Source organism: Veillonella parvula, from assembly GCF_032575955.1.
Lineage (GTDB): Bacteria > Bacillota > Negativicutes > Veillonellales > Veillonellaceae > Veillonella > Veillonella parvula_J.
In genome coordinates this window covers 1-45,278 of sequence record NZ_JAWFXN010000012.1, presented here as the reverse complement: position 1 = coordinate 45,278, position 45,278 = coordinate 1, and the positions used below count along the sequence as shown (strand labels likewise).

At 38.4% G+C, this 45,278-nt stretch carries 65 protein-coding genes; 56 read left to right on the top strand and 9 right to left on the bottom strand.

Annotated features, from left to right (window positions below):
* The first annotated feature begins 391 nt into the window (after nt 1–391).
* From E7L28_RS09035 to E7L28_RS09025, 3 genes are all read left to right on the top strand, one after another.
* Nucleotides 392–844, top strand: a complete 453-nt coding sequence (locus E7L28_RS09035; RefSeq protein ID WP_316711624.1) for an ImmA/IrrE family metallo-endopeptidase — start codon at nt 392–394, stop codon at nt 842–844.
* 192 nt (nt 845–1,036) lie between these two features.
* Entirely contained in the window at nt 1,037–1,213 is a 177-nt protein-coding gene (locus E7L28_RS09030) for a hypothetical protein (protein ID WP_024064089.1), read from the top strand.
* 112 nt (nt 1,214–1,325) lie between these two features.
* Nucleotides 1,326–2,210 carry a Rha family transcriptional regulator gene (locus E7L28_RS09025; protein WP_316711623.1) on the top strand — a complete coding sequence of 295 codons (885 nt, stop codon included), beginning with the start codon at nt 1,326–1,328 and terminating at the stop codon, nt 2,208–2,210.
* A gap of 184 nt (nt 2,211–2,394) precedes the next feature.
* Here the strand turns inward: E7L28_RS09025 and E7L28_RS09020 are convergent, their stop codons facing one another.
* The 5 genes from E7L28_RS09020 to E7L28_RS09005 form a co-directional block, all read right to left on the bottom strand.
* Entirely contained in the window at nt 2,395–3,468 is a 1,074-nt protein-coding gene (locus E7L28_RS09020) for a tyrosine-type recombinase/integrase (RefSeq protein ID WP_287540826.1), read from the bottom strand.
* A gap of 141 nt (nt 3,469–3,609) precedes the next feature.
* A complete protein-coding gene (locus E7L28_RS09015; protein WP_316711621.1) occupies nt 3,610–4,623 on the bottom strand; it encodes an Abi family protein in 1,014 nt (337 codons plus the stop codon).
* A 263-nt stretch (nt 4,624–4,886) separates the two neighbouring features.
* A complete protein-coding gene (locus E7L28_RS09010) occupies nt 4,887–5,246 on the bottom strand; it encodes a hypothetical protein (protein WP_287540824.1) in 360 nt (119 codons plus the stop codon).
* A 26-nt stretch (nt 5,247–5,272) separates the two neighbouring features.
* On the bottom strand, nt 5,273–5,548 hold the full coding sequence (locus tag E7L28_RS09830) for an ImmA/IrrE family metallo-endopeptidase (RefSeq protein ID WP_394371990.1): 276 nt from the start codon (nt 5,546–5,548) through the stop codon (nt 5,273–5,275).
* Between the two features lie 21 nt (nt 5,549–5,569).
* Nucleotides 5,570–6,028 carry a helix-turn-helix domain-containing protein gene (locus E7L28_RS09005; RefSeq protein WP_316073707.1) on the bottom strand — a complete coding sequence of 153 codons (459 nt, stop codon included), beginning with the start codon at nt 6,026–6,028 and terminating at the stop codon, nt 5,570–5,572.
* A gap of 139 nt (nt 6,029–6,167) precedes the next feature.
* On the opposite strand from E7L28_RS09005, the gene E7L28_RS09000 reads away from it, so the two are divergent.
* The gene (locus tag E7L28_RS09000) at nt 6,168–6,353 is read left to right on the top strand and encodes a helix-turn-helix transcriptional regulator (RefSeq protein WP_287509511.1); all 186 of its coding nucleotides are present in this window, start codon (nt 6,168–6,170) and stop codon (nt 6,351–6,353) included.
* A gap of 78 nt (nt 6,354–6,431) precedes the next feature.
* Nucleotides 6,432–6,587, top strand: a complete 156-nt coding sequence (locus tag E7L28_RS08995) for a hypothetical protein (protein WP_287509509.1) — start codon at nt 6,432–6,434, stop codon at nt 6,585–6,587.
* Here E7L28_RS08995 and E7L28_RS08990 read toward each other — a convergent pair.
* Both E7L28_RS08990 and E7L28_RS08985 read right to left on the bottom strand, forming a co-directional pair.
* Nucleotides 6,571–6,858 (bottom strand): hypothetical protein, encoded by a 288-nt coding sequence (locus E7L28_RS08990; protein WP_316711620.1) that lies wholly within the window; start codon nt 6,856–6,858, stop codon nt 6,571–6,573. The two genes, E7L28_RS08995 and E7L28_RS08990, sit on opposite strands and share 17 nt — an antisense overlap.
* 189 nt (nt 6,859–7,047) lie before the next feature.
* Entirely contained in the window at nt 7,048–7,713 is a 666-nt protein-coding gene (locus E7L28_RS08985; RefSeq protein ID WP_316711619.1) for a hypothetical protein, read from the bottom strand.
* Between the two features lie 109 nt (nt 7,714–7,822).
* On the opposite strand from E7L28_RS08985, the gene E7L28_RS08980 reads away from it, so the two are divergent.
* The 44 genes from E7L28_RS08980 (at nt 7,823) to E7L28_RS09860 (ending at nt 40,929) form a co-directional block, all read left to right on the top strand.
* Complete coding sequence (locus tag E7L28_RS08980; RefSeq protein ID WP_008715497.1) at nt 7,823–8,023, top strand: helix-turn-helix domain-containing protein; 201 nt, start codon at nt 7,823–7,825, stop codon at nt 8,021–8,023.
* Between the two features lie 484 nt (nt 8,024–8,507).
* Nucleotides 8,508–8,879 carry a hypothetical protein gene (locus E7L28_RS08975; protein WP_316711618.1) on the top strand — a complete coding sequence of 124 codons (372 nt, stop codon included), beginning with the start codon at nt 8,508–8,510 and terminating at the stop codon, nt 8,877–8,879.
* Nucleotides 8,880–8,892: 13 nt separating this feature from the next.
* A complete protein-coding gene (locus E7L28_RS08970; protein WP_316711617.1) occupies nt 8,893–9,486 on the top strand; it encodes a choline-binding protein A in 594 nt (197 codons plus the stop codon).
* A 2-nt stretch (nt 9,487–9,488) separates the two neighbouring features.
* A complete protein-coding gene (locus tag E7L28_RS08965) occupies nt 9,489–9,857 on the top strand; it encodes a hypothetical protein (protein ID WP_008715507.1) in 369 nt (122 codons plus the stop codon).
* A gap of 14 nt (nt 9,858–9,871) precedes the next feature.
* Nucleotides 9,872–11,527 (top strand): PcfJ domain-containing protein, encoded by a 1,656-nt coding sequence (locus E7L28_RS08960; RefSeq protein ID WP_316580077.1) that lies wholly within the window; start codon nt 9,872–9,874, stop codon nt 11,525–11,527.
* A gap of 9 nt (nt 11,528–11,536) precedes the next feature.
* Complete coding sequence (locus tag E7L28_RS08955) at nt 11,537–13,468, top strand: AAA family ATPase (RefSeq protein ID WP_316711615.1); 1,932 nt, start codon at nt 11,537–11,539, stop codon at nt 13,466–13,468.
* 2 nt (nt 13,469–13,470) lie between these two features.
* Complete coding sequence (locus tag E7L28_RS08950; RefSeq protein WP_174892208.1) at nt 13,471–13,656, top strand: hypothetical protein; 186 nt, start codon at nt 13,471–13,473, stop codon at nt 13,654–13,656.
* Nucleotides 13,647–14,396: a phage antirepressor KilAC domain-containing protein gene (locus E7L28_RS08945; RefSeq protein ID WP_174892209.1), complete on the top strand. Its 750-nt coding sequence runs from the start codon at nt 13,647–13,649 to the stop codon at nt 14,394–14,396. Before E7L28_RS08950 ends, E7L28_RS08945 begins: the two co-directional genes overlap by 10 nt.
* Nucleotides 14,377–15,279, top strand: a complete 903-nt coding sequence (locus E7L28_RS08940) for a recombinase RecT (protein WP_316711613.1) — start codon at nt 14,377–14,379, stop codon at nt 15,277–15,279. Before E7L28_RS08945 ends, E7L28_RS08940 begins: the two co-directional genes overlap by 20 nt.
* Nucleotides 15,280–15,281: 2 nt before the next feature.
* Nucleotides 15,282–16,004, top strand: coding sequence for an MBL fold metallo-hydrolase (locus E7L28_RS08935; protein ID WP_316580080.1), 723 nt, complete (start codon nt 15,282–15,284; stop codon nt 16,002–16,004).
* Nucleotides 16,001–16,441, top strand: coding sequence for a hypothetical protein (locus E7L28_RS08930; RefSeq protein ID WP_316580081.1), 441 nt, complete (start codon nt 16,001–16,003; stop codon nt 16,439–16,441). Before E7L28_RS08935 ends, E7L28_RS08930 begins: the two co-directional genes overlap by 4 nt.
* A gap of 5 nt (nt 16,442–16,446) precedes the next feature.
* On the top strand, nt 16,447–17,385 hold the full coding sequence (locus E7L28_RS08925; RefSeq protein WP_316711612.1) for a Lin1244/Lin1753 domain-containing protein: 939 nt from the start codon (nt 16,447–16,449) through the stop codon (nt 17,383–17,385).
* Nucleotides 17,273–18,007, top strand: coding sequence for an ATP-binding protein (locus tag E7L28_RS08920; protein ID WP_316711611.1), 735 nt, complete (start codon nt 17,273–17,275; stop codon nt 18,005–18,007). The genes E7L28_RS08925 and E7L28_RS08920 overlap by 113 nt, the downstream gene beginning before the upstream one ends.
* An 8-nt stretch (nt 18,008–18,015) precedes the next feature.
* The gene (locus E7L28_RS08915; protein WP_316711610.1) at nt 18,016–18,408 is read left to right on the top strand and encodes a RusA family crossover junction endodeoxyribonuclease; all 393 of its coding nucleotides are present in this window, start codon (nt 18,016–18,018) and stop codon (nt 18,406–18,408) included.
* Nucleotides 18,409–18,426: 18 nt separating this feature from the next.
* Entirely contained in the window at nt 18,427–18,618 is a 192-nt protein-coding gene (locus E7L28_RS08910) for a hypothetical protein (protein ID WP_316711609.1), read from the top strand.
* Nucleotides 18,602–19,030: a hypothetical protein gene (locus E7L28_RS08905; protein WP_316711608.1), complete on the top strand. Its 429-nt coding sequence runs from the start codon at nt 18,602–18,604 to the stop codon at nt 19,028–19,030. Before E7L28_RS08910 ends, E7L28_RS08905 begins: the two co-directional genes overlap by 17 nt.
* Before the next feature lie 88 nt (nt 19,031–19,118).
* A complete protein-coding gene (locus E7L28_RS08900) occupies nt 19,119–19,649 on the top strand; it encodes a hypothetical protein (RefSeq protein WP_316592046.1) in 531 nt (176 codons plus the stop codon).
* Between the two features lie 592 nt (nt 19,650–20,241).
* A complete protein-coding gene (locus E7L28_RS08895; protein WP_316592045.1) occupies nt 20,242–20,772 on the top strand; it encodes a hypothetical protein in 531 nt (176 codons plus the stop codon).
* Nucleotides 20,769–22,079 (top strand): N-6 DNA methylase, encoded by a 1,311-nt coding sequence (locus E7L28_RS08890; RefSeq protein WP_174892217.1) that lies wholly within the window; start codon nt 20,769–20,771, stop codon nt 22,077–22,079. Before E7L28_RS08895 ends, E7L28_RS08890 begins: the two co-directional genes overlap by 4 nt.
* Entirely contained in the window at nt 22,079–22,474 is a 396-nt protein-coding gene (locus tag E7L28_RS08885) for a hypothetical protein (protein WP_174892218.1), read from the top strand. Before E7L28_RS08890 ends, E7L28_RS08885 begins: the two co-directional genes overlap by 1 nt.
* 21 nt (nt 22,475–22,495) lie before the next feature.
* Nucleotides 22,496–24,400, top strand: a complete 1,905-nt coding sequence (locus tag E7L28_RS08880) for a phage terminase large subunit family protein (protein ID WP_316592044.1) — start codon at nt 22,496–22,498, stop codon at nt 24,398–24,400.
* 8 nt (nt 24,401–24,408) lie between these two features.
* On the top strand, nt 24,409–24,654 hold the full coding sequence (locus E7L28_RS08875) for a DUF6148 family protein (protein ID WP_316592043.1): 246 nt from the start codon (nt 24,409–24,411) through the stop codon (nt 24,652–24,654).
* Nucleotides 24,655–24,663: 9 nt separating this feature from the next.
* On the top strand, nt 24,664–26,271 hold the full coding sequence (locus E7L28_RS08870) for a phage portal protein (protein ID WP_316592042.1): 1,608 nt from the start codon (nt 24,664–24,666) through the stop codon (nt 26,269–26,271).
* Nucleotides 26,264–27,346, top strand: a complete 1,083-nt coding sequence (locus tag E7L28_RS08865; RefSeq protein ID WP_316592041.1) for a head maturation protease, ClpP-related — start codon at nt 26,264–26,266, stop codon at nt 27,344–27,346. The genes E7L28_RS08870 and E7L28_RS08865 overlap by 8 nt, the downstream gene beginning before the upstream one ends.
* On the top strand, nt 27,346–27,684 hold the full coding sequence (locus tag E7L28_RS08860; protein ID WP_077708150.1) for a head decoration protein: 339 nt from the start codon (nt 27,346–27,348) through the stop codon (nt 27,682–27,684). Before E7L28_RS08865 ends, E7L28_RS08860 begins: the two co-directional genes overlap by 1 nt.
* A gap of 13 nt (nt 27,685–27,697) precedes the next feature.
* Nucleotides 27,698–28,747 (top strand): major capsid protein, encoded by a 1,050-nt coding sequence (locus tag E7L28_RS08855; RefSeq protein ID WP_077708151.1) that lies wholly within the window; start codon nt 27,698–27,700, stop codon nt 28,745–28,747.
* A 14-nt stretch (nt 28,748–28,761) separates the two neighbouring features.
* Entirely contained in the window at nt 28,762–28,998 is a 237-nt protein-coding gene (locus tag E7L28_RS08850; RefSeq protein WP_316711607.1) for a hypothetical protein, read from the top strand.
* The gene (locus E7L28_RS08845) at nt 28,998–29,351 is read left to right on the top strand and encodes a hypothetical protein (RefSeq protein ID WP_316711606.1); all 354 of its coding nucleotides are present in this window, start codon (nt 28,998–29,000) and stop codon (nt 29,349–29,351) included. The genes E7L28_RS08850 and E7L28_RS08845 overlap by 1 nt, the downstream gene beginning before the upstream one ends.
* On the top strand, nt 29,339–29,872 hold the full coding sequence (locus E7L28_RS08840; protein WP_077708153.1) for a hypothetical protein: 534 nt from the start codon (nt 29,339–29,341) through the stop codon (nt 29,870–29,872). The genes E7L28_RS08845 and E7L28_RS08840 overlap by 13 nt, the downstream gene beginning before the upstream one ends.
* Nucleotides 29,872–30,351 carry a hypothetical protein gene (locus E7L28_RS08835; RefSeq protein ID WP_077708154.1) on the top strand — a complete coding sequence of 160 codons (480 nt, stop codon included), beginning with the start codon at nt 29,872–29,874 and terminating at the stop codon, nt 30,349–30,351. The genes E7L28_RS08840 and E7L28_RS08835 overlap by 1 nt, the downstream gene beginning before the upstream one ends.
* Nucleotides 30,352–30,360: 9 nt before the next feature.
* Nucleotides 30,361–30,588 carry a hypothetical protein gene (locus tag E7L28_RS08830; protein WP_077708155.1) on the top strand — a complete coding sequence of 76 codons (228 nt, stop codon included), beginning with the start codon at nt 30,361–30,363 and terminating at the stop codon, nt 30,586–30,588.
* A complete protein-coding gene (locus E7L28_RS08825) occupies nt 30,589–32,028 on the top strand; it encodes a phage tail sheath family protein (RefSeq protein ID WP_077708156.1) in 1,440 nt (479 codons plus the stop codon).
* Nucleotides 32,029–32,044: 16 nt separating this feature from the next.
* Nucleotides 32,045–32,578, top strand: coding sequence for a phage major tail tube protein (locus E7L28_RS08820; RefSeq protein WP_038125816.1), 534 nt, complete (start codon nt 32,045–32,047; stop codon nt 32,576–32,578).
* 22 nt (nt 32,579–32,600) lie between these two features.
* On the top strand, nt 32,601–32,897 hold the full coding sequence (locus E7L28_RS08815) for a hypothetical protein (RefSeq protein ID WP_077708157.1): 297 nt from the start codon (nt 32,601–32,603) through the stop codon (nt 32,895–32,897).
* Nucleotides 32,898–33,066: 169 nt separating this feature from the next.
* Nucleotides 33,067–35,403: a phage tail protein gene (locus E7L28_RS08810; protein WP_287526554.1), complete on the top strand. Its 2,337-nt coding sequence runs from the start codon at nt 33,067–33,069 to the stop codon at nt 35,401–35,403.
* Nucleotides 35,396–35,599 carry a tail protein X gene (locus tag E7L28_RS08805; protein ID WP_060924349.1) on the top strand — a complete coding sequence of 68 codons (204 nt, stop codon included), beginning with the start codon at nt 35,396–35,398 and terminating at the stop codon, nt 35,597–35,599. Before E7L28_RS08810 ends, E7L28_RS08805 begins: the two co-directional genes overlap by 8 nt.
* A 3-nt stretch (nt 35,600–35,602) precedes the next feature.
* A complete protein-coding gene (locus E7L28_RS08800) occupies nt 35,603–36,763 on the top strand; it encodes a phage late control D family protein (protein ID WP_316711605.1) in 1,161 nt (386 codons plus the stop codon).
* Nucleotides 36,753–37,217, top strand: coding sequence for a baseplate assembly protein (locus E7L28_RS08795; RefSeq protein WP_316580094.1), 465 nt, complete (start codon nt 36,753–36,755; stop codon nt 37,215–37,217). Before E7L28_RS08800 ends, E7L28_RS08795 begins: the two co-directional genes overlap by 11 nt.
* A gap of 9 nt (nt 37,218–37,226) precedes the next feature.
* Nucleotides 37,227–37,703, top strand: a complete 477-nt coding sequence (locus E7L28_RS08790) for a phage tail protein (RefSeq protein ID WP_278470780.1) — start codon at nt 37,227–37,229, stop codon at nt 37,701–37,703.
* A gap of 2 nt (nt 37,704–37,705) precedes the next feature.
* The gene (locus E7L28_RS08785; protein WP_077708162.1) at nt 37,706–38,017 is read left to right on the top strand and encodes a GPW/gp25 family protein; all 312 of its coding nucleotides are present in this window, start codon (nt 37,706–37,708) and stop codon (nt 38,015–38,017) included.
* Nucleotides 38,014–39,135, top strand: a complete 1,122-nt coding sequence (locus tag E7L28_RS08780; protein WP_077708163.1) for a baseplate assembly protein — start codon at nt 38,014–38,016, stop codon at nt 39,133–39,135. Before E7L28_RS08785 ends, E7L28_RS08780 begins: the two co-directional genes overlap by 4 nt.
* Nucleotides 39,132–39,791 (top strand): phage tail protein I, encoded by a 660-nt coding sequence (locus tag E7L28_RS08775; RefSeq protein ID WP_316059515.1) that lies wholly within the window; start codon nt 39,132–39,134, stop codon nt 39,789–39,791. The genes E7L28_RS08780 and E7L28_RS08775 overlap by 4 nt, the downstream gene beginning before the upstream one ends.
* A gap of 9 nt (nt 39,792–39,800) precedes the next feature.
* A complete protein-coding gene (locus tag E7L28_RS08770; protein ID WP_316711604.1) occupies nt 39,801–40,697 on the top strand; it encodes a hypothetical protein in 897 nt (298 codons plus the stop codon).
* 13 nt (nt 40,698–40,710) lie between these two features.
* Nucleotides 40,711–40,929 (top strand): gp53-like domain-containing protein, encoded by a 219-nt coding sequence (locus tag E7L28_RS09860; RefSeq protein WP_462952870.1) that lies wholly within the window; start codon nt 40,711–40,713, stop codon nt 40,927–40,929.
* On the opposite strand, the gene E7L28_RS09855 is transcribed toward E7L28_RS09860, so the two are convergent.
* Both E7L28_RS09855 and E7L28_RS08765 read right to left on the bottom strand, forming a co-directional pair.
* The gene (locus E7L28_RS09855; RefSeq protein WP_462889681.1) at nt 40,926–41,171 is read right to left on the bottom strand and encodes a gp53-like domain-containing protein; all 246 of its coding nucleotides are present in this window, start codon (nt 41,169–41,171) and stop codon (nt 40,926–40,928) included. The two genes, E7L28_RS09860 and E7L28_RS09855, sit on opposite strands and share 4 nt — an antisense overlap.
* On the bottom strand, nt 41,162–42,013 hold the full coding sequence (locus tag E7L28_RS08765) for a tyrosine-type recombinase/integrase (RefSeq protein WP_278470790.1): 852 nt from the start codon (nt 42,011–42,013) through the stop codon (nt 41,162–41,164). Before E7L28_RS08765 ends, E7L28_RS09855 begins: the two co-directional genes overlap by 10 nt.
* A 26-nt stretch (nt 42,014–42,039) precedes the next feature.
* On the opposite strand from E7L28_RS08765, the gene E7L28_RS08760 reads away from it, so the two are divergent.
* From E7L28_RS08760 to E7L28_RS08730, 7 genes are all read left to right on the top strand, one after another.
* The gene (locus E7L28_RS08760) at nt 42,040–42,429 is read left to right on the top strand and encodes a hypothetical protein (RefSeq protein ID WP_077708167.1); all 390 of its coding nucleotides are present in this window, start codon (nt 42,040–42,042) and stop codon (nt 42,427–42,429) included.
* Between the two features lies 1 nt (nt 42,430).
* Nucleotides 42,431–42,571 (top strand): hypothetical protein, encoded by a 141-nt coding sequence (locus E7L28_RS08755; protein WP_174892239.1) that lies wholly within the window; start codon nt 42,431–42,433, stop codon nt 42,569–42,571.
* 16 nt (nt 42,572–42,587) lie between these two features.
* A complete protein-coding gene (locus E7L28_RS08750) occupies nt 42,588–43,139 on the top strand; it encodes a hypothetical protein (protein WP_316592036.1) in 552 nt (183 codons plus the stop codon).
* On the top strand, nt 43,132–43,524 hold the full coding sequence (locus E7L28_RS08745) for a hypothetical protein (protein ID WP_278470796.1): 393 nt from the start codon (nt 43,132–43,134) through the stop codon (nt 43,522–43,524). Before E7L28_RS08750 ends, E7L28_RS08745 begins: the two co-directional genes overlap by 8 nt.
* Nucleotides 43,525–44,100, top strand: a complete 576-nt coding sequence (locus tag E7L28_RS08740) for an N-acetylmuramoyl-L-alanine amidase (RefSeq protein WP_195395056.1) — start codon at nt 43,525–43,527, stop codon at nt 44,098–44,100. It abuts the gene before it with no gap.
* Nucleotides 44,101–44,116: 16 nt separating this feature from the next.
* The gene (locus tag E7L28_RS08735; protein ID WP_229055800.1) at nt 44,117–44,641 is read left to right on the top strand and encodes a hypothetical protein; all 525 of its coding nucleotides are present in this window, start codon (nt 44,117–44,119) and stop codon (nt 44,639–44,641) included.
* A 169-nt stretch (nt 44,642–44,810) separates the two neighbouring features.
* Nucleotides 44,811–45,128: a hypothetical protein gene (locus E7L28_RS08730; protein WP_077708171.1), complete on the top strand. Its 318-nt coding sequence runs from the start codon at nt 44,811–44,813 to the stop codon at nt 45,126–45,128.
* The last annotated feature ends 150 nt before the right edge of the window (nt 45,129–45,278 follow it).

The window sequence follows — 45,278 nt, the reverse complement described above, 5'->3', positions numbered from 1 at the left end:
CACGCCATCTTGAGGGGGTGGTGAGCTAACGCTCGTGCGGGTTCAAGTCCCGCCAACCGCACCAAGCTAATAAAATAAGGGCTTACAGGTAATTCTGTAAGCCCTTATTTTTGTTTGACATCATAAAGTCTTGTGTGGTTTGACATCATTTTGACATCAGAATATTTTAGAAATTCGTTCCACGATGTCATCCTCCATTTTGGGAGTAACGTGAGAGTAAGTATCCATTGTTTCTTGAAATGAAGCATGCCCTAGACGTTCCTGTATGGCTTTCATATTTGCTCCATTTTCAATGAGAAGTGTGGCGTGGTTAGCTAGACAGTTTGAAAAGTTAACAGATGAACAATTAGAAGAAATTCGTTGTATTTTAGAAAAGTAGGTGGTTTGAAATATGGCTGGTTTATCTGTACCTCCATTGAATTTGAAACAAATTCGTGAAAGATGTGAGGTGATTAGAACAATATTCGATATACCATTAAATGCACCTGTTGATATTGTGAAAGTATTTGAATATATACTTACGCAAATTGGCGTAGAATTCGAAATTGTACCAAAACATGAAATGGGTACAAAGCATGGAGAAACAATTCCAAGCGAAAACAGAATTCGTATTAGAGAGGATGTATATGAACGAGCTTGCAATGGTTATGGTCGAGACAGATTAACTATGGCACATGAATTAGGGCATCTATTATTACATCGTGCAGAGACGATTACGTTTGCGAGAGAAGATGGAGATATACCACCATATAAAGATCCTGAGTGGCAAGCGAATGATTGCATCCGAATACGGATACACATGCTGGCGCTTTTGGGTGCCCGTGAAAAAGAAGAAATCCTCTAATTAATGTTAGAGGTATTAAGTTGGTAATGTATATATGCTGACTATATGCGTTTATTAACTTGATATGGGGACTTCTACATTTAGATATGTGGGAGTCCTCTTTTAGTTTAAGATAGTTTAAGAAAAGTTTATTTGACTTATGTGGCTACATAAATTATATTATAAATGTAGCAACAAAAGTGAGGTGATGAAATGAGTGCTGCAAAAATGGGTAGACCTACGGATAATCCGAAAGACACAATGCTACGCATAAGAGTTGATAAAGACACTTTAATGATGTTAGATGAATGTGCAAAAGCTAATGACACAACTCGTTCTGATGCGGTTAGATTGTCCATACGGTCTATGTATAATAAAATAAAAAAATAGAGTAGTGCACCTGTGGAAAGTTTCACTACCCTATTTGACCGGAGAACAATGTTCTCTATGAAATATTATATCATGAGTGCATTGTTCCTTTAAAGACTAAGGAGCTAAAATCATGAAACAATTAGTAGTTATTCAAAATAATCAAATCGTAGTATCTAGTAAAGATATAGCAGACCATTTTGGCAAACAACACAAAGATGTTTTAGAAAATATCCATAATATTTTGGCGGCGGAAAATTCCGCCACCAAATTTTACCAAGAAACTACATATCAAAATCGCGGGAAAGATTATAAAGAATACCTTATGAACCGTGATGGTTTTTCACTACTTGCTATGGGCTTTACAGGTAAGAAAGCATTACAATGGAAGTTAAAATATATTGAAGCTTTCAATGAAATGGAAGAAACATTAAAACAAGGCTATTTAGAAGAGCCTGTAAATACAAACGAACTACATTGTAAGACATATAAAGGTGTACCTGTTATAACCATTGGTGATTTTGCAGAAATAGTTAAAAGAAATAGAACAAGTATTCTATGGCATTTAAAAGATAAAGGCTTGCCATATCAACTATTGGAAAAGGAAGAAGTAACTGCCTATAAGAATGAAAACAATATTCCTATGCATAGTGCTATTTCTAAATTAATTGTATTCACAGAAGCTACGGCATACAAACTAACATGTATTATGTACAATAATGTAGATCCTATTAATTTAACAATTGCTAAATACTTTAATAGGCAACCTGTAGCACCAGTTAAGTCTGTAGTAGCCATTGAAGAAAAAATAGGAATTGATTATGATAGTGTTAAAGAGTACATAGAAGAAATGGAAACAAATATATCTCTTATGAGAGGTATGGTGAAACATTTAACAGAGTTTAAACGTACAAGAGAAGAACACAAATATCAAATGAAACTAATTCGTGAAATAGGATTCAATATATTTGATGGTACAGGGGACTTAGAAAAAGTGGTTAATAGCCGTATTCAATAGAAGAAAATAGCGCTTGCCCCTTTTTAAAATGTAGAACTTAAACAATGCTGTGGTGGTGCGGAGCGTTGAGTATAAACCCTCAATCCGCACGAAGCTAATAAAGTAAGGGCTTACAGGTAATTCTGTAAACCCTTATTTTTGTTTGACATCATAAAGTCTTATGTGGTTTGACATCATTTTGACATCAGAATATTTTAGAGATGCGTTCCACGATATCATCTTCCATTTTAGGAGTGACGTGTGAGTAGGTGTCCATTGTTTCTTGAAATGAAGCATGCCCTAGACGTTCTTGTATGGCTTTCATATTTGCCCCATTTTCGATGAGAAGTGTGGCGTGGGTATGTCTTGTACCGTGCATAGTAAAAGTTGGCTTACCGATTAAATTGGCGTATTTCTTACATAACTTACTAACTTCATCAGGACAGCGAGGAGCACCTTTAATGCCTGGGAATACTAAATTGTTATTAATCCAGTTCATTGTCTTAATTCTGCGTTTATCTATGACTATTTTATGCTTCATAAGCTCTTGGATTGTATCCGTATCAATGGCAATTATCCGTTTTGATGATGTAGTCTTAGTTGTATTTGATATAACTGCAGTGGATCCGATCTTGAGTGCTGTTTGTGAAATGGATATGGTCGATTTCTTAAAGTCGATATCAGACCATCTTAGGCCTAGTAATTCAGAGCGCCGCATGCCGGTTGCAAATGCTAACTTAAACAATGCATGATGCTCAGAATTAGATATATTAGATAAAAAATTCTTAACTTCATCTGCAGACAACGTTACCATATGGCGGACTTTAACCTGCTTTGGCCGATCTATGTTTTTCATGTAATTTTTAGGGATGATATCATCTTTTACTGCTTTCTCTAAGATAGAGCCTAGAATTGTCATCGTGTAGGAGATGGTTCTTGATGATAATCCGTCCATCGACTCAAAGACATAGCGTAATGTATTGGGTTTAATCTCAGCTAGCTTTACATTGCCAATTTTGTTTCTAATATAACGGTTAATAATCCCAGTATAACTTTGATAGGTAGCTGGTGTTATGCTCTTTTCTTTTAATTGTAGCCATATATTAATCCAGGTATTTAATGAGATAGTGTCGTTGAAATTGGCACATGATTGATTAGCATTTACGTATTTCTCCATAGCTTCCGTGGCAGCTTTCCTGGTACTGCCGTAAAAGTATTTGCGTTTGCCATTTATCACCTTTGATACCTGGTAGCGACCGTCGGATCGTTTTTTAGCCATAAAAATAACCTCCTTGGCTTAAAATAGGTATAACAAAACAAGCCTTAGAGGTTTTATGTGGTATAATGATATTGGAGTAAAAATGAAGTACCTCTAAGGTATGCAATTTTTAGTAGCCCTCACTGTGGTGAGGGCTTATTTTTATTTCCTTTTAGATCGACGCTTATTTCTTTTTTCTTTTTTTGCTATTACATGTCGTGGTAATGGGGAAGGATTTTTCCATTCGGGTAGAACCTCCCAATCATCAGGAAAACCCATTAACTTAGGATTAATGTATTTACTATGAATAATTAAATCCTTTATAAAATATATAAAAGGATAATCAGGGTCTATTGTTTTTAGTATTTCAGCCATAGCAATTATCGTATTATAAATCTTACTATCTAATTCATTATTGTTAGAACTTGATTTTATAAGCCTTGAATCGATATCTTTTATTGGGACAAACACGAATGGAGTTCTTTTATTCCAAAGCCTGCCATTATGAGCACAAACATTTCTTACCCATCTTAAATTATTTAACACAGATTGCATTGGCTTATAATCAAATGGGAAATTAGCAAATATAGCCTTTTTATCCGGTCTTTTTTTTATTCCCTTCATCCAATTTAATAATTCTCCTAACGTTAATAGTAAAGAAGATACCCAGATAGGGGGAGTATTTATAGTAGGGTATTTAGTTTTGTAATGAAGAGCAAATCGCTCTTTACTATTTTGATATGCCTGCACAAGTAAATCAAAAGAAGTTGAAATGCCTTTAATCGTGGATGGTTCGCAAACCTGTTTGCGAAATATAGAAGAATCTTCGTGCGGGTGAGAGGTATTGTAATGTGTTGCTAAGTATTGAGCCCATGAAGCTTTTACTGCAACTTCTATTTTTTCAATACCAGTTGAAATTAATCGCCTAAATTTTTGGTCAAATATATAGGTATGCTTTACTTGATCCCAAGATGTATCTTTTTTAAATTTATGTTTTCTAGGAACACATTCAGGATATCGTTCTTCGTACATCCACCAATATCCACTTAACCGATAGTATCCGACAGTACTAAGCCATCTATAGATGTCTGATTCATCATTAATAATCATGCCACGAGATTTTAATTGTTCAATTTGTTGCTCAATAGTTGTAGGCTGTTTTATATTAGTAGGCATAAAATAATATCTTTCGTTAGGTATAAAAAAAGACCCATCCTGGTGCGCAGTTGTTGAATAATCAACCCTAAGCGTGATGGGTACTGTTACAATTATATTATCACGCACATTTGCAATTTTCAAATTACATAAATGCAATTATGCATTCTAAAAACACATAATTGTTCGAAGCAATAACGAATTTTCTCTTGCATCTCCATAATCTCTCTAATGATAATACAATTACACTCGTGCTTAGTTTTTTATTCGCAAAATTCTACTGGCTAAAATATAGAATCTAATACGTTGTCATACCAGTGCTTTTTCTTTTCTTTCTTAGGTGGTTCTTGCTGAATATCTTCAGAATACGTTCTGTGTATTTCGTTGGAGGCTTGCCACTTTGCTAATGCCTTATCAGTGCCTTCATCAACTTTGTGCAACTCGTCGATTTGTTCTTGTGTCATATTGATGGTTCGCTCAAGATATTCTTGTTCTTCTAATAACTCAGTGCTTCCATCATCATAATGAACTAATACTTTAGGGCCGTCTAAAGCCTTAAATTCATCATGAGACACTTCAGTTCTAGCAAAGCCGGTTACGGTAACTAAGGCAAACATAGCAGTAATTAACAAAATTTTTTTCATTTTTAAATCTCCCTTTATATATTCCCTTATAACGCCGATAAATAATGGTGGTAGAAAGCTATATTTTCCAATTCGGAGTCGTCAACGTGAGACCTACGAACCATCTGTTCAATAAGGTCCACGTGTTTATCCAAATAAAAGTCATCATTAATAATATGAATTAGTTCATGTTTGATTTCCTCCCTCATGCGATCATGGGGGAGATTTTTATTTATGTAGATATTATGGGTATCCACATCTTCACATTCCTCCGACACAGCGTTGGCATGTGGTAAATTACAGTAAATTACATTAACTACCAAATTAACACTCTCCCTTATATACTATTTATTTTTTAATTTTAATAGTTCTATATATTCAACTGCTTTCTCCATATCCTCCTTACTAATATCTTTTGCTGCAGAGAATAACATACGGGCCCCTGGGCGTGTGCGTAAGTACTCAGCGAATTCAGCAGCTTCTTTATCTAGGTAATATTCCTCTTCAGTTTTATTATTTGCTCTAGATTTATCGCCTACATCAGCAAAGAATTCAAGTGCACGTTCGCCGAGTTGATCTTGTTCATCTGGATCAGTTAATAATTCATCTAACGACATATTCATCCCGTCCGCTAATTTGTTTAAAGTTCTAATAGAAGGAATAATTGGTTTCTTTGTTCTAGAATTTTTATTATTTTCTAGCATTGACAAGTATTGTTTAGTCAAACCGGTTTTTGCTGATAGTTCTTCTAATGTTAAATTATTATCTTCTCTATATTTTTTTATGGCTTCTCCTAATGACATCGTAGAATCCCCCTTTCTTGATAAGTAAAGTTTACATTATAAAAACATTTTTGTAAAGCATGCTTGACAATTGTTTTTTGATAAAGTATACTAAAGCTGTCAAGCGGGCTTGACAACTGAAATGAAGAAAGGAGGACGTATGAATAAGCTTAGAGAATGTAGGATTAATAAAAATATAACTCAAGAAGAGCTTTCTAGGATATCTGGTATTTCTAGGACTACTATTGTTAATATTGAAGCCGGAAAGCTTAAGTTTATCCGCTCTGACACAATGGATGCACTATCAGAAGCTCTTAATGTTCCTGTTCCTACATTATTTTTTTAATTTAAAAGTAAAGCGCGCTTTACTTGCGACAAAAGGCGCGATATGCGAACAATTTATTAACACAGAAAGGAGATTGCGATGAAAATCATTATAGAAGGTACTGCTGAAGAAATTCAGGCATTAATGCAAAAAGAGCTCTGCTGTGAACAGAGCTCTAGTAATCAATGGTTTCCTGAAGACAGTAATCGGAAATATTACGAAAAATCAACAAGTGGTCCTAACCTGAAAAAATAGTTTCGTTGATATATTTCCAAGCATCCTTTGGTAACCAACCTTGGGTATTATTTATTACTTCTATGACCAGTAAACTATCATTGTTATCTAGATATTTGGTTATTTTGTCAGATACTTCTTGGGCTGATTGATAATTAGATCTAATTAAATAGGACGATTTCCAATATGTACACCAAGCTCCATCACTTGCCGATTTGATTGCTTGGATAACATTTTCATAATCTTGTCCCGCTTTATTCAAATCATAAGTAATAAAATAACGTTTTTTCATTCCACTCACCTCCTTTCTATATCCATTATAGCAAACGCGGAGGTGAGGGAAGTAATACTAATAAACAGATGAAGGAGGTGAGGAGATGAAGAACCCTGTAGGGGGGATTTATACAAAAGAAAATGGAGAACAATTTAATTATCAAAATAAATTTATAAGAGTTGAGCCAACAGGGGGTGATTTTTGGGACTACTTACCATTTATTGCTGTAGTGGTTTCCTCTGTTTCATTAGGCGTATCCATAGCATTTTGGGCGCTTAAAATTTTATGAAAATTAGATAAATTGTAATGGACTTTATAGAGCTTAAATTTTTTTCTATTAGATGTTGATAAAGGAGAGCGATGCCATGGTAGCCAAGCATATTGAGGAATTTTAAATTCAATGCAGATTCCCTCTTTAATAGAAATATTTTTATTAAGGATAACCAAGATAGGTAACTCTAAACAGCTGCCTGATGTAATTGGACCGCAGCGTGATTTAGGAAGATCAATAATAAAATTTTCTAAGGCCTTTGGCCCAAATGGACTAATTAATAAAGATGGATGGTCTCTTAGCCATGGAACGCTAGATAAAGTGCAAAGAAAATGGTTTTCATTTGTTTTAGGGTTATAGGCTCGTAAATCAAAATAAGAACTATTGGTAGTGCTGGCATTCACAATGATTGCGGTTGTAAAAATTGCATATTGATTAGTTGAATTTTCAAAAACATTATTATGGGCTTCTATATTTTTTGTAACATCTAGTGCAAAGCAATTGGCATCAAAATCAACAGTTATTAATCTTCTTTCTCGCAAATATGATAGTAAAGAAAGCAATAAAGCCGCCAATGAAATGATTATTGGAATAAAATCCATAATTTCACCTACCTTCTAAGGTGATTATACAAACAATTATTTAAGAATACACAAAATATTCATGAAAATTTTATGAACATCTGTAAAGAAGATATAAAGGAGGATTATTGTGGACAGGAATAAATTATGTATAACAGTCGCTGAAGCTGCTGAACTAGCAAGCGTCCCCCAAGATGTAATTCGCCAATGGGCGGCTGACTTTGATTTTCCGTCGATGAAGATAGGGGCCCGAGGTGGCAAACGATTAATTCATTTAGATTCGTTTAATGCATGGCTAGGAAAACGATGCCAAGCAAGAATAGGAGAGTGAAAAATGAAAACATTAGCGTTGATTATGTTGGTTGCATGCTTCGGAATTTTAGAAGGCTCAGATGTACAAGGGTACGAGTTGCATTCATCGACTATGCTACTGTTGCTTTTATGCGTTGTATCAGCAGTAGCTATTCTTTATAAATCATTTAAGGAGGATGAGCATTATGGACGATATTGATGTGATTGGTGTGTTATTTATTCTTGTTGTGATGGCCGTTTGCATTATGTTTTATGGCGGTCTGGTTTGGGTACTAATACGATGAGACGTCCGGTTCGAACATGTACGAAATGTGGAGTTAGGTTAATTCCATACACTCACAACTACATTTATGACGAGATTAATCGTAAGGCGATTAGAGTGTGCAAGTCTTGCCACGATGAACATATTCGCCGTAAAAGCAAAAATGCTCGCACTCACGGCAATGAGTAACGAGCAAAGATTAAATTAACCTAGTTAAATTGTAACACATAAGGAGGCTACTATGCCAACTGTTAATAAAAATATAGATTTTGATTTCTTTAATAGAACGGGCCGGTACCCTCCGAAAATACGATTTAATGTGTGGGGTTCCGCGTGTGGGTTAAGCATGGATGCTTATAAAGCAATGGGAAAACCTATTGGCCTTAAGGTGGGAATTGATAAGGTAAACCATTTAATTCATGTGCTGCCTATTGATAAAGAAAATATCGAAGGTGCTATTTATCCAAAATCACACGAACTTAAACGGTCAAAGGTAGTTATTTCAAGAGCTCGTATTGTTTTAGCCGGACTTAAAGAGTTAGGCATTACAAACAATCTTGAAGGTACCGTTAATGATAAGAACGGATCTGTTCAGTTACTATTTAAATTCTAAAGGAGAAAATATCATGGAAAATCAAAATATCTTAACAATTAAATTCAATGACACAGAAGATCTTGCACTTAAAATCGCAGAATGGAATGAAATTTTAAACCATCAATGTTGCGGTAATTGCCATGACAGCAAAGCGCCTACAGTAACAGTTTGTGAGACTATCGATGTAGAGACTGTAACGCCTAAAGTCGAACTAAAATCTGAAAAAGCTGAAGTAAAAAAAGAAAAAGCACCAAATAAAGTTACTAAAGAGGCGGAAGAACAAGACATTCATGTGACAGACCTAGAAGGTAATCCAATTAAAGCAAAAAAAGAAGAAAAGATTGAGCCAGTAGTAGAACCTAAATCTGCTGAAACAACAAAGGTCAAAGAATCTACACCAGTAGAAACCTCTCAACAAGATACAGAATTAGACGTTGCTGCTGAACCTGTAGATAAAAAAGCCTTTTATAAAGAATTCCGTGCATGGATGGGCGAAGATGGGGTAAAAGCAAAAAAAGCACTTGCAATTTTTAGCAAGCATGGTGTTACTCGCCCATCTAGTGACTCTTTGACAGATGATCTTATCACCGATTTGAAATCCATCATGGCAGAGAAGGAGGCTTAAATATGGCTAAGCAACAATTCAAAGCGCAAGCTGATATATGTAAAAAGTCATTAGACGTATTACTTAAGGCCATTGAAGTGGACCCTGGTAATGCTGAAGAATACCAAGCAGGTATAGCGTATACAGAAGGTGTCATGAAAGCATCTAATGCAATTGTAAAAGCCTTTGATGTGGTAGAGCCTCCTAAGGCAGCTGCTTCTAAAGAAAAAGCGGAAGATGTGGCAAAGGAAGAAAAGCCAAAGCGCACTCGTAAAACCAAAACAAGTAAAGATTCTGCACCAGTTAATGAGCCAGCTACAGATGAAACACCGCCAATGGTTGAGACTAGTGCAGAAGAAAACGCTGACCTCTTTGCTATGTTTGGTGATTAAAGGGGGAATTCACTGTGGAGATTGTATCCAGCACCTATATTCACAAAATGTTCGATAGCGTAATCCTAGAGGCTCCTTACGGTGTGGAGTATACAACTATTTGCCATCTCGATTGTGGATTTACATTTGGCGGTAGCTGGCAGCGTAAGTATTCCTATCACAATGGATATGTAACTGGTGCTAAATATTATACTTGTCCAAACTGCCATCTATCATCCAATCCCTACGATCATAAGATTTGCTATTCCATTAATGATGAGAAAGTATATCCTGTGACAGCCTATGTAGAAGTTATCAACTATAAATATTTTTTAGATTTAAAGATTAGATACCAAGGTATACAGCTTTTCTTTGATGGTAGAAAAAATGACCACGGAATGTGCACGGAAACATTGCGATTCGACTTTAAAAAACGTAAAGCTACATACATTGATAGATTTAGAGTTCGCCACGAACTCACTGTTGATTATATTCGTGAGAACGAGATTATGCCTGTGCTTAAATTCTTTGGTGATTCATATGCCATGACAGACTTTAATCGAAAGTTTTTAAATAAAACATTTAAAGCTTTAAGAGTTATGTTTGAAAAACGATTGAAAGAAACATATGGCTATGGGGCTAAGGATATATATGTGTCACCTAGCGCCACTGAAGAAAACGGCTATCATTTCACAATGTTACTTAACATGATTTTGAAATTATCGGCGCCAGATATGCCTGGCATTGTGAGTCTAATGAGACAGTATGTATATTGGACCAATGCTTATAGCTTATATCGATACACACACATCCCCTTCGAAGAGGATGTGTTAACAGCTACAAGAAAGGGGATGAACTTTCAAGCGGCGCTTAGACAGTCGTATAAATCACCTAATAGCAGGGCATTACGAAAATGTATGGTTGATGATCCGTTAAGCGTATATATGTCTGATATCCTCAATCTTTTCAGCGACGAAAACTGCAGACGTACTATTCTTACACTACAACGCAGCTATGAAAGTGCTTGCCCATATACTGGTAAGCTTCATAACGCTAACGATTTTCGTAAGGCTATGAAGCTAAATACACCTCATTCTAGGGATATGTGGCAAAAACTAATCGAACGCTTCGATGAACCTGCTATATTGCGGTGGTTACTTGGTGAGGATATCCGTGATATAGCAGATTGCGTTGATATGTACGTAAAACTAGGACCAAAATACCAGGATGTTTTATGGGAAAAGCGATTCAAGCTAAAACAGTTCCACGATGAACTTATCAATTTGTTTAACAAGCAAGAGTACGGAGATGTAATATTGCCTGCTCAACCTCAATTACAGGCTGATGTGAACGGAATGCACTTCATGGTTCCTAAGACTGCAGCTGATTTGATGACGGTTGGAAAACAATTAAAAAATTGTGTGGGCTCTTATCGTGGTCGTGTCATGCAAGGACAGACGGCGATTGTAGTTGTCACTGATGATGACATGAATCCTGTGGCCTGCTTAGAACTAGCCACAGGGAAAAAGATAAGAAAAGGACAACCCAAATTCAACCATTTAGTGCAAGCGAAGTTATTTGCGAATACGCAGCTAAAACAAAATAATAAAATTCACTCGACAGTTATGCAATGGGCTAATCAATTAAAAATTGAACCTCACACCATCGATGTGGATGCCACTGTTGTATAGGAGAATGATATGAAACTCACAAAATTAGAATTACTAAATTTTAAAGGAATAAAGTCCTTTGCCATAAATATTAATGGCGATGTCGTAATCCGTGGTGATAATGCCACTGGGAAAACCACCGTATTCGATTCAGTTTGCTGGTTGCTATTCGGCAAAGATAGCCTAGATAGAGCTGATTTCGAAATTAAGACATTAGATGGTGGAGAACCCATCCATAAAGTCAATCACGAAGTAACAGGCACCTTTACATTGGATGAAGGTGGAACTGTTGAACTAAAACGCGTCTATCGTGAAAAGTACTCATCCCCTCGTGGTGGTGAAGTTACCCTCACAGGTCATACGACAGATTATTTTGTCGATGGTGTTCCTAAAAAAGAAAAAGAATACAAAGAAATGGTTAGCTCTCTTGTCGATGAAAGCATATTCAAGTTGATTACAAATCCATTGTATTTTAATGAAACGTACTCCTGGCAAAATCGTCGTAAGTTACTTTTGGAAATGTGCGGTGATATATCCGATGAAGATGTTATCGCAAGCCATGATGAATTAAAAATTTTAACAGATATCTTATCTGGCCATAGTGTTGACGATCATCGAAAAGTGGTTGCGTCTAAAAAGGCCACTATCAATAAAGAATTGGATATGTTGCCAGTTCGTATAGATGAAGCCTTACGAGGTAAGCCTGAAGTGACTGCTAATCCGGAAGTGCTGCGACTTAACATCGATATCTTAAATGCAGATATCGAAAAATTCGAAAATGACAAAGCCTTATTGCAGAATGGTCACTCTCTCGTTGATAAACGTGCTGAATTAAAAAATGTACAACGTAAGATTATGGCTCGTGAAACAGAACTGCAGATGGAGCATAAGAAACAAGTTGCATTGAAGTCTAATGAATATGGTGCTGTTATAGCTGAAATTAATAGACTGACGACTAAACTCGAGGATACAAAGCGACGTATAGATGACTCAGCAGCGACCATTAAACTTATTCAAGGTCTAATTAGAGAATTAACCATTCAACGAAGTCAGATTAATGCAGAAACATTTGTTGCTGATATTGATGATCATTGTCCAACCTGCGGTCAAAAACTCCCTGCAGAGCAAATTCAAGACGCTTATGCTAAGGCAGAAGTGAATTATAATCTCAAAAAGTCTAAGCAATTAGAAGAGATTGAACACTCTATTGCTCTGAAGGAGCAGGATATTGAAGGCATCAAAAAGCGTGATGCTAATTTAGAGCCTATTGAAACGTTAGAGGCTCTTATTAAAGCAAAAGAACTCTTAAGGGGAACTATAGCTGAAGAGCTTGAGAAACTAACTACGCCAGTCCTTGATGATGATTCTGAGTATGCAAGCTTAAAAGCTGAGGAGTTTATGTTGCAAATGGCGATTGACGAAGATAACTCGGATCACTCGGAAGAAATTGCTGAACTCGAGATTAAAATATCAGCTAACAAAACAGAACGCATGAAGCTAGAACAGGAACTCAACAAATTTGCTGAAATTAAGCGTGTTGATATACGTGTGTCTGAACTCGAGGCAAAGCAAGCTGAATTATCCGAAGAAAAAATGAAACTTGATGAAGCATCTTATTTGATGGATGAGTTCGTAAAAGCCAAAGTTAACATGCTCGAAGAAAGTATTAATGCAAGGTTTAAATTGGCTCGTTTCAAAATGTTCAACGTCATGTTGAATGGCAATGTTGAAGAATGTTGTGAAACCACTTACAAAGGCGTTCCATATCGTAGCATGAATAATGCTGCGAGAATTAATGTCGGATTAGACATTATCAATGCATTAACTAGCTATTACAAAGTTAATGCTCCGGTATTCATCGATAATGCGGAAGCAGTAACTGAATTCGTTCCAGTTAATAGCCAAACAATTAAATTGATCGTTGATGAGTCAGAACCACAACTTGTGGTTAAGGAGGTGTAAGTATGGCAAATAATCATAAAGTAATTATGAGTACAGATGAAATGGCAGCATACATTTATACTATTTTGTCTGAGCACGAGCTAACTGTAGGAGAATCGTTATCTTCGCTAAAAAAAGCAATTAAATTAGTTAACAAATCAGTATATTATGACCATTTAAAAGAAAGTGAGTATGAAGAATGCAATTAGTACCTATCAACGTTGTAGAAAATGCTCAATATGTAAGTGGTAGAGATTTACATATGTTTTTAGAAATTGGAACAGAATATAAAGATTGGTTCCCTCGAATGTGTGAATATGGTTTTGAAGTTGGTATAGATTTCAACCCGCTCAAAAAAGAGCGAGTTCAAATTGAAGGCAATCGAGAGGTTAAACGCATTATCACTGACCATGAACTTACAATTGATATGGCGAAGCAATTATGCATGCTATCTCGAAATGAAAAAGGCCGACAAGCTCGAGAATATTTTATTCAAGTTGAGAGAAATTGGAATTCTCCCGAAAAAGTAATGGCAAGAGCCTTGCAAGTCGCTAATAGAACGATAGAGAACTATAAGTTGTCTATCTCTATGAAAGATCAACAATTAGCAGAGTTGCAGCCGAAAGCCAATTATTACGATGTCATTTTGCAAAATAAAGAGTTGCTAAGCATTACGCAAATTGCTAAAGACTATGGGAAAAGCGGAACTTGGCTTAATAAATTTCTAGCCGATAAAAAAGTGCAATTTAAACAAAGCGGTGTTTGGTTTCTATATGCTAAATATGCAGATAAAGGGTATACATCAAGCAAAACATTTATTGATGATGTAGAAAAAGCACATATGCATACATATTGGACTCAAAAAGGACGGCTATTTATATACGATTTGTTAAAGCAAAATGGAGTTTTTCCGTTAATTGAATTAGTAGATGCCGATAAAACGGCATAGGAGGTACATAATGGGTGAAGTAACAAAAGCACAAACTCAAACACCATCGCTTAAAACTATGGTGTCTAGTGAGTCGGTAAAGAAACGTTTTAATGAAATCTTGGGTAAAAAATCAGCAGCCTTTGTGTCTAGCTTGATTTCTGTATCTAATAATAATGAACTTTTATCGAAAGCAGACCCTACTACAGTTATTACTGCAGGCGTGATGGCAGCCACTTTGGATCTTCCAATTAATCAAAACTTGGGGTTTGCCTATATTGTCCCTTTCTACAACAGTAAAAAGAAAATCAATGAAGCTCAATTTCAAATGGGGTACAAAGGGTATATCCAGTTGGCCATGCGCACAGGTCAATATAAGACTATTAATGCTAGTGAAATCTACGAAGGTGAAATTAAACACCATAACAAGCTTACAGGCGAATTCGAATTAGGCGAGCGAACTGGTGATAATGTAGTTGGCTACATCGCTTATTTCAAACTCATTAATGGCTTTGAAAAGTATTTATATATGTCTAAAGAAGATGCTGAAGCACACGCAATAAAGTATTCCCAAACATACAAAAGGGGTTTTGGTCTTTGGAAAACTGACTTTGACGCAATGGCCATCAAAACAGTGCTCAAACGTTTATTAAGTAAATATGGCATTCTATCAGTCGAAATGCAGAGCATGGCTAATGCAATTTCTGTAGATGGCGCCGTCATTCGTGATAATAATGGCGAACTCACCCCTGATTTCGAAGGTGAAACGATCGATGTTCAATCAGATGTGGCAGAAACAATCGCTAATAATGCAAATTCTGAAGCCATTGACATCGACGCTGGTCCTGCCAGTGAATTTGTTAATCCTGAAACTGGCGAAGTAGTCAATATGTTTGGTGATTAATCGTGATTAGTATTCAAGCATTCGGTAGTAGCTCAAAAGGGAACTGCTACCGAATCAAAACCTCAACAAATGATGATGAGCTACTGCTGGATGCAGGGTTATCATTTAAAGAGATTCAACGTTATTGTCGCTTTAATTTCCTACACCTATGCGGAACGTTGCTTACACATCAACACGGCGACCATAGCAAGGCCGTAAATGATCTGTTAAAGCTAGGTCACCGGGTGTACATGTTAAAAGACACTGCAGATGCTTTATATGTTACGGGGCATCACAAAGTCATCTATATTACGCCTAAGGTTCAATTTACAATAGGTAATTTCAGTATTTTGCCTTTTGAATTAGAACATGACGTTCCTAATGTTGGATTTTTAATTTCCGATGGAGAGGAAAAACTACTCTATATCACGGATACCTATTACTGCAGGTACACCTTTAAGGATGTTAACCACATTATGGTTGAATGTAACCATTCTTACGAAATCCTAAATCAACAAGTAGAAGCTGGTTATTTAGATGAAAAACGAATGGAACGGTTAATCCAATCTCATTTTTCACTAGAAAATGTAATTAAATTTCTCAAATCTATGGACCTAACCAAGTGTCAAGATATACGACTACTACATTTATCTGATAGCAACTCAGATTCAGAAACATTTAAACAAGCTGTTCAAGCTGCTACTGGCAAGTTAGTAATCGTAGAACAGGAAAGGAGCCCCTTATGATTATTAAATCAATCCAAATTAATGACAACAATATTAGTATTGCCTATCAAAAACCGTCTGCTACAGGTCTTACAGATATTTTTACGCTTAAATCCAAAGATGATCCCCGCCCAGAATTATTAAAAGCATTTGGACATCTACAACAGATTGTAAAAAAGAACTTTGAATTCTTTGATGAATTTAATATTCCATTTGTTGCAAGTGCGTTTAAGTTTAAGTATGGTACAATTGAAGGCCTTGTTAGCAGGGTTGGTGTTGAAGGTGTTGTATCTGACATAAACACCCCTAACGAATTTAAGTTCAAAACAGACTGGTTAAATGTTGAATATGCAGACTCTACATTTGCTATCTCCGTTCAAGACTTAATCGATGAGTGCGTAAGGTTTATTATGGGGCGCAGAGCCCAGGATAGTTTATTTAATGACAGTGAAGAGTGATAGAAATGGCGAAAAACCAATCATACTACTTTAGTCATGATATCAATGCAAGCAATGATCCTAAAATCGCTGCTATGATTTCAGAATTAGGAATGATTTCATATGCCTGGTGGTGGATATTGATTGAAAAATTAGCCGCAGCAGATGACTATAAACTGCCACTAAAAAAATATACATTTGTTGCTCTGGATAATGAATTAAGAATGAATAATGAACAAATTTTAACAAGTGTTCAACAAGTGTTCAACAAAAATCAACACGTGTTGGAACAAAATTCAATGTGTTCATTTTGTTCATTTTTGTTAATTTATTTGTTGATTCATGATTACGAATTATTGGACTGTGATGACGAATATTTTTGGTCACCCAGCTTAATTCGAAGATTTGAATTTAAAAAGGTGAAAGAGGAAACTATCCGCGAAAAACGTAGGTTGGCTGGCCTTAAAAGTGCGGAGTCTCGTAAAGCAAAAAAACAAAATTTAACACATGTTCAACAAAATTTAACACATGTTCAACAAAATCAACTAATAAAAGAAAAGAAAAGAAAAGAAAATAATATAGAGAGAGATACGCGCGCGCGTGAAGATGAAAACCCTCTATCTATGTTTGAAGATGAAGAAGTAAAAAATAAACCCATTTACGAATTGTATATGAAATCAATTGGAGTTGTATCACCTACTATTAAAGAGCGATTAGATGATCTAGTTGAATCATATGGCAAAGAACGAGTCATTGTTGCTATTAATACCACAGCGGATAATGGCGGTAATAGTATCAAGTATGTTGAAACTGTCACGGCAGGGAATTTAAAGCAGGAGGTGCAAAAGGATTTTGGAGCAAGCAAATGTAACAGCAATGCTAGAGGCGTGTCTCGAAAAAATTCGAGAAAGGACGAAGACGTCGACTGGGAAAAAGAATATCAACGAGTCCACGGTAAAAAATGAGTTCTTTTATCCGGTCTACGATGAACCAGTAGTTATCCAAACAAACGTCAATACCACCTATGCTGCAGTTGGAATCCCTAAGCGCTATTATGATATGGATTTCGACTGGTTACGCAAACATGGTAGCTTTCCAAAAGAGAACACTGAAGCTTACGATGTAGTTAAGAAGTACGCTGATAATTTGAAAGCTAATCTTGATTCTGGCAAGGGCCTCATATTAAGAGGCCCAGCTGGTACAGGGAAAACCTCTCTCGGTGTGTGCCTTTTAAAAGAGGCGCTAGAAATTGGCAAAGGGTGCTTGATGATCTCTATGCCAAATATATTAGATACCATGCTTACATTGTCTAAAGGCGACAATGTAGCTTATCTAAGATTTGAACAAAAACTTAGAAATATCCCATTGTTATTACTCGATGATTTTGGGGCGGAGTATTCCAAGTCTGATTGGGTATCATCTAAGGCTGAAAGCATCATTATTGATCGCTACAACCGGATGAAACCTATAATTCTTACGACGAATTACAGCGATGCCTGGACTGAAAAGAATTATAGTCAAAGGGTGTATGACCGCCTATGTGGTGAATATGCTGTGGCTATATTCAATGGAGAGTCTCACCGATGAGAATCGTATTGCGATGTCAGTTCAGGTTTAGGAAGAAAACCCATGACCGGTTCCCAACATTGAATGAGTATATTGACTGTGAACGTGGCTCAACTATAGCAGCGGCAGCCATGAAGAAGAAATGCACTGAGCAGGTTAAGGAACAATGCTTATCACAGGATGTACAGCCTGTTAAAGGAAAAGTAGACCTACTGTTTGAATGGCACTCATCAACTAGGCATGACCCTGATAACGTAGCGTTTGCTAAGAAGTTTATTCTTGATGGATTGCAGCTGGCAGGTGTACTAGAAAACGATAATCGAAAGTTCATCGGAACTATGGCTGATGAGATCATTCAAGATGATGAAGACTATGTAATCTTACACATCACAAAAAATATGGGGATATTCTTGTGGTTATAAAATTAGTGGAGGTATAAAATGACTGTTAAAGAGTTAGAAGAAGCCTTGAGCAGAGTAGAAAACAAAGATATTGAAGTTATAATGTATGACGAAATGTTTGGCGGTTCCAAAATAGAGTATGTTATTCATCAACCGGAAGAGCCAAGACTAAATTTTAAAGAACGTGTAGAACTATTGATTGGATGTGAGATTGATGCTAGTCGAAGATAAGGATAAATGGTGTTGGGTCGATGACTATGGAAATGCAGGTGAGCCACAAGATACAATACAAGAGGCTATCGATGATCTTATGGAGTATGAACCTGATTTAAAAGAGACATGGCTCACAGATGAATATGAACGAGTTGTGAGAATAGGGCATCCTAATTATTATACTCCACAAGTTGATGCAGAACGAGTGATTGAAGACATTATCAATTATGATATTGATGATGAAATAGCTGAATGGGCTTGTGATTATTTATCAAATGTTAAGACTGAACATCTTGATGAGCTGAGCACAGCATTAACAAAGGTATTCCGTGAATGGGAAAAGAAATATGGCTATAAAAATAAAGGTCATGTGGTTTTAGAAACAAAATCGTACCCTGTTAATAGCAAAGGCAAACTTATTGTAGTGTAAATACTAATTATATTAATTATTTCTTATGAAGTTGGTATAAACAAATTCGGACTAAATCACAAAATCAATGATAAAGGAGGAAACATATTTGAATGAATATGATATTGAGAAAATCACTAAGTTGGCCACAGAGGTGGCAACCAAAACTTACTATGAATTAGCAAAGCAAGAAAATGCACAGCTTGGTCGTAAACTTCGACACAACACGATCAAGTTATTAAAGCATTATAGTCAGCTGCAGTCGTATGTAGACAATGCTATCTCGGATTCGACACAAGCCGAGGACATATGGCTCAATGAATTGCTGGTGGATATGTTTGACGATAAGAGCATAGTAAGGGTAAATGCTATTGTTAAAAGCAAGGAAAAAACAGCATTAATGATGCGACATGTAAATAACATGCTAGATATCTATGCTGAGAAGTGCAGCGAGAAACAGTTTAAATACTGTGAATGTGTGCGACGTTATTATATCGATGGCGAAACATTAGAAGAAATTGCTGAATCATTCCCTGAAAAACCGGATGTGCGTACTATTCATAGGTACGTTGCAAGGGGAATAGAAGAACTATCTGTACTTCTCTGGGGAGTGATAGGGCTCAATACAAAATTGTCATAAAACTGTCATGGACATGTCATTCTTGACAATTTATAATGATAGTGTGAGTTAATGGGACAACAAATACTCTATCTCTCAACGACACAGTGAAACCTAGAACACTAAAATGAAAAGACCACTTAATCGATATGGTTAGGTGGTCTTTTTATGTGCAAATTTAAGGAGGCGAGGTGAATACGATTGACTGATGTGTATTGTGAAAAGAGACGATGCTTAAACAATGTTAAGGGTTGGTGTAAAGCGAATGGCATTCATATTGATCATATGTGTAAATCGTATGCACCCTCACATTCTTTAATCAAAACTAAAACAGCGAAGGTTCATAAGGAATGCGGTAAATATAAGCAGAATAAGAGTGTATTAAAGTAGCACGGCACCGTCACGAAGATGAGCTCCGTATGTCTCGTCGTAAAAATAAAAAAAATAAATTTAAATTATACCGTGTTTTGTTAAATTTTTGAGCAATTTTTTTGTGGGTCCTTCTAGCAAAAATTAAAAGCATGCGGTGGCCGAGACCCCAAAAATTGCCTAGATTTTAATTTTTTTATGACCTTGCTAGTGATACAGGTAATGAAAGGAGGCTGATTGATAAGTGAAAATTACAGATGATTTGAAAACAGCAACGGCCTCGCAGTCGAACCTGGCAAAAGCACTTGGGCTCTCGCGTCAACGTGTTTCGCAACTGCTCCAAGAAGGGGTTTTAGCAACGGATGAAAAGAACCAAATTCTGGTTATCAAATCCGTTATCAATTATGTCAAATATAAGGGCCAATCTTCTGCTGAAGAGGAAAGCAGTTCCGATGATGCGATATTCGAGGTTGAAAAGGCCAAGAATGAACGTGCGAAACGCAAGATTGCTGAGTTGAAGCTAGCCAAAATGAACGGCGAAGTGTACTCAGCAGATACTGTAGAACAGGTTATGACAGAAATGCTTGTGAATTTGCGTACACAATTATTAGGATTGCCAACAAAACTGGCTCCACAATTACAGAATGTAACAAAAGAGGGAGCATATAACCTGTTAACTCAAGAAATCGAGGACAAATTATCAGAATTAAGTGAATATACGCCGTCATTATTCATGGATAGCGATGATGCAGATGAGGAGGAAGTGCGAAAATGACAATATTAGATTGCATGATGAAAGCCTTATCTGTTCGTGAGCTTCATGAAATACCAGGTGTATTAATGGATGTGTTGCTTGATCATAATAAACTAGAAAGATTAATTGCGAATATGAGTGGTTGTTATTCGTATTCTGGATTATTACAGGAATTTGAAGAAAAAGCAGCAGATAGAAAAAACTATATGCAAGACTATACGCCTCAAAGTGTTATGGATATCGTAGCAGGTATATCCACTAATGGTTGTGTAAGAGATGTATGTGCTGGCATAGGCGGTCTTTCGCTAGCTAAGTATAAGAATAATCCAGATGTAGTATTACAGCTTGAGGAATATTCTAAAAATGCGATATGTTTTTTACTTTTTAATTTGGTAATGAACGGAGTACCTGCTGTTGTAATAGAACGAAATGTACTAACTCAAGAAAATATAGCGAAATATAAGGTGGAGATTAGTAATCAAGCGCCACAGATTATCAGAGAAGTATGTATAGATGAAGGTACATATAAGGCTGATACGATTATTAGTAATCCTCCATATAGTCTATCGTGGGTGCCTGTTAATGATGAACGTTTTGATGGGTATAAATTAGCACCAAAAAGTAAAGCAGATTATGCTTTTATTTTAGATGGTATTTATTCTCTTAAAAATAACGGGACAGCAGTGTATATTTTACCGCATGGTGTCTTATTCCGCGGACAAGCTGAAGGTGATATTCGTCAAAATTTGATTAAAAACAATTTGCTTGATGCGGTAATAGGATTACCATCTAATTTATTTACCAATACAGGGATACCTGTATGTATACTTGTATTTAAGAAAAATAGAGTAAATAAAGATATATTATTTATCGATGCTCAAAAAGGTTTCGTTAAGGATAAAAGCAAAAATATAATGACATCAGAACATGTGTTAAAAGTTATTGATACTTATAACAATCGTTCTGATATTGAAAAGTATTCAAGAAAAGTTAGCATTTCTGAAATAGAAGAAAACGATTATAACTTGAATATACCTAGATATATTGATAGCTTTGAGCCTGAAGAAATACCAGATGCAGTACAGCTTGCTAAAGAACTGAACGAAATTAATCGAGAAAGTCGGACGTTGGGTTTAGAAATTGCGGAGATGTTAAAGCTATTAGTTTGTACGGATCCAGACGCGCAGAAGGAGCATGATGAATTTGTAAAAGAATTTACAGAATTCTTGGTATCTTCTGATAGTGCTTGTACAATTGAGGAGCAAGAAGCTGTGATAAAAAAAATAGAAGATGTTAAGAAGTATTTACTTCAAAAGATGTTTGTGTAATGTTAAAAAATTACAAGAAATTTAAAATTACGGAAGTTGCTGATATACTGGGGCGTCCTAAGAAGAATCAAATGTATCCGGAGGGTTGTATTTGCTTGCAAGTATCTGCAAGTAAAGGGGAGTTATTATATTTAGATACATCACAACAAGTTGATGCAAAATATGTGGTGATTCAACCGAGAAATGTAATTCCCTTTTATTTATATTTGATGATAGAAAAGGCAATGCCTGAATTCTTATATAAATATAGACAAGGACTAAATATATCAGCACATGACATAAAACATATGGAGGTAGTGTGCCATACGGATGTCGAAACTCAGGCATTAATAGCTATGATGTTTACATCTATAAATGGTACAAGGTTAAGCGTACAAATGGGTGCGCTTTTTTAGTTTAAAAAAGGAGGTGATAGCATGAAAACGGCAAAAGAATTGTGGCAATATGTCTCTAAAATGGGTCTAAAACCACTACCTAAAACCAGTGTTAGCCAATGGGCTGATGATTATCGCATGCTATCACAAGGCCTTTCTGCTGAACCAGGACGATGGAAAACGAGTAGAGCACCATATCAAAAGGATATTATGGATGCTTTCACGCAACCTGGTATAAATCGGGTAGTTGTTAAGTCAGCATCACAGGTCGGGAAGTCGGACATAATGAATAATGTCCTCGGGCGATACGCTCACCTTGACCCATGCGCAGTCATGATGATTCAACCGACTATCGAATTAGCTCAAGATTATTCAAAGTCTCGTATCTCTCCGATGATCCGTGATACAAAAGTACTTTCACAAGTATTCTATGAAACAAAATCAGAAGACGGGGCCAAGACACGAGATGGTAAGAACACAATTTTATCTAAACTTTTTCCTGGTGGACGTCTTATCATGTGTGGTGCAAATAGTCCGGCTGGGTTGGCATCACGCCCTGTACGTGTATTACTTGCGGACGAAGTAGACCGATTCCCAGATAGCGCTGGCACAGAGGGTGACCCAGTAGACCTTGCTGCTAAACGTATGACAACGTTCTGGAACAGAGTCATGGGTTTATTTTCTACACCAACGAATGAAGGTAGTTCACGAATCGATGTAGAGTATCAAACAGGAACACAAGAAGAATGGCAACATGAGTGCCCTAATTGTGGAGAATACCATTTGATACGACATACCGAGATGGAATGTGAAACCGAAGAACATAAGGACGCTAAAGGTCGGAAGATTGTAATAGTCAGCGATGTAAAATGGCGGTGCCCTGACTGCGGGTCTACATTCTCAGAAGATGAAATGCGAAAAGTTTCTCAAAAGTATATATCAAAAAACCCTGCTGCGTTGCATAATGGCATACGCAGTTTTTTTGTAAATGGATTTACATCGCCATGGCTAACTTGGAATGACATCATGAGGGAATGGCTAGAGGCTAAAGGAGACCCTACTCGTGAAAAGGTAGTTATGAATACACGCTTCGGTGAATCATATGCACAACAAGGTGCCTTCGAAGATTATCAACAATTCATTAGACGCCGTGAGAAGTATGGAGCAGATCTTCCAGATGGTGTATTACTGCTAACCGGTGCCGTCGATACGCAAGATAATCGGTTAGAGTATGAAATTACAGGTTGGGGATATGGTGAAGAGTGTTGGGGAATATGTAAGGGCGTAATCTTAGGAGAGCCTGATAATAATGCGACATGGGATGCACTTGATGCGGTGCTTGATAAGATATATCACTTTAAAAATGGTACAGGCCTTAAAGTAGCACGTGCTTTCATCGATTCTGGCGGTCACTACACATCAAAAGTGTATGAATATTGTGAGAAAAACTTTAGTAAGCAACGATTCGCGATTAAAGGTACGGCTGGAACACCTGGCATACCTTTAAATTATAAGATTGGTAAAGCTTCTGGAAGCAAAATTCCACTTGTAATGCTGGGTGTTGATGATGGAAAACAGCAGGTAATGAACAGATTGGCCATCGAAGAACCTGGTGCTAAGTACTTTCATTTCCCATTGGATGAAGAATTATTAGGCACTAGAGGATACGACGAGCTATATTTCAAGGGAATTATCTCAGAACACAAGAAGAAAGTAAAACATAAGGGCGTTATACATGAAATATGGGAGCCTACTGCAGGGGTTCGTAATGAACCATTGGATTTACGTGTATATAACCTAGCGTGTATGAATTCAATCCATCCTGATTGGGATAGATTGGCGGAAGTAGTAAAAGGTGGAGGACATTCTACTACAACAGTGACTACTCCCAAAAAGAAACAAATGCGGAAACGTATTCGAAGGGCTAGTAAAGCAGCAGATATTTAGGAGGATGTATGGCAACTAGTTATTCAAATAAGCCAAGGCTAATTGACGTACGGTTAGAGTGGTACGTCAAAGCTGAGGAAGCAATATTGACTGGCCAAAGCTATACTATCGGAAATCGGACTCTTACAAGGGCAAATTTAGCAGAAGTAAGAAAAATGATTGATGATTTGGTAGCAAGAGGCGCTAAATTACCAGGTATGGATACTGATAATGGGCGTGTAAACAGGTCAAAACGGGTAGTTTTTAGAGATTAGGAGAGCAAAATGGCGAGAAAAAACAAGAAATTTAGCGCTAAAATAAGCACTCCAAGGGCTAAAAATAGCGGATATAGTGAGGGCGGGGCCTCTCATAATAACAAATCTTTGAAGGGATATAACCCTAAAAAACTAGGTTATAAGGCCGATATCGGTGCGAATTTATCAACTTTACGTGATAGATCCGCAGATTTAGCCATTAATACGCCAGTCGGTACAGCTGCAATTAATACAAGCACTACTCATACAGTTGGTGCAGGCCTTAATGTATTCCCTAAACCTAAATTTCAAATCTTAGGAATCAGTGCAGAGGATGCTAGAGCATGGGCTCGCAAGGTTCGAGCTGAGTTCGACTTATGGGCAGAATCAAAAGACTGTGATATTTACAGAAAAAACAATTTGTATGATATGCAAAGCATAGCATATCAAGGATATCTCACAGATGGTGATAGTTTTGCGGTATTTAGACGTAAACCAAGTACACCAGATATGCCATATACATTACGGCTTCAGTTAATTGAAGGGAATCGAGTAAGTAATCCACTTACCAGTTCCACCTATGTTACAGGGGACCCAACTGGCGTTGAAGCGCTTAATCCGGATAACGGAAATCGCATATTGAATGGTGTGGAAATTGATACTGACGGCGCAATTGTAGCCTACTGGGTATCCAATCAAGTCCCTGGTGAGCCAATTACAAGTTTGTTGACTGCATGGGCAAGAGTCGAAGCGTACGGAAAGCGTACTAGTATTCCGAATGTACTACAAATTAGTAACGATACTAGACCTGAGCAATATAGAGGGGTACCTTATTTAGCGCCAGTTATTGAAACGCTAAAGCAAGTGTATCGATACACAAACGCAGAGCTCACATCTGCAATTATTAAATCGTATTTTGCATTATTCTTTACTGAAGCTGTTACTAACTCAGGATCATTAAACGATATGTTGGCCGATAATGGCGTTGATGATCCAACAGAACCAGTAGTTGATGTATCAGAGTACAACTTAGGGCCTGGCACATTAAATGCCTTACCGAAAGGTGTGGATGTAAAGAGCGTGGATGCTTCCAATGCCCAGTCTACTTTTGAAGTATTTAGTACTCAACTCATCAAACAAGTAGGTGCTGCACTTAACCAGCCTTACGAAGTATTGATGAAGAACTTCAACTCCTCGTATTCTGCAAGCCGTGCAGCAATGTTGCAGGCTTGGGAAGAATATAAACTACGACGCAAGTGGTTCGCTCGTGACTTTTGCCAACCTATCTATGAGGTATGGTTAATGGAAGCAGTAGCTAATGGACGAATTGAAGCGCCGGGTTTCTTTGATGACCCATTGATTCGAAAAGCATGGTGCAATGCTGATTGGTTTGGGCCTACTATGTCAATCCTTGACCCTGTTAAGGATATGAATGGTAGTACACTTCGAGTTGAGAATGGAGTTTCCACTCGTGAACGCGAAGCTGCCGAAATGACAGGAACAGACCTTGAAGAAAATATTGCTCAACTTGCATTTGAAAAGCAACTCATGGAGAAATATGGCATGGGGCTAGCTGATGCGGTAAATCCTTCCGTTGGCTCTAAATCTGAAGCGAAAGGAGGTGAAGAGGATGAATAAATTTTGGTCTGTTAAGAATTTTGTAAATCAAGATGGTACCGGTCAATCTGAATTGATTTTGTATGGTGATATTTCTGATACCTCTTGGTGGGGTGATGAAATTACACCACGTGAATTTGCAAGTGACTTGGCTAGTTGTAATGGTAATGACTTAACAATGCGCATCAACTCTGGTGGTGGTGACGTGTTCGCAGCACAAGCTATCCACAATATGATCAAAGCCTATACTGGCAAAGTAACAGCACATATTGATGGCTTATGCGCAAGTGCTGCTACAATTATTGCCTGTGCGGCGGATAAGGTAATCATGCCAAGTAATGCTCTGTACATGATTCACAATCCATCTGTATTTCTAGGTGATAGCTTTGATGCGGACGGATTAACTAAAATGGCTAACTATTTGGCGAGTGTTAAACAGACAATCGCAAACGTTTATTTGAGCCGTAGCGACGTTTTGACATCTGAACAGGTAAATACACTTATGGATGATGAAACGTGGCTAACGGCGGACGAGGCGAAGTCCTACGGCCTGATTGATGAAGTAGATACGGCGATTACGGACAAAGCTGTTATGAATAACGGAATGGTTATCGTAAACAAAGTATCTTGCAAATACTCGGCCAAAAATGAAACCAAAATCAAACAATTTTTAACAAGTAAGGAGAAACCTATGACTGAAAACCAATTCATGGCAAGCTTAAAAGGTTTGCTCGGTATTTCTACAAATGAACCTGCAGAAAACGCAGCAGTAACAGCAGAACGCGAACGCGTTGAAGCATTAAATACGTTAAAAGGTGATAATGAAGTCATCAATCGTTTAGTTGATGTAGCTGTTAAAGAAGGTAAAACAGTAGATGAAGTAACACCTTTCATCTCTGCCGTATCTGATATTCCTGCAAGTGATAACAAAGTAGTTGACCAAATCCGACAATTAGTTATTGATCAAATGGAATCTGGTGCGGATAAAGTGGCACCTCAAGGTGCATCTACACCAGAAATCAACGATGCGGTAGCAAAAGCTAGTGCAATTGATGAAGTCGTAGCATTTGCGAATGCTAAGAAAGGCGGTAAATAATGGCATATTTCGAACAAGTAAATGGTGTCGCAGCTGATTATCTATTAGGTGGTGGCGGCGTACCGGTATTAACTCAAAATGTAAAAGTAGCAGCCGGCGATTATAAACGTGGCCAAGTTCTTGAAAACAACTCTGGTACATTCCAAAAAATCGCAAGTGGTAAGCCTGCGGGTATCGTAGTATCTGATACTACTGCAACTACTGAACACAATGTATTAACTGTATACATTTCCGGTCGCTTTAATCGTGAAGTATTGGTAGTTGACCAAGCTTACAAAATTAATGATCATGAAGCGGACTTCAAGGACGCTCACTTATTCTTAACTAGCATTAAATAGGGGGAACTATATAATGGCAATTGATTTCAAAGATACATTTTCCTTGATGCAAGCTGTGGAACGAATGAAAACTCCGGCAAGTTTCTTGCTTGATACTTTCTTCCCACAAGTTCCAGCAGTTGCAACTTCTAAAAAAATCGCAGTAGAAACTCGTAAACGTGGTCGCACATTAGCACCTTTCGTATCTCGTGGTGCATCTGGCGTTAATGTTAAACGTGCAGGATCTAAAATTGCTTTATACGAAGCACCTATGATGGGCCCTCGTACAGTTATTGACCCAGAACAACTTGATCAACGTGCATTTGCTGAAAACATTGTGTCTACAATGACACCTGCACAACGTGCCGCACAAATGCAAGCTGAAGATTTGTCTTACTTACAAGGCACAATTATTAATCGTAAAAATAAAATGGCAGCCGATTTGCTTACTACTGGTAAATGCAAAATCGAAGGCTATGCTGACGATGGTGAAACAGTTCAAGTTGATGAAATTGATTTCGAATTTGAACAAGACATTACACCTACTACTACTTGGGACCAAGCGGGTGCTGACATTTATGGCGACTTGAAAATGGCGTCCGAAAAAATTCAAGAAAACGCAGGTATCGTTCCAACTGTGTTAGTCGTTGGTAAAAACGTTGAAAAATACATTCTTGATAATGCATCCATCAACAAAATGTTAGCAATTCCTAATCGCGAAAACATGTCTATGTTCAGTTTTGCTCCTGAATACTTGTCTCCACAAGTTCGATATGTTGGCCGTATCATGTCTTTGAATATTGATGTGTACGCATACCTTGAAACATATCAAGATGATGAAGGTAAAGTAAAATCCTTTATTGGTGATGATGCAGCAGTATTAGGTGTTCCTGGCCGTGGCCGTCAACAACATGCAGCAGTAACATTGCTCAACGATGACAATCAATTTACAACATATGCAGGCATTTATGTACCTTACTACTATGCTAATAAGGCTACACAAGAATTAACATTGTCTGTATACTCCCGTTGCGTATTGATTCCTGAAACTATCGACGATTGGGCTACTATTAAGACTAAATAGGGGGTAACCTACTTATGAAAATCAGAGTATTAAAGGGTTATTTAGCACATGAAGGCGAGATGTATGGCAAAGGCGAAGTAGTCGACATCAAAAAGGAAACGGTTGCGTTGTCCTTGCTTGAATCTGATAAGTTTGAATCTGCTGAAGATGATCCTATCGAAGTACCGGAACCATTGGAAGTCGTTCCAGATGAATCAGAAGAAGAAATGGAATTACCTGAAGTTGATGCGGAAGTTACGGTGAAAAAATAATGCGATTTAGAGATTACCTAGAAAGCGATATTGACGATGTATTCCTTAATGAAGACGAATTCGCCGAAGGGCATAATATAAATGGCACAGTAGCTAAAGCGATTATCCAATCGCCAACGGCGAGGGAGTCATTCTTGTCGAATGGCTCTCACGTATCAAATGACGGATTACACGGGGTGTCTGTATTTGTGTATTGCAAATTAAAGGACATCCCTGAAATTCCATCACAGGGAAACGTATTCCGATTAGATGATGATGTGTACATCGTTCAAAGTGCAACGGAAGAAGATGGGCTCGTGTCTATCGAACTTAGAGCAGAAGCTAGAGGCGGTGTTGACGGATGGTTGAGCTAGAACTTGATAAAAGTGCAGTGAAAACAATTGAAAAAGCACTGGAAACATTAAAAGAAGATAGAGTTCGACGTGTCTGCCAAGCCGCATCTAAGCGTGCTGCAACAACCGCAAGAAAAGCAGGTACGCAAGCACTACGTAATATCTACGCCATTAAAGGTGTATCGGTCGTAAAGTCTGGTGTATCTATTAATAAATTGAATGATGGCACAGAAATGCGTGTCAAAGGTGGTTATACTAGCGCTCAAAAGTACTTTAAGATTAAATCGCTTAAACGAAAAGGTGTGTTTGTGTCTATTAAAAAAGGTACAGAAACAAAGGTACCAAATGGCTTTGTTAGTGCATCTGGTATATTCATGAAACGCCAAGGCAAGGACCGATACCCATTAAAAGGGATATATGGACCAGCCTTACCGCAAATGTTTGGTAATGAAACTGTTATGAATGCCATGCAAAAAGAAGGCATGGAAATGTATGAAAAGCGCCTATATCACGAATTAGAGCGTGCGTTAGGAGGTAACTAATGACACCATTAGATGTATCAGACGGCATTGCCGCCTATCTCATGGATGAGTTGCGCAAGCTAAATGAAACAAGTGATGTTACCACGAGCCCTATTCGAGTATGGAGCGGGTTCTTACCAAGGGTGGATAAGAATGAAGATAAGCGCAAGTTATGTCCAGCGGTAGTAGTGCATCCGTATTCTGTTAGTGATGCGGATAGTTCGACGGTAGGTATTACTGTATTGGTAACTACTTATGACGAGGCCTTAACAAAAGGTCATGTCGGACTATATCACCTCTTAGAGGTAGTGCGTGAGCGGTTACTATCTGATAATCCAGTAGCACTTAAATATGAAATTAAGGAGAATACCGTTAATACAACAATTCCTGATGATCAACCATACCCTCAATGGGTTGGATATCTTGAATTTGAAGTGTACATTCCAGTTATTCGTAGAAATCTTAACAAGATATTTACGGATAATAAAGTAATTGAATAGGAGACAACGATGAACCCTGTTGTATATGTTGGACCTTCGTTCCGCAGTAGCCGGTTAAATCAATTCATGGTATTTAGCGACGGTGCACCACTGCCGGAAGCGGAAGACCCTATTTTTATGCATTTATTCGTGCCTCTGGACGAACTCAACCAAGCAATGATTGATGTGAGAACACAAGGCACACAATTAAATGTATTCTATGTTAACGCATTGAAGAATTATAAAGGAGTGAAGTAAATGGCCTTTTATCATGGCGTCAAAACAAGTGAGCAAGCTACCTCTGTAATTGCTCCTGTCCAAACTACTGCCGGCCTTCCAATTGTGTTCGGTACTGCACCTGTACACCTTACAGAAGACCCTAGCGCAGTAATTAATAAGCCAATCATCTGTTATAGCTGGGAAGAAGCTGTTCAACAACTTGGCTATTCTGAAGATTGGACACATTTCACATTGTGTGAAGCAATGTACGCACAATTCAAATTGTATGGCGTAGCTCCAATCGTATTTGTTAACGTATTGGATCCTGCTAAACATAAGAAATCCACTACAACAACTGCTACATTGACAGAAAAGAAATGCATTGTAAAAGCTGCAGTATTGCTTAACACATTGCAAGTATCTAGTGGCGGTCAAACAGGTGTGGCCAACACAGATTACACGGCGGCATTTGATGACAAAAATCAATTAATCATCTCTGTTATCAAAGGTGGTAAGTTCGATTCCGCAAGTACATTGGACCTCACATACGATGAACTCGATGTAGAAAACTTCGATTATAAAAACGTAATCGGCGGTGTAGATAGTAATGAAAAAGCAACAGGCTTTGAATTGATTGATACAATCTATCATCATTTCGGTATTGTACCTGGTCTTATTGCTGCACCTGGATTCTCTCAACATCCTACAGTCGCTTCCGTGATGAAAGCAAAATCTCGTGTTATTAATAACTTGTTTGGTGCGACTACTTTGGTAGATATCGATACTACACAAGTTGTTAAATACACAGATGCTTACGAATGGAAGAAAGGTAATAGCTATACAGGTGAATCTGAAGTCGTATGTTGGCCGATGGTTCGCAATGGCGATTATATGTTCCATATGTCTACGCACATCATGGGCATTATTGGCAAATGTGATGCATCCAATAGCGATATTCCTACGTTATCCCCTTCCAATAAGTCTATGAATATCACAGGCTTGTGCTTAGCTAATGGTAAGGAAGTAATGCTTACGCATTCGCAAGCAAACTTATTGAACTCTCAAGGTATTATGACGGCCGTTAATATCAATGGTTGGGTATCTTGGGGTAACTATACAGGTGCATATCCTGGCACAACTGATGTTAAGGATACATTCATTTGTGTACGCCGGTTCAATGATTGGGATGACCAAACATTCATCTTAACCTATTGGCAAAAAGTGGATATGCCTATCTTGCCTCGTAATATAAAGACAATTCTTGATAGTGAAACAATCCGTCTTAACGGTCTTACTTCTCGTGGCTTTATCTTGGGCGGTCGTATTGAATTCAAAGAAGCAGAAAACCCTACAACAGATTTGTTGAATGGTATTATTCGCTTCCATAAATACCGTACACCTCCAATTCCAGCGCAAGAAATTGAAAGCATTTCTGAATACGATGTTTCCTATTTCAAAACGCTATTTCAAACAGTATAGAAAGGGGTAATTAATCATGGCATCTATCAATCAAGTGCCGGAAGTACTTAATGACTTCCGTGTATACGAAGAAGGCTCTGACAACTGTTTAGGTGTTGCCAAAGTGGAATTACCTAGTGAATCTGTAATGACTCAAACTGTAAAAGGTGTGGGCATTGCAGGTGAAGTAGAAGCGCCAGTTATTGGACACTACTCCTCTATGGAAACAAAACTTACTTGGAACACTCCAACAGAAACTACACACCGCCTTACAGGTGGTCGTGGCGTACGCTTAGAAGTACGTGGTGCTATCCAATGTTGGGATAGTGGCAAAGATAAATATGTAATCGTGCCTACACGTGCTGTTATTCGTGGCCGTGCTAAATCTAAAGAAAATGGCACATATGAATCTGGCAATACTATCGATGCAACGAACACAATCGAAACTACATACTTGAAACTCGAACAAGATGGCAAGGTAGTTCGTGAAATCGATAAATACGCCTATAAAGATTCTATTTCTGATGGCACCGACTTCCTTGGCGATGTTCGTGCTGCACTCGGTATTTAGTCTGTAGAAAGGACGATCACTAATGAGTAAACATAACACTATGAACGAAACACATGAACAAACAGGTATTGAATTAGTAAAAGCTGGTCATTCCTTACAATTTGAAGGCATCAGCGGGTACACATTAATTAAATGCGAAAAGTCCGCTAAGGGTGAAGATAAAACTATTACAGTTCCGGCATTATCCATGACGTATCAAGCACATGTAGCAGCTGCTGTATGCGGATGTAAAGTGGATGATATTTATAGTCTCCCGGCTGCCGATTTCACTAGAGTGTGCTTAGAGGTACAGAATTTTTTGCTCAATTCCGAAAAATAACAGACCTAGAACGGTATTTTACTGAGTGTGCAATTACGTGTAGTAAATACACTAGCACACCGATGGACTACTTCATTAGAGAGCTAGACGTGGATGAGTTCATAGTCCACGTTCGGCTCATTAGTGATAGTATCGAGCGCGAGAATAAAACAATGAAAGGGAGAAAATAATGGCCAATAAAGTCTTAGAAATGGCGATTGCCATTAAAGGTAAACTCGATGGCGGGTTATCTTCCTCCGTATCAAAAGCATCTCAGGAACTCAATAAATTATCTAATGTAATCAAAGATCAACAGGCGCAATATAGAAAACTACAAGCTATATCGCAAAAGACTGGTAATGTTAGCGATAGGAACGCAGCAATTGCAGCTGAGCAAAAGCTGAATTCTATGTTACAACGGCAAGCCCGGTTACGGTCTAATATCGCAAGTCAGACGGCGCATCAAAATGCAATCAGTAAAATGGGTGGTGCAAGTCCTTTAGCAGGTGCTGCATCAGCTGCGCAAGGTGCTAGTGCTGCGGTAAGTGGTATTACAGGAAAGCTTGCAAGTTTCGCTATGGTTGCCGCCGGTGGGTTTGGTATTGGTGCCATTATAGATAATGTAGTAAATGCTGGCGAAGCACTTTATCAATTGTCTAATAAATTACATATGACAACCGCTGAAACGGCACAATTTAAGAAGATTATGACATTAAGTGGTGTTGATGTAGAAGCGGCCGCAAAGTCTTTCGCTAAAATGGATAAGACTTTGGCTGGTGGCGGTAAAAGTGCTGAAGCTTTGCAAGGATATCTCAGTCAATTTGGTGTATCCTTAACCGATGCCAATGGCAAGTTATTGCCTATGAATCAACAGTTGGATGCAATGGCTAAAGGTTACCAAAATGCGGTAGCACAAGGCCGGGGACAAGAATTCATGCTTGAAACGCTAGGTGCAAAAGGCATGGAGCTTACTAAAGTATTTGAGAACTATGCAGATGCACAAGCGGCCGCATCACAAATCAAAGGCGTCGGAATAGATCCTAAATCACTCCATGAAATATGGCTACAAATGAACATCTTGAAAGCGGAAGCTACGCAAGTTGCATTAGGGTTGGCACAAGCCTTTATACCGATTGCTCAGCAAATATTACCGGCACTAATACCGGTATTGCAAGCTGTTGTAACCTTCATGAAGGATAATAAGGAAGCTATTGCCGCCGTAGTCACTAATGGATTGAAATTAGCCTTACTGTATGGTACGGCTACAAAACTAGCATCAGGTATTACTACAATTACCACGGCATTTAAAGGTGTAGAAACGGCAACGGGTGCATTTAAAGCAGCGGGTGCATTAATAGGTGGTCCATGGGTAATCGCTATCATGGCGATTATTGCGGTGATATACCTATTAGTAACTAATTGGGATACTATCTGTGCCACGTTAACATCTGTTTGGGATAGTGTATGTTCTGGATTGAGTTCAATATGGGATAGCGTATGTTCTGCTTTAAGTTCCGCATGGAGTGCCATTATATCCGGTATTATGGCTGTAATTAATGGGTTCTTATCATTAGGCCTTAGCGCATTTAATGCATTGAAAGCGGCAATAATTGCTTATGTAAATCTATGGTTAAACCTACCAACATATATTGGTATGGCCGTAGGATTCATAATAGGCATTATTTTGCGATTACCAGAGATAGCGGTACAAGTTGGTACTGCTGTTATATCTGCCGTTGTATCATTCGCTACTGAATGTTATAACTTCGCAGTTACTACATTTAGTGCTATGGTCGATGATATCTACAACTTCTTAATTAACTTACCTATGTACATGATCACTTTGGGCGCTGAGTTTGTAGCGGCGGTTATTTCGTTTGCCTCTGAGGCATATGCTACGGCCACATCATGGATTAGTAGTTTGGTTAACGATGTTATTAATTTCATCATGAATTTACCTAGTGCATGTGCTGATGCGGGAGCCAGTTTCGTAGCTGCCGCAGGCCAATGGGCAAGTGATGCCTATAATGCGGTATTAGACTGGATTAAACAAATTCCTAGTGCTGTATCTAATGCAATTTCAGGCGCATGGGATAGCATTAAGGCTCAATTTAATGGTGGCTTTACTGTAGGTGTTCAAGCTGCAGGCGGTAATGCGTATGCTAATGGTGGTGTGATTACATCTCCGGAAGTCGCATTGATTGGTGAAGCTGGATATCCTGAAGTAATTGTACCTATTGATGGTAGTGATAATGCTATGAACCTATGGCAAACGGCCGGACGAATGTTAGGTGTGGGTGGTGCGCAGTCAGCTATAGTGCCTACTGTATCATTAGCACCTAGCGTACCTGTGACATCCTCATCTAGTAATAGTGGGGCGCCTGTACAGATTACATTTGCACCAGTTATTAATGCTGGTAATGGTTCAACTGATGATATTATGTCGGCATTGGACGCTAAAATGCGTGAATTTGAACAAATGATGCGTAGCTATACCGCCGGACAACGGAGGTTAAGTTATGACTAGTTATACAACAATACAAGGGGATATGTGGGATTTAATCGCTTATAAGGTGTATGGCAACGAACGATACATTAATCTATTGTTAGAAGCAAACCAAAAACATCGTAATACGGCGATATTTTCCGCAGGTGTTGTGTTAACATGCCCAGATGTTCCTGCTGATTCCTTACCTGAATTCTTACCACCATGGAGGCGATAGTATATGAGCTTACAAAAGAGCCTAGCTAAGGTCCAAAAATGGAAGAAAGATTTAACACCACAAGCGAAACTAGCACGGCGGGCATGGTGTACGATTGGTTACCAACATTGGGGGAGTAAGGAGTCAAAGGACATCACCGACGATATTAGTAAATACCTTCTTGATGTAACTTTCACAGATAACCTTTCAGGAACTGTAGATGACTTGGCTATTTCATTAGAGGATAGGGGCCGTCTATGGGTCGGCGATTGGTACCCTGTGAAAGGGTCATTACTAGAAGTGGCAATTAATACCGTAGCATGGGAGAAATTAGGGGATGAACAATTTACGTTGCCAATCGGTAAATTTGAAATTGATGAATTCGAGGGCAGTAGCCTTCCTGATGTAGTTAAAATCAAAGGTGTCGCTATTATCGGTAGTACTGACTTGCGGGAGAAAAAGAAAGACAAATCGTGGAAAACTACAACGCTTAAAGCGATTGCTACAGAGAAAGCAAAAGATAATAAATTAAAGCTAGTATGGGATGCGGATTTTGACCCACCGTTAAAAGATGCATCACAAAGTGCTGAATCAGACCTCGCATTCTTGCAGAAACTATGCAATGATGCGGGGTTTTCTCTTAAGGTATCCACTGAACAGTTGATTATATTCGATGATTACAAATACGAAAACGTGAAGCCTAAAGTTATAATTCGTAGACCAGGTGGCCAATATCAACCTGTACAGACGAAGGAAGGCGAGCAACCGCCTTTGATTATTACTAGAGCCTTATCTTATTCGTACAAAAGTAAAACTCGTGAAGTATATCGAGCATGCCATGTGAAATATACAGATAAGGATAAGAAATCCGTTATCGAGGATACATTCGAAGATCCTGACCGTAAGGGTCACACGTACCTTGCTGTATTAGAGGTTAATGAACAGGTTAAAGATAAGGCTGAGGCAAAGAGATTGGCTAAAAAGAAGCTAAGAGAAGCCAATAAAGAAGCCGATACAATGTCTTTTAGTTTTCCTGGTAATCCTCTTATTATGGCATCGGTTACGGTTAATCTCGAAGGATTTGGGGTGTTCGATGGTAATTATTTAATTACTAAAGCAACGCATACATTAGGGGCCAATTATTCAACGTCGATTGATGTAAGGAGGTGTTTAAATGGCTACTGACATATTATCCACATTAGCGGATATGATATTTATTGGAAATGTTTCAAGTACAATTCCTGAAGAAGGTAAAGCCGTTGTTACACGCCTAGATAGAGAAGGTGTTGTAACGGCGCCATTATCTGTCATTAATCGAGGTGCAGCACATGATAAGGACTATTGGATGCCGGCTATTGATGACCAGGTATTGTGCATTATGTTGCCTAATCGGTCCGGACGTGGGTTTTCCGATGGATTCATTATTGGCACATTCTTTAGTAGTGCGGATCCGACTCCAGGCGGTGCGGATAATAATAAACGTGTGCTTACTGTTCCTGGAGATATGACTCTTAATGTTGGAGGTACTTTATCAATTAATTCAAGCGGTGGGGATGTAGTGGTCAATGGTATTTCCTTAGTTCATCATGTGCATGGCGGTGTAGTGTCTGGTGGTTCTACAACATCAGGACCAGAATAGGAGGTATAGATGTATATCGGTTATTTGGCGGATATAGTATTTTATACCGCATTAGATAATGTTCTTACTGTATCGGATGTAACGCGTTCAGGTAGTGCTCGATGGGAAAAGCACAATTTGATGTTAGAAAAGCCTGTCAAACAATTTAGCGGACCTGATGTGGAACAAATTACATGTAAGATTCTTATTTCTGCATCACTTGGACAATCTCCAGATAGTACTGTTAAGAAATTGCGAAATTATCGCGATACGGGGGCTGTATTACCGTTTATTATCGGTGGTAAACCTGTTAGTCAAAACTACTTTGTCATCATGTCTATGAGCGAGGATAGCTTATTCACGGATGCATACGGTAAGACTCAATCTATTGAGGTTTCTCTAACTCTTGAGGAATATTCGGATAATAATACAGTAGAAGAAAAGTCCATGCTAAATCAATATGGTCAGAAGTTCAATAAAGTTAATACGATATTGAGGAGGTTCTAGCCATGTCAGCAACGTATGAAATTAAACCAGTAACTGACAATAGGATATCGCTAGCACCTGAAAGTGAAGTCGCTGAGATTTTGCAGAATGTGCAAACGATTATTTCTACTGTTCGTGGTAGCGTGCCACTAGATAGGGAGTTTGGTATTGATGGTCGCATTATTGATATGCCTATCCATCAGGCGCAAGCTCATCTATCTAACGACATATTCCAACAAATTAAACGGTATGAACCACGTGCCAAAATTAGTGATATATCATTTACCGCCACACAAAATGGGGCGTTGATTCCGAAAGTGATGGTGACTGTATGAGATTATCTGATTTACCTAATGTTGAGTTTTTTAACACAGATAAAGAACACGTTCAACAGAAGGTATTTGATATTTACACAACAATAACAGGGCGAACCTTGGGAGAGGGCGATCCTGTTACTTTATTTTTAAATGTAATTTCGGAAATTATTATCCGATTATTGAACGATGCAAATTATGCAGCTAAACAAAATCTATTAGCCTATGCAGAAGGCGATAACTTGGACCATGTTGGAGCTGTTCCTGCTGCTGTTGAGCGATTAAAGGCAACGAAAGCGACTACAACAATTCAAGCAACATTGTCAGCAGTGCGCACGAACTCTGTCATTATTCCAAAGTGGACTAGAATATCAACTGGAAGTGGCGAATATTTTGCTACTGTTGAGGATTTGGTTATTCTACCAGGTCAACTTAATGGATCCGTAAAAGCAGAAGCACAAATTGCCGGGGCGCGAGGCAATGGGTTTAAGCCGGGCGAGATAAGTACAATTATTGATCCTATAGCTTATGTGGATACGATGCGTAATATAACTCTATCTGAAGGTGGTTCTGATACAGAGGACGACGAATCGTATCGCGAACGTATTCATGAGGCTCCAGAATCGTTCTCTGTGGCAGGCCCTGAAGGGGCGTATGAGTATTTTACAAAGTCCGCGTCGCACCTTGTGGCAGATGTAGGCGTATCTTCTCCACGTCCAGGTGAGGTTAATATTTATCCCTTATTAGCAGGAGGAGGACTTCCTGGGCAAGAATTGCTCACGACTATTACGGATTATTTATCTGATAAGAAACGTAGGCCTCTGACTGATAAGCTAACTGTATTAGCACCTACTACTACGCAATATAATATCGACGCTAAGTATTACATTGAAAAAGGCGCCGATGCAACGGTGGTAAAAGCTAAGGCAGATAAAGCAGTTAATGACTATGTTATATGGCAAAAGTCAAAATTGGGCCGTGATATAGTACCCAGTCGATTGGTTCAAATGCTCATGGATGTATCCGGAATTAAACGCGTTGAAGTAACGGCACCTATATTTACCCCGATTGCAGAACAAAGCGGCGTGGCAGTAGCCAATACAATCGCTGTAGCGCTCGCAGGAAGTGAGGAAGAATGATACTTGATAGCAAGTATACTAGTGCGGAGCATCTTCCGTCCTCAATCGATAGGGAACCAGTTAAGTCCCTTGCTAAAACGTGGGATGATATGCTGGCCGAATTTATGAATACGAATACTCTGCTATTATGGTCGTCTATTGATACTGAACCAGAGAGTGTAATTGATCATTTAGCGTATCAATTACACGTGGATGACTATGATAGTGGGTTACCGATAGAGACTAAACGTGAAATGGTGAAGAACTCAATTGATATTCACCGCCATAAGGGCACGCCGTATGCTGTTGAAAAGGCCGTACAGACTATATATTCTGATTCAAAAATCGAAGAATGGTTCGAATATGGCGGAAAACCGTACTATTTTAAGGTTACGCTAATCACGGCACCGTTAAGAGGTAAAGCAGATATAGCTAAGCTTGTACGCGCTATTAATGCTGCTAAAAATGTACGGTCCTGGTTAGATGGTGTTGAATTTATTCGCAAAATAAAAGAAAATTTGTACTTTACAGGTTGGTGCGAAGTATCTAAAAAAGTAAACATCAGATGCGATTTTACCAGAGCATGGCATATAAATTTAAATGCGCATATGACGTCTTATGCGATTGAGAATAAAAAAACAAAGATTAATGTAATACTCGATAATAGTATTAGATAGGAGGAATATATGGCAGAATGGTCAAATGCAATTATGACTGATGTCGGTAATGCACTTCAAGCAAAAGTAAATGCAGGGCAAACCAAATTAACCTTTACTAAAATAAAGGTGGGGAGTGGTGTTAATGCAACAAATCCATTAGCGCTAACAGATGTAATCTCCTCTAAATGGGAGACTACTAATATTATTGTTAAACGTGAAGGAAAGATAGTAAGTGTTGATACATTTATTACAAATAGCGGCATAACAGAAGCCTTTCGAATGTCGGAAATTGGGCTATTTGCAAATGATCCCGATAAAGGCGAAATACTATATGCATACTTAACGGATCCAGAACCTGATAGAATGCCGGCAGAAGGGGGTGCAGTTGTTGTATCTCAAGAGCTAACTATCGGAATGATGTTTAGTAACACTGGCAATGTATCACTCACAGTTAATATGGGGGCGCTAGTTAATCAGGAACAACTTAAAGAGCATAACTCATCTACTTCATCTCACTCTCCTATAACAGACCAAATCAAAGCAATCCTTGGAAGTGCAAATTGGAAAGACACTCCTGCTAGTACACTTGTTACAATTAAAAATTTGTTGGGGCAAGGTGCTATCGTGGCATCCAAACTCGATGCTAATGCAGGATTTGTTAAGTTCGCTAATGGTTTCACTATCCAGTGGGGAATATCCTGGTTTGATTCCAATAGGTACTACAAAGATATTCCGCTACCGATTAACAGTACTGTTCTGGTATCCTTAGCCACCGACGACTCTGTCAGTGTTGCGACTTCTGGATCGGAATGCTTTATTTCGTGGAACAGTGGATTTTCTCAATCTAATAGAACCGCAATCAGATTCTTAACTAACAGAGCAGATACTGGAAGTTTTGTGTGGATAGCCGTCGGATTATCTTAATACCCAGTGGGGAATAGGCGGCCAAGATAATGTAGCTAAGACAGAGGTACGATTCCCTATCAAATTTACAACTTTATTCATGGCGAACGCTATTGACGCGTACTGGTCTGGCTCAGATACCCCTAGGTATTTTGCCAACTCCGTGACTGAGAGCGACACCACTAAGGCCGTATTTTCGGCAAGTGATAGATATGCTGCTTCTTATTACTGGTTCGCTCTAGGGAAAATTTAATTACCTATAATCAGAAACATAATCTGGTCACCAACACCTTGCTGCCCTCTATAATCACTATCCTTGTACGTCAACTGATTTCTAGATGTCGATAAAATGATTTCAGAAAATGAATAATCACCGTTATATCTTGTTGCAGAAACGGCGATAGTTTTATTACTGAACTCTATCGGATATCGCACAGTCCATGGCTTTGGTTGATTATTAGCATTAAATAATACCCACTGGGGAGTTACTTTAATAATTCTATTGTTTTACGTAATTCCCGAATGGTTTTGTGAGTGTATACCTTGGTAGTGATATCGCCTTGTTTATGACCTAACAATGCGCGTAACGTGTTAGGCGGCGCAATCGCATCAAGTAGACTTGCAAATGTGTGCCGGGTATCGTGGATAGTATGCTTGCAGTTAAGTTGTTTCATAATATCATGGAAATGCTTGCGAAATGATGTGTAGCTGATAGTGAATAGATAATTGTCTGTATCGTTGTATAATTGCTCAATTAATGGCATGATGCGGTGATGGATGGGAATGATACGCCCTTCACCAGCTTTTGTTTTAGCGTGTCTCACAATAAGGTATAATGATCGTCTATTGATATCTTGCCTACGTAAGTTAAGTAGCTCGCCGATACGGAGCCCGGTGTAGAGCAACATTAAAATCATTTGGGAATAAGAATTATCTATCGCCCATAATTTGTTGATTTGTTGGCGAGTGAATACTCTTCTTTTAATCATTGGTATATTGGGCCCTAGATTTAAGTGTGAGGCGTAATTAGTGATAGGGTAATCTTGGATGATTGCGTAATTAAATAATTGATTAAGTAACGTGCGGACTTTCTTACATGATGAGTAAGAAAGTCCTTTTACGTGCATGGAATTAATCACATTTTGAAGGTGCTGAAAATGAATATCCGTGATAGGCATATCCGCTATGTTGGATATGTGTTTAAAAGCAATATGGTAAGACTTAACGACACTCTTAGTAATAGCTTGTGAGTGAATAGGCAACCACTCGTTAAATAGTTGCCTTAATGTAATGGTATTGCGTTGTCTACGTTTTAGTATAACGGCGTAACGGCGCATAATTTCACCTCCGAAAGGATGCTACTATGAATCAATATGTATTTATTTTAAATGACAAAGGGGAGCGTATTACATCCCTGTGTGATAACACGTTGAGCCGTGATGATATTATGGCGCAAGCTGAACACGATTATCCAAATGCACAATATGTGTATTCTGCAGATGGTGACAGTATGCTAGATGAATTTATGAGCGGTAAATTGTATGTAAACGGAAAATTTATTGAGCCTGATCCGTATGTTCCTACAAAGGAAGATAAGATTAACGCTATAAAAGCTGAATATGAACCCCGCTTCAAAACGCTAGAAGAAGCGCAACGTAGATTGCTACTTATGGGAAAACCTACTAATGCAATTAGCACTCAATATATCAAGTTGAATAACGAAATGGTCGCACGAATTAAGGAGGTGCAATAATATGCCTAAATATATCGGTGATAGCAAAGTTCCTGTTATGGAATTCTGTGAGTACTGCTGGGAAGTACTCAACGATGACGGTACATGTCCAACAGAAGGATGCGTGCACAATGATTTAATGGCTTTAGATGAAGAATCATAAGGGCATGGGGGAGTGAATGGATATTCTTAATGATATTTTAATCATGCTCATCAGTGGTATATCGCATGAACATATAGTCAGTATGGGGGTAGTGATTATTTTAACCACTACATTGTTATTTGTGGACACAATACAGCGGATTGCTGCAGAAGTGTTGCGGTATAACAAAGATAATCACAGGCCTAATAATCCTGTTACACTACTAACAACATTGACCTGGTATGGATGGGGAAAAGGTAGGTATATCGATGAAACTACCGGTGAACGGCGTAGATATTTAATGAGTGAGCGCCTTAGAGGTGATCTATTAAAGAAACTATGCATACAATATCCGGCATGGATGATACTATCCATTGTATTTATTTCATTACCTGATATCCCAATACCAAACACCAATCTATTCTTAGACCATATATTCTCTTATGCATTTATGCTGATACCATTCTTCGCTGAGTGTTGGTCTATTATTGAAAACCTACGTGAAATGGTTGAAGATGACCTAATTGATATAGGAAAAATATTTCAATATACGATTGAAATCATAAAGGCATGGAGGGGTAATGGATAAGCTAGCGATTATTAACCGCATTAAGCGGTCATATAAGTCCATTCGAATAGCTGGCATACGGCCAACAGGTGTATTAGCAACGAGGGCATTGGTCCTCGTCATGCTAGTACCGATGATATTAGTCGTTGCCCAGTATGTGCTATCGACGATTAAGGGGTATGTATCCCCTGAAGCGAATCAGCTTATCGATAAGGGTATTCTTATAATTGACCATATATTCGTACCATCAGTGCTTATGACCATTGTTGGATTGTGTGGCATGTTCATCGATAAGAACCATAACGGGATTCCAGATAAGCTTGAGGAACCAAATACATTGCCTATGAACAGACCTGGCATACAACAATTAGAGGATGATATTAACCATGACGAGAGGGGGAAATAAATGTTTAGACAAATTACAATGGACGAGTTAAAAGACCTAGCGCTAGATGCCTATGGCCAAATTGAAAAGGCGTACTATCATTGGACAGGGGTAAAAGGTGGTAAGCACTTCACAGATTACCATATCAACATCGACCGAGCAGGTACAATGTGGACCGATATAGAGACCTTAACCGATTATAAGGAACACACCTATATGCGCAATAGTAACGCTGTAGGCATTGCCATTGAAGCGTGTTGGGATGCAGTCAGTGAAAATAACCTAGGTAGTGAACCACCAACAAAAGAACAGTTGGCCACTATGACACAAATTATGGCGGTGCTTACTATTAATGCAGGTGTGCCACTTGACCTACAACATCAGATGACGCACGCCGAAGCAGCAGATAATCGGGACGGCTTGGACCTCTATTATTTAGATCCGACGGGCTATCCAAATAATACGTACGGCCCAGACTCCAACGTTGACCGATGGGACCTCTTGGTGTGCCATGAGGGCGACGAACGATGGAGTGGTGGTGACTGGTTACGTGGCACCGCTCGATGGTGGGGTGCTCAGTGGGGTAGTACAATTTAGGAAGGAGTTACCATGTATGAAACTATCAAGAACAAAGTTATATCTGCGTTTACTCTTAAGCGTGTTATTTGTGGTGTGCTTAGCATTATTTCCATCTATTTCGCATGCAGCCTCATCGGAGGGTACCTCGACACAAGAGCCGACTATCAGCGTACCCGTGAGCAGTTGGAACGAACTCAAAGGGCGCTTGATGAAAGCAGAAAGCTCAATCAACAACTCCGAGAAAGCATTGCAGCAAGCCAACAGCTTAACCGCGACGCAGGGAACAGCATTAACAGAATTGAAGATTATCAACGAAGAACGGACGAAGGAATTGAACGCGCTCAAAGCAATCAACGAGAAACAGGGGCAAGAATTAACGAAAGCCTCCAATCTCTTGACAACGCAAGAAGCGAAATTGAACGAAGCCTCGACCTCATTAGAAGAATTGACAGAACAAATCAAACGCAACAAACGAACCGAACAGCGCCTTAAACGGCAACGTGACACATGGGCCGTGGTAAGCGGTGTATTTGGATTGGCAGGTGCAATTCGTCGATGACTGAGAGGTGATCCATACATCTCCTGAGCATGAGCAGGTGGACTCATGGATTGACTATATAAAAGACCTTACCAGGATATAACTTGGTAAGGTCTTTTTTTTATATTTAATTTATTGCATACAATCTAAAAATATGGTGTAATTAGGGTAATAATAGGAGGTGGGAGTAATGCTGAAAATTCTTAATTGTAATCCACATTTTATGAGGGACCCAGTGCCCGTGTCGAACTATGCTGAAGCGTGGGACGTAATATGTTCCATGCAAAGGGAATTAGGTCAAGGGATACTTGCTGTTGACAGAGAGGCTTGGGAAGTTTTGGGATTAGCTGAGCATTTCCCTGAATTTGTTTGGAAAGAAAATGTAAAGGCGGTATACATTAATAGCGATAAATCGTTACTGATTCCTGCCCCAAGGAGATATTGTAGATCTAATGTTTTGAAGCTTATCAAATTCTTTGGACTCCACTATTCTATCCGAGAAATATAAATGTATATATGACATCATTTTGACATCATATTATATAAAAATATAGTGAAATATAAATAGATACGCTAGTAATCGAGCTAGATAATTGCTGTATTTATAAGTTTTGTGTGTGAACTTTAAATGCCACGCCATCTTGAGGGGGTGGTGAGC

Excerpts from the sequence above, each read along its gene's own strand:
- E7L28_RS08950 (WP_174892208.1), top strand. The coding sequence starts at position 13,471 with ATGGCAAATAATCATAAAGTAATTATGAGTACAGATGAAATGGCAGCA.
- E7L28_RS08755 (WP_174892239.1), top strand. The coding sequence starts at position 42,431 with ATGCCTAAATATATCGGTGATAGCAAAGTTCCTGTTATGGAATTCTGT.
- E7L28_RS08860 (WP_077708150.1), top strand. The coding sequence starts at position 27,346 with ATGGCATATTTCGAACAAGTAAATGGTGTCGCAGCTGATTATCTATTA.
- E7L28_RS08750 (WP_316592036.1), top strand. The coding sequence starts at position 42,588 with ATGGATATTCTTAATGATATTTTAATCATGCTCATCAGTGGTATATCG.
- E7L28_RS08740 (WP_195395056.1), top strand. The coding sequence starts at position 43,525 with ATGTTTAGACAAATTACAATGGACGAGTTAAAAGACCTAGCGCTAGAT.
- E7L28_RS08885 (WP_174892218.1), top strand. The coding sequence starts at position 22,079 with ATGTTAAAAAATTACAAGAAATTTAAAATTACGGAAGTTGCTGATATA.
- E7L28_RS08845 (WP_316711606.1), top strand. The coding sequence starts at position 28,998 with ATGCGATTTAGAGATTACCTAGAAAGCGATATTGACGATGTATTCCTT.
- E7L28_RS08795 (WP_316580094.1), top strand. The coding sequence starts at position 36,753 with ATGGCTACTGACATATTATCCACATTAGCGGATATGATATTTATTGGA.
- E7L28_RS08785 (WP_077708162.1), top strand. The coding sequence starts at position 37,706 with ATGTCAGCAACGTATGAAATTAAACCAGTAACTGACAATAGGATATCG.
- E7L28_RS08770 (WP_316711604.1), top strand. The coding sequence starts at position 39,801 with ATGGCAGAATGGTCAAATGCAATTATGACTGATGTCGGTAATGCACTT.
- E7L28_RS08925 (WP_316711612.1), top strand. The coding sequence starts at position 16,447 with ATGGCGAAAAACCAATCATACTACTTTAGTCATGATATCAATGCAAGC.
- E7L28_RS08775 (WP_316059515.1), top strand. The coding sequence starts at position 39,132 with ATGATACTTGATAGCAAGTATACTAGTGCGGAGCATCTTCCGTCCTCA.
- E7L28_RS08780 (WP_077708163.1), top strand. The coding sequence starts at position 38,014 with ATGAGATTATCTGATTTACCTAATGTTGAGTTTTTTAACACAGATAAA.
- E7L28_RS08875 (WP_316592043.1), top strand. The coding sequence starts at position 24,409 with ATGGCAACTAGTTATTCAAATAAGCCAAGGCTAATTGACGTACGGTTA.
- E7L28_RS08730 (WP_077708171.1), top strand. The coding sequence starts at position 44,811 with ATGCTGAAAATTCTTAATTGTAATCCACATTTTATGAGGGACCCAGTG.
- E7L28_RS08815 (WP_077708157.1), top strand. The coding sequence starts at position 32,601 with ATGAGTAAACATAACACTATGAACGAAACACATGAACAAACAGGTATT.
- E7L28_RS08805 (WP_060924349.1), top strand. The coding sequence starts at position 35,396 with ATGACTAGTTATACAACAATACAAGGGGATATGTGGGATTTAATCGCT.
- E7L28_RS08985 (WP_316711619.1), bottom strand. The coding sequence starts at position 7,713 with ATGGATTTTATTCCAATAATCATTTCATTGGCGGCTTTATTGCTTTCT.
- E7L28_RS08840 (WP_077708153.1), top strand. The coding sequence starts at position 29,339 with ATGGTTGAGCTAGAACTTGATAAAAGTGCAGTGAAAACAATTGAAAAA.
- E7L28_RS08830 (WP_077708155.1), top strand. The coding sequence starts at position 30,361 with ATGAACCCTGTTGTATATGTTGGACCTTCGTTCCGCAGTAGCCGGTTA.
- E7L28_RS08995 (WP_287509509.1), top strand. The coding sequence starts at position 6,432 with ATGAAAATCATTATAGAAGGTACTGCTGAAGAAATTCAGGCATTAATG.
- E7L28_RS08855 (WP_077708151.1), top strand. The coding sequence starts at position 27,698 with ATGGCAATTGATTTCAAAGATACATTTTCCTTGATGCAAGCTGTGGAA.
- E7L28_RS09015 (WP_316711621.1), bottom strand. The coding sequence starts at position 4,623 with ATGCCTACTAATATAAAACAGCCTACAACTATTGAGCAACAAATTGAA.
- E7L28_RS08955 (WP_316711615.1), top strand. The coding sequence starts at position 11,537 with ATGAAACTCACAAAATTAGAATTACTAAATTTTAAAGGAATAAAGTCC.
- E7L28_RS09035 (WP_316711624.1), top strand. The coding sequence starts at position 392 with ATGGCTGGTTTATCTGTACCTCCATTGAATTTGAAACAAATTCGTGAA.
- E7L28_RS08945 (WP_174892209.1), top strand. The coding sequence starts at position 13,647 with ATGCAATTAGTACCTATCAACGTTGTAGAAAATGCTCAATATGTAAGT.
- E7L28_RS08820 (WP_038125816.1), top strand. The coding sequence starts at position 32,045 with ATGGCATCTATCAATCAAGTGCCGGAAGTACTTAATGACTTCCGTGTA.
- E7L28_RS09005 (WP_316073707.1), bottom strand. The coding sequence starts at position 6,028 with ATGTCATTAGGAGAAGCCATAAAAAAATATAGAGAAGATAATAATTTA.
- E7L28_RS08940 (WP_316711613.1), top strand. The coding sequence starts at position 14,377 with ATGCCGATAAAACGGCATAGGAGGTACATAATGGGTGAAGTAACAAAA.
- E7L28_RS08970 (WP_316711617.1), top strand. The coding sequence starts at position 8,893 with ATGGAAAATCAAAATATCTTAACAATTAAATTCAATGACACAGAAGAT.
- E7L28_RS08825 (WP_077708156.1), top strand. The coding sequence starts at position 30,589 with ATGGCCTTTTATCATGGCGTCAAAACAAGTGAGCAAGCTACCTCTGTA.
- E7L28_RS08735 (WP_229055800.1), top strand. The coding sequence starts at position 44,117 with ATGAAACTATCAAGAACAAAGTTATATCTGCGTTTACTCTTAAGCGTG.
- E7L28_RS08745 (WP_278470796.1), top strand. The coding sequence starts at position 43,132 with ATGGATAAGCTAGCGATTATTAACCGCATTAAGCGGTCATATAAGTCC.
- E7L28_RS09020 (WP_287540826.1), bottom strand. The coding sequence starts at position 3,468 with ATGGCTAAAAAACGATCCGACGGTCGCTACCAGGTATCAAAGGTGATA.
- E7L28_RS09025 (WP_316711623.1), top strand. The coding sequence starts at position 1,326 with ATGAAACAATTAGTAGTTATTCAAAATAATCAAATCGTAGTATCTAGT.
- E7L28_RS09030 (WP_024064089.1), top strand. The coding sequence starts at position 1,037 with ATGAGTGCTGCAAAAATGGGTAGACCTACGGATAATCCGAAAGACACA.
- E7L28_RS08850 (WP_316711607.1), top strand. The coding sequence starts at position 28,762 with ATGAAAATCAGAGTATTAAAGGGTTATTTAGCACATGAAGGCGAGATG.
- E7L28_RS08765 (WP_278470790.1), bottom strand. The coding sequence starts at position 42,013 with ATGCGCCGTTACGCCGTTATACTAAAACGTAGACAACGCAATACCATT.
- E7L28_RS08965 (WP_008715507.1), top strand. The coding sequence starts at position 9,489 with ATGGCTAAGCAACAATTCAAAGCGCAAGCTGATATATGTAAAAAGTCA.
- E7L28_RS08905 (WP_316711608.1), top strand. The coding sequence starts at position 18,602 with ATGCTAGTCGAAGATAAGGATAAATGGTGTTGGGTCGATGACTATGGA.
- E7L28_RS08800 (WP_316711605.1), top strand. The coding sequence starts at position 35,603 with ATGAGCTTACAAAAGAGCCTAGCTAAGGTCCAAAAATGGAAGAAAGAT.
- E7L28_RS08990 (WP_316711620.1), bottom strand. The coding sequence starts at position 6,858 with ATGAAAAAACGTTATTTTATTACTTATGATTTGAATAAAGCGGGACAA.
- E7L28_RS09000 (WP_287509511.1), top strand. The coding sequence starts at position 6,168 with ATGAATAAGCTTAGAGAATGTAGGATTAATAAAAATATAACTCAAGAA.
- E7L28_RS08790 (WP_278470780.1), top strand. The coding sequence starts at position 37,227 with ATGTATATCGGTTATTTGGCGGATATAGTATTTTATACCGCATTAGAT.
- E7L28_RS08930 (WP_316580081.1), top strand. The coding sequence starts at position 16,001 with ATGATTATTAAATCAATCCAAATTAATGACAACAATATTAGTATTGCC.
- E7L28_RS08760 (WP_077708167.1), top strand. The coding sequence starts at position 42,040 with ATGAATCAATATGTATTTATTTTAAATGACAAAGGGGAGCGTATTACA.
- E7L28_RS08810 (WP_287526554.1), top strand. The coding sequence starts at position 33,067 with ATGGCCAATAAAGTCTTAGAAATGGCGATTGCCATTAAAGGTAAACTC.
- E7L28_RS08880 (WP_316592044.1), top strand. The coding sequence starts at position 22,496 with ATGAAAACGGCAAAAGAATTGTGGCAATATGTCTCTAAAATGGGTCTA.
- E7L28_RS08865 (WP_316592041.1), top strand. The coding sequence starts at position 26,264 with ATGAATAAATTTTGGTCTGTTAAGAATTTTGTAAATCAAGATGGTACC.
- E7L28_RS08835 (WP_077708154.1), top strand. The coding sequence starts at position 29,872 with ATGACACCATTAGATGTATCAGACGGCATTGCCGCCTATCTCATGGAT.
- E7L28_RS08975 (WP_316711618.1), top strand. The coding sequence starts at position 8,508 with ATGCCAACTGTTAATAAAAATATAGATTTTGATTTCTTTAATAGAACG.
- E7L28_RS08870 (WP_316592042.1), top strand. The coding sequence starts at position 24,664 with ATGGCGAGAAAAAACAAGAAATTTAGCGCTAAAATAAGCACTCCAAGG.
- E7L28_RS08890 (WP_174892217.1), top strand. The coding sequence starts at position 20,769 with ATGACAATATTAGATTGCATGATGAAAGCCTTATCTGTTCGTGAGCTT.
- E7L28_RS09010 (WP_287540824.1), bottom strand. The coding sequence starts at position 5,246 with ATGAAAAAAATTTTGTTAATTACTGCTATGTTTGCCTTAGTTACCGTA.
- E7L28_RS08910 (WP_316711609.1), top strand. The coding sequence starts at position 18,427 with ATGACTGTTAAAGAGTTAGAAGAAGCCTTGAGCAGAGTAGAAAACAAA.